This window comes from Paenibacillus solani (assembly GCF_050475945.1).
GTDB lineage: Bacteria > Bacillota > Bacilli > Paenibacillales > Paenibacillaceae > Paenibacillus_AQ > Paenibacillus_AQ solani_A.
On record NZ_JBCMXJ010000004.1, the window covers coordinates 1 to 57,671 of the forward strand.

Annotated in this window: 58 protein-coding genes and 1 riboswitch (1 of these 59 running past the window's edge); of the genes, 55 read left to right on the forward strand and 3 right to left on the reverse strand. The window is 49.4% G+C overall.

Annotation, left to right across the window (positions count from 1 at the left end; genetic code table 11):
- Positions 1-361: 361 nt before the first annotated feature.
- Positions 362-799 (forward strand): hypothetical protein, encoded by a 438-nt coding sequence (locus ABEQ74_RS01325; protein WP_430118666.1) that lies wholly within the window; start codon positions 362-364, stop codon positions 797-799.
- 93 nt (positions 800-892) lie between these two features.
- Here ABEQ74_RS01325 and ABEQ74_RS01330 read toward each other — a convergent pair whose 3' ends face one another.
- Entirely contained in the window at positions 893-1,414 is a 522-nt protein-coding gene (locus ABEQ74_RS01330; protein WP_430118668.1) for a hypothetical protein, read from the reverse strand.
- A gap of 234 nt (positions 1,415-1,648) precedes the next feature.
- Between ABEQ74_RS01330 and ABEQ74_RS01335 the strand changes: the two genes are divergently transcribed.
- From ABEQ74_RS01335 to rsmI, 10 genes are all read left to right on the forward strand, one after another.
- The gene (locus ABEQ74_RS01335) at positions 1,649-1,834 is read left to right on the forward strand and encodes a sigma factor G inhibitor Gin (protein ID WP_053490729.1); all 186 of its coding nucleotides are present in this window, start codon (positions 1,649-1,651) and stop codon (positions 1,832-1,834) included.
- 135 nt (positions 1,835-1,969) lie between these two features.
- The gene (locus tag ABEQ74_RS01340; protein ID WP_430118670.1) at positions 1,970-3,637 is read left to right on the forward strand and encodes an aminotransferase class I/II-fold pyridoxal phosphate-dependent enzyme; all 1,668 of its coding nucleotides are present in this window, start codon (positions 1,970-1,972) and stop codon (positions 3,635-3,637) included.
- Positions 3,638-3,732: 95 nt separating this feature from the next.
- Positions 3,733-4,377 carry a dTMP kinase gene (gene tmk, locus ABEQ74_RS01345; RefSeq protein ID WP_430118672.1) on the forward strand — a complete coding sequence of 215 codons (645 nt, stop codon included), beginning with the start codon at positions 3,733-3,735 and terminating at the stop codon, positions 4,375-4,377.
- A gap of 65 nt (positions 4,378-4,442) precedes the next feature.
- On the forward strand, positions 4,443-4,772 hold the full coding sequence (locus tag ABEQ74_RS01350) for a cyclic-di-AMP receptor (protein ID WP_006207400.1): 330 nt from the start codon (positions 4,443-4,445) through the stop codon (positions 4,770-4,772).
- Between the two features lie 341 nt (positions 4,773-5,113).
- Positions 5,114-5,557, forward strand: a complete 444-nt coding sequence (locus ABEQ74_RS01355; protein ID WP_430118675.1) for a YaaR family protein — start codon at positions 5,114-5,116, stop codon at positions 5,555-5,557.
- A 60-nt stretch (positions 5,558-5,617) separates the two neighbouring features.
- Positions 5,618-6,604 (forward strand): DNA polymerase III subunit delta', encoded by a 987-nt coding sequence (gene holB, locus ABEQ74_RS01360; protein ID WP_430118677.1) that lies wholly within the window; start codon positions 5,618-5,620, stop codon positions 6,602-6,604.
- A gap of 57 nt (positions 6,605-6,661) precedes the next feature.
- Positions 6,662-7,462 (forward strand): PSP1 domain-containing protein, encoded by an 801-nt coding sequence (locus ABEQ74_RS01365; protein WP_430118679.1) that lies wholly within the window; start codon positions 6,662-6,664, stop codon positions 7,460-7,462.
- Positions 7,463-7,494: 32 nt separating this feature from the next.
- The gene (gene yabA / locus ABEQ74_RS01370) at positions 7,495-7,863 is read left to right on the forward strand and encodes a DNA replication initiation control protein YabA (protein ID WP_430118681.1); all 369 of its coding nucleotides are present in this window, start codon (positions 7,495-7,497) and stop codon (positions 7,861-7,863) included.
- Positions 7,864-8,037: 174 nt separating this feature from the next.
- Positions 8,038-8,805, forward strand: a complete 768-nt coding sequence (locus ABEQ74_RS01375) for a tRNA1(Val) (adenine(37)-N6)-methyltransferase (RefSeq protein ID WP_430118683.1) — start codon at positions 8,038-8,040, stop codon at positions 8,803-8,805.
- The gene (gene rsmI, locus ABEQ74_RS01380) at positions 8,802-9,695 is read left to right on the forward strand and encodes a 16S rRNA (cytidine(1402)-2'-O)-methyltransferase (RefSeq protein ID WP_430118685.1); all 894 of its coding nucleotides are present in this window, start codon (positions 8,802-8,804) and stop codon (positions 9,693-9,695) included. The genes ABEQ74_RS01375 and rsmI overlap by 4 nt, the downstream gene beginning before the upstream one ends.
- A 133-nt stretch (positions 9,696-9,828) precedes the next feature.
- On the opposite strand, the gene ABEQ74_RS01385 is transcribed toward rsmI, so the two are convergent.
- The gene (locus ABEQ74_RS01385; protein ID WP_006207408.1) at positions 9,829-10,083 is read right to left on the reverse strand and encodes an AbrB/MazE/SpoVT family DNA-binding domain-containing protein; all 255 of its coding nucleotides are present in this window, start codon (positions 10,081-10,083) and stop codon (positions 9,829-9,831) included.
- 321 nt (positions 10,084-10,404) lie between these two features.
- On the opposite strand from ABEQ74_RS01385, the gene ABEQ74_RS01390 reads away from it, so the two are divergent.
- The 13 genes from ABEQ74_RS01390 (at position 10,405) to ABEQ74_RS01450 (ending at position 23,042) form a co-directional block, all read left to right on the forward strand.
- A complete protein-coding gene (locus ABEQ74_RS01390; protein WP_430118763.1) occupies positions 10,405-11,694 on the forward strand; it encodes an HD domain-containing protein in 1,290 nt (429 codons plus the stop codon).
- A 98-nt stretch (positions 11,695-11,792) separates the two neighbouring features.
- On the forward strand, positions 11,793-12,560 hold the full coding sequence (locus ABEQ74_RS01395) for a TatD family hydrolase (protein ID WP_430118765.1): 768 nt from the start codon (positions 11,793-11,795) through the stop codon (positions 12,558-12,560).
- A 205-nt stretch (positions 12,561-12,765) separates the two neighbouring features.
- Positions 12,766-12,979: riboswitch (cyclic di-AMP (ydaO/yuaA leader) on the forward strand.
- A 271-nt stretch (positions 12,980-13,250) separates the two neighbouring features.
- Positions 13,251-14,438: a G5 domain-containing protein gene (locus ABEQ74_RS01400; protein WP_430118688.1), complete on the forward strand. Its 1,188-nt coding sequence runs from the start codon at positions 13,251-13,253 to the stop codon at positions 14,436-14,438.
- 182 nt (positions 14,439-14,620) lie between these two features.
- Entirely contained in the window at positions 14,621-15,172 is a 552-nt protein-coding gene (rnmV, locus tag ABEQ74_RS01405; RefSeq protein WP_053490717.1) for a ribonuclease M5, read from the forward strand.
- Positions 15,169-16,053, forward strand: a complete 885-nt coding sequence (gene rsmA / locus ABEQ74_RS01410) for a 16S rRNA (adenine(1518)-N(6)/adenine(1519)-N(6))-dimethyltransferase RsmA (RefSeq protein WP_430118690.1) — start codon at positions 15,169-15,171, stop codon at positions 16,051-16,053. Before rnmV ends, rsmA begins: the two co-directional genes overlap by 4 nt.
- A 126-nt stretch (positions 16,054-16,179) precedes the next feature.
- Positions 16,180-17,082, forward strand: coding sequence for a sporulation peptidase YabG (yabG, locus tag ABEQ74_RS01415; RefSeq protein WP_430118692.1), 903 nt, complete (start codon positions 16,180-16,182; stop codon positions 17,080-17,082).
- Between the two features lie 315 nt (positions 17,083-17,397).
- Positions 17,398-17,673: a biofilm formation stimulator Veg gene (veg, locus tag ABEQ74_RS01420; protein ID WP_006207415.1), complete on the forward strand. Its 276-nt coding sequence runs from the start codon at positions 17,398-17,400 to the stop codon at positions 17,671-17,673.
- A 213-nt stretch (positions 17,674-17,886) separates the two neighbouring features.
- Positions 17,887-18,069, forward strand: a complete 183-nt coding sequence (locus ABEQ74_RS01425; RefSeq protein WP_009591920.1) for a small, acid-soluble spore protein, alpha/beta type — start codon at positions 17,887-17,889, stop codon at positions 18,067-18,069.
- Positions 18,070-18,262: 193 nt separating this feature from the next.
- Complete coding sequence (gene ispE / locus ABEQ74_RS01430; RefSeq protein ID WP_430118695.1) at positions 18,263-19,117, forward strand: 4-(cytidine 5'-diphospho)-2-C-methyl-D-erythritol kinase; 855 nt, start codon at positions 18,263-18,265, stop codon at positions 19,115-19,117.
- Positions 19,118-19,208: 91 nt separating this feature from the next.
- Complete coding sequence (purR, locus tag ABEQ74_RS01435) at positions 19,209-20,036, forward strand: pur operon repressor (protein WP_430118697.1); 828 nt, start codon at positions 19,209-19,211, stop codon at positions 20,034-20,036.
- Positions 20,037-20,218: 182 nt separating this feature from the next.
- Positions 20,219-20,503, forward strand: coding sequence for a septation regulator SpoVG (spoVG, locus tag ABEQ74_RS01440; protein ID WP_006207419.1), 285 nt, complete (start codon positions 20,219-20,221; stop codon positions 20,501-20,503).
- A 110-nt stretch (positions 20,504-20,613) separates the two neighbouring features.
- Positions 20,614-22,008 carry a bifunctional UDP-N-acetylglucosamine diphosphorylase/glucosamine-1-phosphate N-acetyltransferase GlmU gene (glmU, locus tag ABEQ74_RS01445; protein ID WP_430118700.1) on the forward strand — a complete coding sequence of 465 codons (1,395 nt, stop codon included), beginning with the start codon at positions 20,614-20,616 and terminating at the stop codon, positions 22,006-22,008.
- A gap of 80 nt (positions 22,009-22,088) precedes the next feature.
- Positions 22,089-23,042 carry a ribose-phosphate diphosphokinase gene (locus ABEQ74_RS01450; protein WP_053490711.1) on the forward strand — a complete coding sequence of 318 codons (954 nt, stop codon included), beginning with the start codon at positions 22,089-22,091 and terminating at the stop codon, positions 23,040-23,042.
- A 152-nt stretch (positions 23,043-23,194) separates the two neighbouring features.
- Here the strand turns inward: ABEQ74_RS01450 and ABEQ74_RS01455 are convergent, their stop codons facing one another.
- On the reverse strand, positions 23,195-23,395 hold the full coding sequence (locus ABEQ74_RS01455; protein WP_430118703.1) for a hypothetical protein: 201 nt from the start codon (positions 23,393-23,395) through the stop codon (positions 23,195-23,197).
- A gap of 106 nt (positions 23,396-23,501) precedes the next feature.
- Between ABEQ74_RS01455 and pth the strand changes: the two genes are divergently transcribed.
- From pth to folB, 31 genes are all read left to right on the forward strand, one after another.
- Entirely contained in the window at positions 23,502-24,062 is a 561-nt protein-coding gene (gene pth / locus ABEQ74_RS01460; RefSeq protein ID WP_430118705.1) for an aminoacyl-tRNA hydrolase, read from the forward strand.
- A 124-nt stretch (positions 24,063-24,186) separates the two neighbouring features.
- Positions 24,187-24,417: an anti-sigma-F factor Fin gene (locus ABEQ74_RS01465; protein ID WP_430118707.1), complete on the forward strand. Its 231-nt coding sequence runs from the start codon at positions 24,187-24,189 to the stop codon at positions 24,415-24,417.
- A gap of 186 nt (positions 24,418-24,603) precedes the next feature.
- On the forward strand, positions 24,604-28,131 hold the full coding sequence (mfd, locus tag ABEQ74_RS01470) for a transcription-repair coupling factor (RefSeq protein ID WP_430118709.1): 3,528 nt from the start codon (positions 24,604-24,606) through the stop codon (positions 28,129-28,131).
- A complete protein-coding gene (locus tag ABEQ74_RS01475; protein ID WP_430118711.1) occupies positions 28,115-29,200 on the forward strand; it encodes a peptidylprolyl isomerase in 1,086 nt (361 codons plus the stop codon). The genes mfd and ABEQ74_RS01475 overlap by 17 nt, the downstream gene beginning before the upstream one ends.
- 353 nt (positions 29,201-29,553) lie before the next feature.
- Positions 29,554-30,096: a stage V sporulation protein T gene (gene spoVT, locus ABEQ74_RS01480; protein ID WP_430118713.1), complete on the forward strand. Its 543-nt coding sequence runs from the start codon at positions 29,554-29,556 to the stop codon at positions 30,094-30,096.
- Positions 30,097-30,293: 197 nt separating this feature from the next.
- Positions 30,294-31,973 carry a putative polysaccharide biosynthesis protein gene (locus tag ABEQ74_RS01485; RefSeq protein ID WP_430118715.1) on the forward strand — a complete coding sequence of 560 codons (1,680 nt, stop codon included), beginning with the start codon at positions 30,294-30,296 and terminating at the stop codon, positions 31,971-31,973.
- Positions 31,974-32,067: 94 nt separating this feature from the next.
- Positions 32,068-33,582, forward strand: a complete 1,515-nt coding sequence (mazG, locus tag ABEQ74_RS01490; RefSeq protein ID WP_430118717.1) for a nucleoside triphosphate pyrophosphohydrolase — start codon at positions 32,068-32,070, stop codon at positions 33,580-33,582.
- Between the two features lie 162 nt (positions 33,583-33,744).
- The gene (locus ABEQ74_RS01495; RefSeq protein WP_053490702.1) at positions 33,745-34,017 is read left to right on the forward strand and encodes an HU family DNA-binding protein; all 273 of its coding nucleotides are present in this window, start codon (positions 33,745-33,747) and stop codon (positions 34,015-34,017) included.
- Positions 34,017-34,295 (forward strand): RNA-binding S4 domain-containing protein, encoded by a 279-nt coding sequence (locus tag ABEQ74_RS01500; protein ID WP_053490701.1) that lies wholly within the window; start codon positions 34,017-34,019, stop codon positions 34,293-34,295. The genes ABEQ74_RS01495 and ABEQ74_RS01500 overlap by 1 nt, the downstream gene beginning before the upstream one ends.
- A 220-nt stretch (positions 34,296-34,515) precedes the next feature.
- Positions 34,516-34,797, forward strand: a complete 282-nt coding sequence (yabP, locus tag ABEQ74_RS01505) for a sporulation protein YabP (protein ID WP_430118719.1) — start codon at positions 34,516-34,518, stop codon at positions 34,795-34,797.
- The gene (gene yabQ, locus ABEQ74_RS01510; RefSeq protein ID WP_430118721.1) at positions 34,794-35,363 is read left to right on the forward strand and encodes a spore cortex biosynthesis protein YabQ; all 570 of its coding nucleotides are present in this window, start codon (positions 34,794-34,796) and stop codon (positions 35,361-35,363) included. The genes yabP and yabQ overlap by 4 nt, the downstream gene beginning before the upstream one ends.
- An 11-nt stretch (positions 35,364-35,374) precedes the next feature.
- Entirely contained in the window at positions 35,375-35,725 is a 351-nt protein-coding gene (locus ABEQ74_RS01515; RefSeq protein WP_430118723.1) for an FtsB family cell division protein, read from the forward strand.
- A 113-nt stretch (positions 35,726-35,838) separates the two neighbouring features.
- On the forward strand, positions 35,839-36,327 hold the full coding sequence (locus ABEQ74_RS01520) for a S1 domain-containing RNA-binding protein (protein ID WP_009591896.1): 489 nt from the start codon (positions 35,839-35,841) through the stop codon (positions 36,325-36,327).
- Positions 36,328-36,672: 345 nt separating this feature from the next.
- On the forward strand, positions 36,673-39,183 hold the full coding sequence (gene spoIIE / locus ABEQ74_RS01525; RefSeq protein ID WP_430118726.1) for a stage II sporulation protein E: 2,511 nt from the start codon (positions 36,673-36,675) through the stop codon (positions 39,181-39,183).
- Between the two features lie 166 nt (positions 39,184-39,349).
- The gene (locus tag ABEQ74_RS01530; RefSeq protein WP_430118728.1) at positions 39,350-40,090 is read left to right on the forward strand and encodes a hypothetical protein; all 741 of its coding nucleotides are present in this window, start codon (positions 39,350-39,352) and stop codon (positions 40,088-40,090) included.
- Positions 40,074-40,994, forward strand: coding sequence for a serine/threonine protein kinase (locus ABEQ74_RS01535; RefSeq protein WP_430118730.1), 921 nt, complete (start codon positions 40,074-40,076; stop codon positions 40,992-40,994). Before ABEQ74_RS01530 ends, ABEQ74_RS01535 begins: the two co-directional genes overlap by 17 nt.
- Before the next feature lie 416 nt (positions 40,995-41,410).
- Positions 41,411-42,841 (forward strand): tRNA lysidine(34) synthetase TilS, encoded by a 1,431-nt coding sequence (tilS, locus tag ABEQ74_RS01540; protein WP_430118732.1) that lies wholly within the window; start codon positions 41,411-41,413, stop codon positions 42,839-42,841.
- A gap of 68 nt (positions 42,842-42,909) precedes the next feature.
- Positions 42,910-43,449 (forward strand): hypoxanthine phosphoribosyltransferase, encoded by a 540-nt coding sequence (gene hpt / locus ABEQ74_RS01545; protein WP_430118734.1) that lies wholly within the window; start codon positions 42,910-42,912, stop codon positions 43,447-43,449.
- Positions 43,450-43,548: 99 nt separating this feature from the next.
- Positions 43,549-45,627 carry an ATP-dependent zinc metalloprotease FtsH gene (gene ftsH, locus ABEQ74_RS01550; protein ID WP_430118736.1) on the forward strand — a complete coding sequence of 693 codons (2,079 nt, stop codon included), beginning with the start codon at positions 43,549-43,551 and terminating at the stop codon, positions 45,625-45,627.
- Between the two features lie 345 nt (positions 45,628-45,972).
- Positions 45,973-46,911, forward strand: a complete 939-nt coding sequence (gene nadA, locus ABEQ74_RS01555; protein WP_430118738.1) for a quinolinate synthase NadA — start codon at positions 45,973-45,975, stop codon at positions 46,909-46,911.
- 38 nt (positions 46,912-46,949) lie between these two features.
- Positions 46,950-48,566 (forward strand): L-aspartate oxidase, encoded by a 1,617-nt coding sequence (nadB, locus tag ABEQ74_RS01560; RefSeq protein WP_430118740.1) that lies wholly within the window; start codon positions 46,950-46,952, stop codon positions 48,564-48,566.
- Entirely contained in the window at positions 48,556-49,431 is an 876-nt protein-coding gene (nadC, locus tag ABEQ74_RS01565; protein ID WP_430118742.1) for a carboxylating nicotinate-nucleotide diphosphorylase, read from the forward strand. The genes nadB and nadC overlap by 11 nt, the downstream gene beginning before the upstream one ends.
- Positions 49,428-50,192: a type III pantothenate kinase gene (locus ABEQ74_RS01570; protein ID WP_430118744.1), complete on the forward strand. Its 765-nt coding sequence runs from the start codon at positions 49,428-49,430 to the stop codon at positions 50,190-50,192. Before nadC ends, ABEQ74_RS01570 begins: the two co-directional genes overlap by 4 nt.
- 55 nt (positions 50,193-50,247) lie before the next feature.
- Entirely contained in the window at positions 50,248-51,132 is an 885-nt protein-coding gene (gene hslO / locus ABEQ74_RS01575) for an Hsp33 family molecular chaperone HslO (protein ID WP_430118746.1), read from the forward strand.
- 20 nt (positions 51,133-51,152) lie between these two features.
- Positions 51,153-52,178, forward strand: coding sequence for a peptidylprolyl isomerase (locus ABEQ74_RS01580; protein ID WP_430118767.1), 1,026 nt, complete (start codon positions 51,153-51,155; stop codon positions 52,176-52,178).
- Between the two features lie 250 nt (positions 52,179-52,428).
- Positions 52,429-53,364, forward strand: coding sequence for a cysteine synthase A (cysK, locus tag ABEQ74_RS01585; protein ID WP_430118748.1), 936 nt, complete (start codon positions 52,429-52,431; stop codon positions 53,362-53,364).
- Positions 53,365-53,627: 263 nt separating this feature from the next.
- A complete protein-coding gene (locus ABEQ74_RS01590) occupies positions 53,628-55,283 on the forward strand; it encodes an anthranilate synthase component I family protein (protein ID WP_430118749.1) in 1,656 nt (551 codons plus the stop codon).
- Position 55,284: 1 nt separating this feature from the next.
- On the forward strand, positions 55,285-55,866 hold the full coding sequence (pabA, locus tag ABEQ74_RS01595; protein WP_054404982.1) for an aminodeoxychorismate/anthranilate synthase component II: 582 nt from the start codon (positions 55,285-55,287) through the stop codon (positions 55,864-55,866).
- Complete coding sequence (locus ABEQ74_RS01600; RefSeq protein ID WP_430118752.1) at positions 55,863-56,765, forward strand: aminotransferase class IV; 903 nt, start codon at positions 55,863-55,865, stop codon at positions 56,763-56,765. The genes pabA and ABEQ74_RS01600 overlap by 4 nt, the downstream gene beginning before the upstream one ends.
- The gene (gene folP / locus ABEQ74_RS01605; RefSeq protein ID WP_430118754.1) at positions 56,746-57,621 is read left to right on the forward strand and encodes a dihydropteroate synthase; all 876 of its coding nucleotides are present in this window, start codon (positions 56,746-56,748) and stop codon (positions 57,619-57,621) included. The genes ABEQ74_RS01600 and folP overlap by 20 nt, the downstream gene beginning before the upstream one ends.
- Positions 57,622-57,644: 23 nt before the next feature.
- Positions 57,645-57,671, forward strand: the start of a protein-coding gene (gene folB, locus ABEQ74_RS01610; protein ID WP_054404975.1) for a dihydroneopterin aldolase. 336 nt of this gene lie beyond the right edge of the window; 27 of the gene's 363 nt are visible here — the first part of the coding sequence; its start codon is at positions 57,645-57,647; its stop codon lies beyond the right edge, outside the window.

Here is a 57,671-nt window from a genome sequence, read left to right on the forward strand (position 1 = left end):
GAGTAGGACGTCGCCAAGCGAAAAACCACTGTCGATGTAATCGATGGTGGTTTTTATTTTTTTATATATCCAAAATGGATGATCGATTTGGCATTATTTATTCAAGAATCAAGCTCGCAGGCAAGGAATTAGTTGCTTGCTGTTATATAACATATTCGATAAAGTGACGTAAACAGATGAAGATTTTGTTACCGAAAGCGCATCTAAAATCAGTATAATACAATTAGGCATTATTGGGTAAGTGATTACCGATTTACGCAGGCTATAGGAATGAAGGCCTGATTGGAAGGTTCTCCATTAACCAATCAACTATGAATACTCATCTGGAGACCGGTTATTGTGGGGGAAGGAGGACAATAATATGTTGCGTAAACGTGGACTGCAAGTGGCAGGATTAATATGTGCGGGTACGATACTGTTGACCGGAACCGGATGTGGAGCATCCACAGAACCCACCTGGAAATCCTTTGATGGTGCAGCGAATGTAAAGTCATTTCCTGTTCCGAAGGAAGCAAACAAAACGGAGCAGACCACAGGCAATAGTGAATTGGACTATGTACGCTATGCGCTTCCAGGTTTGAAGGAAGGGGACAGCATTCCAGAGGCTTATCTGGAAGAGATTGAGTCCTGGGGATGGGAGCAGAAGGAAACAGATGAAGACAGTTCATCGTTAGTATTTGAAAAAGGTAAAAGCATCGTCCACCTCACGGTGCATGACGATTTTCTTATAATCACGGTTCCCTCGCAGCTTAGAAAGCAAGTCATTCAAGGATTGGAAAGCAATAAAACGAATAAATAAAGACCTCTTCCCGGCTTCGGATGGAGGTCTTTATTTCATATAAAAGGGTAAATCAAAATTATGTAATGATTTGTGCAAGACCTCTCCCCGACGCTATTGCTTGTAGTAGGAGATGTCCTGGTCATTCATTTTCAACATTCCATCTTTACGCTGTCCACTCAGACGCAGCAAGGCGTAACCCCGAGGGAGCAGAAGCCACAGATGCCAGATGAGAAGAGCAACCGTAAAAGAGAGCGGAGACCAGAAAGCCATGATCACGCATAGGACAATCCCTATCCAGCAGGTATAGAACTGGACCAGTATGAACACACGCCGACTGACATGTTGTTCCGGGTTATAGCCAAGCCAGGGTGGCTTGAGACGGAAGCGCCAACGTTTCCGATAGCTTGATCCCTGCAAGAGGAGCACGGTATGTCCTACGACATATTGGATCCACAACACAATCGGGAAGGCAATCAGCATATCCAGCAGGATATATGGTGATACCCAGAATGCTCCTGCAGCGCCAGCCAGCCAAGGCAGACTTAAGTAGAGGAACAACAAGCTTTTAGGAATCTGGATTTTTTTAACGAGTCGATAATGATAAAAGGTGGCTTGACCGTGTGGATCTGCCATTGGGCTATGCCGTCCCCCTTTAAGAAGATGATGATGTTCGATAGATAAGAAGATGAAGTCTTTTATGTATTTTATCGGTTAAAATCATATTTTTATTAAGTTAAAAATAGGTACAGACACAAGGCCACCAAGGGGGGCATATAAATAAGGCGTAGAAAGATATATCCTATGAAAAGGTTTAAAATAATAGAAACTGTGTCATACTAATAGTAAAAGGACCAAGGTGGGATGGTTATGGAAGAGTTGACCGAACACGTGTGTATCATATGCGATCAGTCGAAAACAGAGGGTATCCTCATTGTATCGCAATTCGTATGCGAGGATTGTGAATCGGAAATCGTTCATACCAATGCAGAGGATGCCAAATATCATTTTTTTATCCATCAATTAAAACAAATTGCGATGCCGAAAAATGCATAGACGTGATACCCGTACAATGGGCCTGATCGAAGGCCTTTTTTGTTTGGGTGGGGATTATAGAGGAATCGGGGCATAGGCGTACGTTTCAAATTGCGTTAAAATAGGTTAGAGAATGTAATCCGAAGGGATATGTCGATGACTACACATAGAGAGTGTGCGCCGCTTGCAGAAGCCATGGCATTATATCGGGAACGCGGAGCATCATCATTTCACGTACCTGGACATAAGAATGGCAAAGCATATGAGACCGACCATTACTTGGCTGGTATGCTACAAGAGGCCATGCGTATAGATGTGACGGAAATAACCGGAACGGATGATTTATTTCATCCTGAAGGCGTTATCCAGGAAGCACAGGTGCTCGCTGCAGATTGCTTTGGCGCCGAAGAAAGCTTCTTTCTGGTAGGGGGGAGCACCACCGGCAATCTGGCATTGATTCTAACGGTATGCCGTGAACCTGGCGATCTTATACTGGTGCAGCGGAATGTACATAAGTCTGTATTGAACGGATTGATGCTGGCAGGAGCAAGGGCGGTATTTCTTCAGCCTGAGCTGGACAGGCCTAGCGGTCTTGCCATCGCTCCATCCGCAGCTACAGTGGCAGCTGCATTGGCGGCTTACCCGGAGGCCAAGGGTGTTTTGGTTACGATGCCGAATTATTACGGAATGGGGAGCGACTTGAGGCCGCTGGCGGAAGCTTGTCATGAACGCGGAGTTCCGCTTCTGGTTGATGAAGCTCATGGAGCCCATTATGGGCAGCATCCTCAGCTGCCGAAGAACGCTTTGTCATGCGGTGCCGATGGTGTGGTTCAATCCACACATAAAATGTTAGCCGCTATGACGATGGGAGCCATGCTGCATGTACAGGGCGGGCTGCTCGACCGGAGCCTGCTGCGTCAGCGGCTGGCGATGGTGCAGAGCTCCAGCCCTTCTTACCCGCTCATGGCTTCGCTGGATCTGGCGCGGCGCCTGCTGCACACGCAAGGCGCAGGCGCCTTCACGGCAGGCCTGGCCTCCGTGGAGACCTTCCGGCGCGGCCTCGCGAAGCTGCCGCGCTTCGGGCTGCTGCAGCCGCTGCAGCCCGGGGGCCACGCCGCGGACACGGCCGCCGCGGCGTATACCCGCCAGGATCCGTTCAAGGCGGTCATATATGACCGCACCGGGTCCCTGAGCGGGTATGCACTTCAGCGCGCACTAGAGGCGTGCGGCTGTGTGCCGGAGATGAGCGACGAGCAGCGCGTCGTCTTAGTATTTTCGCTGGGGTCGACGCAGGCAGATGCGAATCACCTCCTATGGGCTCTTGTGCATATTGTAGAGCAGGAGGAGGAAACACATGAGTCGGAGACCGACTCGGACCTTGCAGCGGAGCGGGTGAAATTACGGATCCGGGAACTGCGTGATCTGGGAGATTTCATGAGCTATGAGCCGCCGTTTATCCAAGCGAATGACAGCATTGTTTCTGGAAATAGCGATCACACCTTGTTAGATGAATCCGATATGAGTTCAAATGTTTCCACGTGGAACAATTTAACCGAGGAGGCTCCATACTCCGCGCCTATACCGTTTTCATTGAAGCCGATTAACAGAGGGATGATTGAGTCCATTCCGTTAGAGGGCAGTGCGGGGCGCAAGGCAGCAGAGACAGTTACCCCTTATCCGCCAGGGATTCCGATTCTATATCCCGGTGAAATCATAACGAAGGTTATGGAACAGAGGCTGCTGGCTTTAAGAGATGAAGGAGCTAAATGCCAGGGTATCACCGACCCCAAGCTGCAAACCATTGTCGTTTACAAGCAAACGTAAGAGATAAGTATTCGCTACTACGTGGGACGTATAGGGGATGGAAAATTTTGAACCCAAGATCGATCAATGAATGAAGATAGAAAGCAGGATATACTATGACGAAACGCAGACCACTATTCATTACTCTTGAAGGAGGGGACGGATCCGGGAAAACAACGATGATGGGCAGAGTCGCTGCCTTTATGCAGAATCATTCGATCCCGTACCTCATCACCCGCGAGCCAGGCGGGATCGAGATCGCCGAGAAGATCCGTTCCATCATTCTTGATCCGGCGCATACTGCAATGGATCCCCGGACAGAAGCACTATTATATGCAGCTGCTCGTCGTCAGCATCTTGCAGAGAAGGTGGAGCCGGCCTTGAAGCAGGGTTTAACCGTACTATGCGACCGTTTTGTGGATAGCAGCCTGGTTTATCAGGGGTATGCACGGGGACTGGGCATGGATGAGGTATGGAGTATCAATCAGTTCGCGATCGATACACGGATGCCCGATTTAACACTATTGTTTGATATCGAGCCTGAGATCGGCTTGTCCCGGATCGCGGCGAATGCAGAGCGGGAGCTGAATCGCCTGGATATGGAGGCTTTGGCATTTCACGAAAAGGTTAGGGAAGGTTATCTGTTGGTAGCGGAGCGTAATCCGGAACGTATCCGCAAGCTGGATGCCTCCAAAACGCCTGCACAAGTGGAAAGAGAATTGATTCGCTACTTAGAAGAGGCAATTTTAAAGGATTTTTGATGATGTTTGTCAAATAAGTAGAGTTAAGGGCAGACAATGCCCCAAAAAAACAAGGAGGGTTTACCATGAAACTGATTGTTGCGATTGTACAGGATAAAGATAGCAACCGTCTCTCCGCCGCATTGGTCAAAGCGAACTTCCGGGCAACAAAACTTGCAAGTACTGGCGGATTTCTGAAGGCGGGGAATACCACCTTTATGATTGGGGTAGACGATTCACAGGTTGAAAGTGTACTTAGTGTCATTCGCACAAGCTGTAAGGTTCGTGAGCAGCTGGTCACTCCGGTAACCCCGATGAGCGGTACGACGGATTCTTATCTGCCTCTTCCTGTTGAAGTACAGGTCGGCGGCGCTACGGTATTTGTGCTCCCAGTAGAGCGGTTTGAACATTTCTAAGTCCATATTGAGATCTGCGACAGATATGTAACGGATGTTTTTATTGGGATATGTGACGGCTGTGCTCTCCTCTCATTCCAAGTCTTCCGAATCCATACTGTATCATAATAAAAATAGTTTACCGTAGACCGTAGGCACTTGGTAATTGGACTTGAATTGACGGATAATGTAGATGGAACTAAATAACTGTAGAATTGTTCGTTGATTTGTCAATGAATTGCTTGACAAGAAAACAATTTCAGGGTACGTTCACGAGAGGCACAGGTTTGTTCAATATGAACGTACCCGGGTGCCTCCGTTTTATTAGATGGAAAGAATAACGCAAGAGGCGGGGGATTTAGGTGAAGATTAATCCGGGCTTTCGACCCGTAAAAAGTGAGCTTACGGTGTCGGAAAGCGGCGCCAGACCGATTCAGCAGCGCTCGTTCTCCGATATGATGCAGCAGCAAGGCGAACGTGCGACCCATGAGGAGCTGAGTCGTCAAATGCGTGAAATTGCGATGCAAGGGGATCGCTTGGCCAAAGCGATGACCGTTCGTGAGCTCAAAGCGTATAAATTGATGGTTCGCCGTTTTTTGGAGGAAACCGTTCGCCGTGGCGTCAAGATGAAAGAAACACGCGGCTGGGACCGTCGGGGACGCGGTAAGCGATTTAACGTCATCGATGAGGTTGATTCTGCGCTGCTGGCGATGGCCGATGATCTCTTGGATACGGAGCAGGGAAGAATTGACCTGCTGAACAAGGTTGGGGAAATTCGCGGCATGCTGATCAATCTTGTATTCTAATTCGATTCTTCGAATTCTTCTGATAGAGGCAAATGAAGGATGGGTAGAAAGTGAGGACTTATGTCTTTTAATGATATCGTAGGTCAAGAGACTGCGAAGCAACTGCTGCAAAATGCCTTGCGTCGTAATGCGGTCAGTCATGCCTATCTGTTTAGCGGCCCCCATGGTGCCGGACAGATGCAGACGGCGCTTACGTTTGCCAAGGCATTGTTTTGTACAGAGCTTGAAGATGATGCTTGCGGGCATTGTTTGGAATGCCGCAAAGTAGATCACGGCAATCATCCCGATCTAACCCTGATCGAGCCGGATGGAGCCAGCATTAAGATTGATCAGATTCGGGATCTTCAGCGGGTATTCTCCTATCGTTCGGAGAACCGGAACCCTAAAGTCTACATTATGGACCAGGCCGAGAAGATGACCACACAGGCAGCCAACAGTCTATTGAAATTTCTAGAGGAGCCACAGGTACCAGCTGTTGCTATCTTGATTGCCGAGAACGGACAGGCCCTTCTGCCGACCATTCTGTCCAGATCTCAACAAGTCCCGTTCCGAGCATTGAACCCCCAGATGATGGAGAAGGTTCTGATCGATGAGGGTTATGCTACCGCTCTTGTACGCTGTGCGGTTCATCTGGCTTCCGGACTTGATGAGTGTAGGAAAATATTGAATGAGAATTGGTTTGCAGAAATTAGAAACGTAGTGTTACAATTAGGGAAGGAGTCTTTGAACCGCAGCGGCTCAGCAATCATCACCGCGAGTCAAAAAGTGTTCAAAACTGAACTCTCTGAGCATCTGGACATCCTGTTCAGTGTGTTTCATTTATGGTTTAAGGACATGATCCATGTCCAGTATGGAAGGAAAGAGTCTCTCGTTTTCATAGATCAGGCAGAGTATATCTCTGGCCATGCATCAGCCCGCAGCACAGCACAGTGGGTGTCATACATGGATTTGGCCGCAGAGTGTCAGAAGAAGTTACGCTATAATGTCAATGGACAGCTCAGTTTAGAGCAGTTATTGATGGGTTTGGGCGGTAACACTCCGGCGTGAGCACACCCCCCAGGCCCTTAGAATGGCCATTATGTACAGGCACAAGGGGGTTTATTTTTGTACAGTGTAGTAGGTGTCCGTTTTAAGAAAGCGGGCAAAATATATTACTTTGATCCGCTCGATCTGCCCGTGGAGAAGGAGCAATCCGTCATTGTGGAAACGGCGAGAGGCATCGAGTATGGTCAAGTTGTGATAGGAAAGAAGGAGGTAGGTGAATCCGACGTTGTCCTTCCGCTTAAGAAGGTCATCCGTATTGCTGGTGATTCTGACGCCCGCGTGGTGGAAGAGAACAAGCAAGCGGCTAGGGAAGCATTCACTACCTGTTTAAATAAAATTCGGGATCACGAATTGAAAATGAAGCTGGTTGACGTGGAGTTTACGTTTGACCGCAATAAGATCATTTTCTACTTCACGGCCGAAGGCCGCGTCGATTTCCGTGAACTGGTCAAGGATCTGGCCAGTATATTCCGAACAAGAATCGAGCTTCGTCAGATTGGAGTTCGTGATGAAGCCAAAATGCTCGGCGGTCTTGGACCCTGTGGACGCGTACTGTGCTGCTCCTCATGGCTTGGTGATTTTGAGCCGGTATCGATCAAGATGGCAAAGGATCAAAGCCTATCGCTCAATCCGACCAAAATTTCCGGACTATGCGGAAGATTGATGTGCTGCCTGAAGTTTGAGCATGATAATTATGAAAGCGTGAAAGAAGAGCTTCCATCCGCTGGAAAAATGGTCGTCACTTCGCTGGGAGAAGGCAAAGTAGTTGGACTGAATGCGGATAAGCGGACAGTTCATGTTCAGCTGTTCGAAATTGGTAAGGTTAAGGAACTTCCAATGGACGACGTTGTCATTAAATAGTCCAATAGAATGTTTATTTTCGGGGTGTAGACTTGGAGAAGAAAAACATTTTTGTGCTCATTCAAGAGTTGGAAACACAGATGGGACATATACACAGTGAACTGGGTGGACTCAAGCTGGTCATCAAGGAACTGCTGGAAGAGAACCATCACCTCAGTCTTGAAAATGAACAGCTCCGGAAAATATTAAAGAAGGAAGTCCATCCGGCAGACGTGGAAAACCCAGTGGCTTTACAACCTCAGCTTCATGCGAAGGATGAGAAACATGAAGATGTGGTCGGCGAGGGTTATGATAACCTGGCTCGTCTGTATCATGAAGGCTTCCATATTTGCAATGTCTATTACGGGCATTTGAGAACGGAAGGGGATTGCCTGTTCTGTTTATCTTTTTTGAATAAATAAGAAGCCGTAGGAGAAACTGCCTACGGTTTTTTTCTAGAATGGAAAGGTCATACTGTAAGAATCGGAGAAATGCCAATTCATCCGGCTGCTTGTCATGTAATATGAAGAGCAGTCTTATATGTATTTAGATCATAGAGAGCAGATTTGAAATTATAGAGGTGAAGGATTGAAACGATGAAAGGGAAAGACGTGTTATTGCAGCCATCGGAGCGGATTGATGATCTGCTCACCCATGAGCTTGGGATTATCCAGAGCGAGGAGGTATTCAGCTTTTCCATGGACGCAGTCCTGCTTGCCAGATTTGCGAGTATCCCGCGCAGGGGCCGCATTTTGGATATGTGTACAGGCAACGGGGTGGTGCCCATCCTGTTGTCGACACGAACAAGCGCGCCCATTGACGGCATTGAGATTCAGCCGAGACTTGCGGATATGGCCAGGCGGAGCGTAGCGATGAATGATCTTCAGGAGCAGATTACGATCCATGAAGGCGATCTGCGGGAGTTATATAAGGAAAAGGGACATGGGGCATATGACCTGATAACGGTTAATCCTCCTTATATGCCGATGAATGGTAGCGACTTGAAGCTGAATGAACATCAAGCGATAGCTAGACATGAAATCCACTGTACACTTGAGGAAGTGATCGAGTCCTGTGCAAGGCTGCTTCGTCAAGGCGGCAAGATGAGCATGGTTCACAAGCCGCTGCGCCTGGCGGAAATTATCACCTTGATGAGCAAATACCGGATTGAGCCGAAGGTCATTCGATTTGTCCATCCGCGCGTAAATATGGAAGCCAACATGGTCCTGATCGAAGGCATACGGGACGGAAAGCCAGAAGTAAGGCTGAGACCACCGCTGATTGTGTATGATGAGCAAGGAAATTACGGACCGGATTTTATGGAAATCTACTACGGAACACATGAGGATGAGATGAAAGAATGAAGAATCTTGTGCAACAGAGTTATGCCGAGCGAGGGGAAGGATATCCGGGTTCCCTGTATTTAGTAGGGACGCCGATCGGTAATTTAGAAGATATGACGTACCGCGCCGTCCGTATCCTCCAGGAATGCGATATTATCGCAGCAGAGGATACGAGACAGACCCGTAAGCTGCTGACCCATTTTGAGATTCCGGCCAAGCCGTTGTTTAGTTACCATGAGCATAATAAGGCAGCGAGCGGTCCGGAGATCATACGTTATATAATAGAAGGAAAAAATGTGGCACTCGTCAGTGATGCCGGTTTGCCGGCGATTTCGGACCCTGGCAGTGATCTTGTTTCCCTGGCGATTGAAGCGGGTATATCTGTGATCCCAATCCCCGGAGCCAATGCCGCACTTTCGGCCTTAATCGTTTCGGGTCTGCCGACCGAACGTTTTACGTTCATCGGTTTTTTGCCGCGGGAGCGTAAGGAAATGGTGGAACAGCTGCAGGCGCTGCAATCGGCGCAGGGAACGTTATTATTGTATGAGTCCCCGCATCGGGTGAAGAAGACACTGGAGATTATGCAAGAGGTTCTTGGAAATCGGAAGGTAACCTTGGCACGGGAGCTAACGAAGCGCTTTGAAGAATTTCTCCGTGGAAACATATCGGAATGCTTGGAATGGCTCGCGGAGCATGCACCGCTGGGAGAGTACTGTATCGTTGTTGAACCCGGGAGTGCAGAAGAGGAATTGAAAGAGAAAAATGCCTGGTGGCAGGAGCTTTCGCTCGAAGCCCATGTGGAGCATTATGAGCAGGAAGGGCTAAACCGCAAAGAGGCCATGAAAAAAACCGCAGGTGATCGCGGGGTGTCGAAGCGGGATATATATAATGCACTCTTGGCAGACTCATAATCCATCCAGCTGCAGGGAGAAGAACAAAAAAAGACCTTCCTGCGGCCGGGTTCATAGCCGAGGAAGGCATCAAGGAGATATGAAAAAGGTTAGAATTAACAAAATGTAATAATGCTATTATATACTAAAAATCTTAATTTGTCACAGGTGTAGGGATTTCCGAGATACATTCGTGGCAAACAATTTTGCCTTTGAAGTAAGTGACATTCTCAGCGTTACCACAGAAGATGCAGGCAGGCTCATATTTCTTAAGCATGATGCGTTCGCCGTCTACATAAATCTCCAATGCATCTTTCTCACCAATACCCAGTGTACGGCGCAATTCGATCGGAATGACGACCCGTCCAAGCTCATCGACTTTCCTTACAATTCCTGTTGATTTCATCATAACTTATAAATGCCCCTCTCGCCATAATTTAAAAAAGTCATAATTCGACATAGTTCTAGTTTTTATGTTACTTATAGTACCAACGATTCCCAAAACAGTCAACCTATTTTTTTGAAAAATCGGAACCTATTTACGAAAGTATAGTGAACAAAACCCTTGTATAGCAACAAAACTACCAAAATTAGCCCAAAAATTGCTGCAATTTTCTAATTGTCGATTTGGAAAGCGTGATTTTACCTTATTCGACACTGTTCGACATTATGCGTCAAAAGTAGTGTTTATCTGTTATTTCCGCAATTCATGATAAGGAGATGAGAAATGATGTATTCACCTATAACAGAAGAAAAAGTGTTTAAGGATCCTATTCATAATTACATTCATGTCCAAGACGATGTCATATGGCGGTTAATCAACACGCCCGAATTTCAACGCCTTCGCCGGATTAGGCAGCTTGGGACCTCCTTTCTGACTTTTCATGGTGCTGAACATAGCCGATTCTCTCATTCTTTAGGGGTCTATGAAATTACGAGAAGAATCATCTCTCAATTCGAACGGAAGGGATACTCGGATTGGCCCGCCGAAGAAAGACAAGTGGCACTCTGTGCAGCCCTGCTTCATGACTTGGGTCATGGACCCTTTTCCCACTCTATAGAGGAAGCATTCCATATGAATCACGAGGATTGGACATGCCGGATCCTGCTTGGCGATACTTGTGTCAATAAGGTGCTGCAAGAACTCGGAGCCGACTTTCCTGAGAAAGTAGCCTCCGTGATCAACAAAACCTACGATAAACCGATTGTCATGAACCTGGTCACGAGTCCACTCGATGCCGATCGGATGGATTATTTGTTAAGGGACGCGTATTATACGGGAGTCAATTACGGAACCATAGATATTGACCGGATTTTGCGGATGCTGCGGCCCCACCGGGATCGGATTGTCGTGAAGGAATCCGGCATGCACGCGGTAGAGGATTATCTGATGTCACGCTATCAGATGTACTGGCAGGTATATTTTCACCCTGTCACCCGTAGCTCTGAGATCATCCTGCGTCAAATCTTTCGCCGTGCGAAGGAATTGCATGACCAAGGGTATGCTTTTCAGTTTATGGTGGAGCCTATATCTGCTTTGTTTGCCAATTGTCTCAGCGTGCAACAATACCTGCGTCTGGATGAAGCCCTGATCCAAACAGCATTTCTGCAATGGACGGAGGAAGAAGACAAGCTTCTCAGCGAACTTTGCGGCCGTTTCATGCATCGGAGACTCTACAAATATGTAGAAATCGACAATATGGATCTGGATACCATCGACGGAATACGCCAAACGTTCCGTGAGGCGGGACTGCATCCGGAATATGATCTGGAGATTGATTTTCCAACCGATCTTCCTTATGATAAAGTTCATTCTGATCTGCCACTTTACGAGCAGCAGATACTGCTCCTGGACCGGCATGATAATTTGAGAGAAATCTCGGAGGTTTCCGAGATTGTACGCTCGATCAGCGGTATCCATAAAGGAAGATATCATCTGTATTATCCGGAAGAGAAAATAACCCCCGTACTGGGCGTTATGCCGAAAAAGATAGCAAGTCTCTTTTCGCAGCACGACTGAAAAACTAAACATCGTTAGAAAGCCTCGTATACGTATAATACAAGCAAGTGCGGAAAAACCGAATTCACAGGAAACGACAGGAAAGGAGAGTGTGAAACATTATGTTGTTCGACACACACACTCATATGGATGCTCCCCAATTCGACGAAGACCGGGAAATGGCGATCAAGCGGGCGCTTGAAGCCGGCGTGACCCGGATGATCAATATCGGATTTAACCGGGAAACGATTCCGAGCACGATGAAGCTGGCAGAGACTTATGATTTTATTTATGCGGCTGTGGGCTGGCATCCCGTAGATGCAATCACCATGCAGGATGAGGATCTGGACTGGATCGCATCCTTATGCAGCCATGAGAAGGTGGTGGCAATCGGGGAGATTGGTCTTGATTATCATTGGGATACATCTCCGAAGGATGTCCAGCACCTTGTTTTTCGGCGTCAAATCGGACTTGCCCGGGAGCTGAACATGCCGATCGTCATTCACAACCGGGATGCGCATGAAGATATCGTTAAGATTTTGCGGGAGGAAAAGGCATCCGACGTCGGAGGTGTCATGCATTCTTTCTCCGGCAGCTGGGAAACGGCGAAAATGTGCCTCGATATGGGATTTCATATTTCGTTTGGCGGGCCGATTACCTTCAAGAATGCGAAGCAGCCTAAAGAAGTTTTGGCGAAGGTTCCACTGGACCGTTTATTGATTGAGACGGACTCACCGTATTTGACACCTCACCCATTTCGCGGGAAGCGAAATGAGACCGCCTATGTGAAATTGGTGGCAGAGATGGCAGCCGAAATTAAAGGCTTGTCCTATGAGGAATTGGCCCGGATTACCACCCAAAATGCGCTGGAACGATTTGGCATTTAACGAAAAAGGGAGCAAAAGCGATGAAAAGAGGAGCTTTCGCGACTAATTAAAGTTTTTTAATCAGAAAAGACGTCAATATTACAATATTTTAACCATTTACATGAGAAAATGTGGTTGATTGTTGCTTTACAACCTGCATGTAAACAGGATATCATCTTTTCAGTGATAAGAAGCTGCGATGTGCAGATCACAGCCGATTATTTCATGAACCATCTCGCTTAATCTCCGAATGTGTGGAGAACGGGGGAACCGATACTGCCGTGTATGCTGTTCTTTGATGCACGGAGCTGTATTTGATTCTTTTTCGGGTCTTTGGGGTGAATGTGAAGGATTTCGCCATGAGCGGTATCCGGAGCTAGGGCGTCTCTCTTACGTCCGAACCCGACAGCTAACTCCGTAAGCGAAATAAGAGGGGAAATCTCGTGCATACCATTTCCATGATTCTAAACATCAGGAAGCCACGTCAGAGCCTCTAGTACTCTTTCAAGGCTTTCTTTTATTTTTGAATAATGGCAAGGGAATCATCATACGCTTGGTAAACAAGGGTGGTGATGGATGAACGGGAAGATGGGGACTGACGCAGGGCGTATAGATAGATAGCAGGGCGCCTTGTGAGAACAATTGCTATAGTCACGTCAAATGCATTCATGCGTTACTGAAGGCGGCGGGACTATGAAGGAGGATGGAATAGTGGGCATTTTTCAACCTGAAGAAACCCATGAATCGCAATCATCCAGCATGTCTTACGCATTGAGATGGAAGCATGACAATTTGCGTCAATTGATGTTGCTCGGGGCTATGGGAGCCATTACGGTATCACTTCTCATATCGCTGGTTGTCCATGATCAGTCAGGCAAGGAAGTTCAGCTTGTTGTTGATGGTCGTGTCACTACGGTAGAAACACGCGGATCCTTGTTGCAGGAATTGCTGGATGAACAAGCGATCACGCTGAGTCCTCAGGATCAGATTTCGATGCCTTTAAACGGCGCGATCCAGGACGGAGACCGAATTATTATTAAACGAGCAATTCCAATCAACGTAACAGTAGGCAGCACAACCCAAACCATATTTACATCCCAGGAAACAGTGGATCACGTACTGAAAGAGGCTGGTATTGCGGTCCAGGGTGAAGATATAGTACAACCGTCGCAGAGCACGGAGCTGACCAGCAATATGAATATCAATGTCGTTCGCGTCACGAAACAAAACGTTAAGGAGACAGAGAACCGGGAATTCCGTGTGATCAAGACTGCCGACCCTTCGCTTGAAAGAGGGGATAACCGCGTCATTCAGCGGGGCGAGCCTGGTTTGATGGTGAACCATTATGAGAAGGTCTACCACAACGGCAAGCTTGTTGCCAAGACGAAGGTCTCTCAACAAGTCGAGCGCAGAACGAAGGATAAGATCATTGCTGTAGGTACCAAGAAAGTGGAGAAGCCTGTAGTTGTGCAGGCAGCAGCCACTCCAGTGAAAGCAACTCCAGCTAAGCTGTCTGATACGAAAAAAGTAACGGCAGCCAAGGCTGTAGAGAACAATGTTGCTTCCCGTGCAGGCGTTGATTTTAAATACACTAAAGTATTGAAGAACGTATCAATGACGGCATACTCTGCTGAACAAAAAGGTATCGGCACACGCACCGCATCCGGAACGCGAGTAACGGAAGGGCGTACGATCGCCGTAGACCCGAACATCATCCCGATCGGATGGTGGGTATATATCGAAGGCATTGGCTTCCGTCGTGCTGAAGATACAGGTGGTGCCATTAAAGGACATAAAATTGATGTCTATTATGATTCATTGAAATCGGCCATGAATTTCGGCCGGAAGAGCGGCCGCACTGTATATGTGATCGGTCCGGTTAAACCTGAATTAAATTAATCGCATGAAAACCAATTTACAATGACATTCTAATGCTATACTATTTAGCTTATAATATATGATGATGAAGAAGAGGGAATATTTCCTCTTCTTTTGTTTTGTAAAGAACGAAGCATATCAGGCGAAGCAGAGCCCTTAATTAGCTGTACAAGCCTGGATCCTTGAGAAGGAAGAGAATACGGATGATTAAAGAAGTAATCGTTGTGGAAGGCAGAGACGACACAGTGGCCATTAAACGGGCCGTTGACGCGGATACGATCGAAACCGGCGGCTCTGCGATTAACAAGTCTATTCTTAAACGTATTGCGCTGGCACAGGAGCGCAGAGGCGTTATTATATTGACCGATCCGGATCATGCCGGGGAGCGGATCCGCAAAATTGTGGACCAGCGTGTACCCGGCTGCAAGCACGCCTTCATTCCGGAAGCGGATGCTACCCGTAAAGGCGATATCGGGGTGGAGAATGCCTCTCCGGAAGCGATAAGGCGTGCATTGGAGCGGGTACATACCTCTTTTGAGGGAAGAGAGAGCCTGATTAGCCTGGATGACTTACTGGAAGCTGGCTTATCGGCCCATCCGGATGCAGCCGCAAGACGTATGACGATGGGGAATATACTGGGCATCGGCTACTGCAACAGCAAGCAGTTTCATAAACGACTGGCCATGTTTCAAATATCGCGAGAAGAATTTCTGGCCGCGCTGACGCAGCTGGAAGAAGGGGGCACAGGCCAATGAGCCGAACTGAAGATATTTCAACGCCGAGAAGAACGAAGGAGATCATTGCACGTCATGGATTCTCCTTCAAGAAGAGTCTTGGACAGAACTTTCTGATCGATCAGAACATTCTGTCCAAGATCGTGGAAGCGGCAGGCTTGGATAAAGATAAGGGAGCGCTTGAAATCGGGCCGGGCATCGGGGCATTGACGGAGAAGCTGGCACAGACAGCGGGAGTCGTCAGAGCGGTCGAAATTGATCAACGTTTGATTCCGATTCTGGAGGAAGTGCTGGAACCTTATGAGAATGTGAAGGTCCATCACGGGGATGTTCTCAAGGTAGATCTTCATGAATTATTCCACCGGGAGTTTGCGGGTGTATCGAAGGTAAGCGTTGTGGCTAATCTGCCCTACTACGTGACAACACCAATTCTCATGAAATTGCTGGAGGAAAAGCTGCCCCTGGAGAATATCGTAGTGATGATCCAGAAGGAAGTAGCAGAGCGGATGGCGGCAGCCCCTGGGAGCAAGGATTATGGAAGTCTTAGCATTGCTGTTCAATATTACAGTGAGCCCAAGCTGGTCTGTATCGTGCCGCATACGGTGTTTATTCCACAGCCGAATGTAGCATCGGCCGTTATACGTCTAGCTGTTCGAGAAGAGCCGCCGGTTCGTGTGGAAGACGAGGGATTCTTCTTTGAGGTAGTACAGGCTTCTTTTGCCCAGCGGCGGAAGACGATTGCGAACAATTTGAAGGGCCGCTTCTTTCCAGGAGAGGGCCGGGAGCGGCTCGAGCAGCTGCTGCAAGAAGCGGGCATTGAGCCCTCACGGCGTGGAGAGACGCTTAGCATCGAAGAATACGCCAGGCTCAGCAATGTGCTGTACCACGCAAATATTCGCTAATATGGCTTGAATCCGGCTGTTAGAACGAAGCTTACGGCCGCGATGGGCTTTAACGCTTATAAATCATTAATTCGCAAGAACCAATAATGACAGTGGCCCATACCATAGGGTAGGGGTGATGTTGTAATGAACTTGGGAGACTTGGTCGTCCGTAAATCATACGGCGGCGATGTAACGTTCCGGGTAGAAGGCATGCGGCAAAATAATAATATCGTCATCAAAGGGACGGAATTCCGGTTGCTGGCCGACGCTCCCGTTGATGATCTGGTGACGGTTCCGCATCCCACCTTAAGCGAACGAACAAAGCAGGCGCAGATCAAAGCCAATGAGTCGCTGGACCGTCTGCAAAAGCATAGACAGGAGCAGAGCGAACGCCAATGGGCTAATCTTAGAGGGATTGACGGCGGTCAGCATGCGGATAAAGGATATTTCGATGTGCCAGGTAAGGTGCTGCATTTGGATGGGGATCCCCAATATCTGAAGAAGAGTTTGGCCTTGTACAGCCAGCTTCGGGTCCCCGCGGAAGGTCATTATATTAATGAGTCGACAATGGCCGATTCGTTATATCGTCTTCTTCCGCGGGTAAGACCTGATATCGTTGTGATCACAGGCCATGACGGCGTACTCAAGAGACGGCAGCCTTACGATTTATTAAGTCTGGACAGCTATAAGAATTCGCATAACTTCGTCACAGCGATTCAGGTAGCACGCCAGTATGAGCGCAATCTGGACTCCCTCGTGATTGTGGCAGGAGCATGCCAATCGCATTTTGAAGCGCTGCTGCAGGCAGGAGCTAATTTTGCCAGCTCACCCGGGCGAATTCTTATCCATGCGCTGGATCCCGTGTATGTGGCTGCGAAGGCGGCCTATACGTCGGTCCGCGACACGGTGAATATGCACGACGTTGTGCATCATACGATTAGCGGAAGCCAAGGCGTAGGCGGGATCGAGACGAGAGGCAGCTATCGCATTGGCCTGCCGAAGCTGCAGGATCTGTCTACCTTAAAGGTGACCCCTTCAGTCAGTTAGATTCTCTTTAACTCCTGCAAGGATATTCCAAAGTCCGCTGTAAGTGCTGTTAGCTATTAAAGGTGAATATAACAACAGGAAAACCCCACAGGCTGGGGTTTTTTGTTATGCTCATTGATTTTGTAAAAAAGTTGTCAAAAAAATATACATAAAATGTGTCAATTTAGCGCATATTAAAGCAAATGAAGGCGAGAATTACCGGGTCAAAAAAAAACGTTGACAACATATTTTTATTGCTGATATAATTAATGTTTTTGAATTGACAACGCACTGAATCTACGATATAATGGACAAGGAAAGAGGTGGTCGTCGACAATGGCTAAAAACGCGCTGTTGGAAATCAAACGCAGTCTCGATGCCCATTTAGGGCAAAAAATTACGCTTCGGGCTAACGGTGGCCGCCGGAAGACCGTCGAGCGTACTGGTGTTTTGGAAGAAACGTACCCTTCTGTTTTCATTGTGAAGTTGGATCAGGACCAACAAACGTTTAAACGTGTGTCTTACAGTTATGCCGATATTTTGACCGAAACAGTGGAAATTATGGTCACCGGTGACGACAATGAGATGCGTATCACCTATATCAAGTCATAACGTCATGAGAGAGCAGTCTCCACTTCCAGAGGAGGCTGTTTTTTGTTGCCATCCTTTCGCGGGGATGATAAGGGAGGGTCGGATGCATACTAAGGCTGCACCCGCCTTCCGGGTGAGGGGTTAAAGAGCATACGGGGATTGCTTTAAGCTCTTTACGACGCCGGGTGCTGTTCATTGCCATACTCAATACATTTTTCAAGGAGGCGGAAATGAATGAGCAGGAGAAGACGAAGCATTATGTCTGATCAATTAAAGACCGAGCTGGCTAAGGAATTGGGCTTCTATGACACCGTGGAGAAGGAAGGCTGGGGAGGCATCAAGGCCAAGGATGCAGGCAACATGGTAAAACGGGCAATCGAGCTTGCCGAGCGAGCAGCCCGCAAATCCGATCTGTAAGAGCATGATGGAGAAGCAGGGTCTTCCGATACACGGAAGGCCCTGTTTATATAGCTGGCAATCAAGGAGTTCTCTTCTCAAACAGTCTCATGACTTCAAAGCTTGATTTTGTTAATATAAAGGCATTAGATGTTTTTTCTCGAATATGTTAAGTTCAAGCATATGGGAAAAGCTAAGGATAGGTGAAACGATCTTGAAAATATACGAAAAAGCACCGGCCAAGATCAATTTGATGCTGGATGTGCTCCATAAACGTCCTGATGGCTTCCATGAGGTTGAAATGGTCATGACGATGATCGATCTTGCTGATCGGCTCGAAATGTCAGAACAGAAGCGGGACACCATCATCATTACCTCACAGGCAGGATACATACCGCTGGACGAGAAGAACCTGGCCTTTCAAGCCGCAAAATTAATAAAAGAGCGCTACGATGTGAAGAATGGGGTACATATACATCTGGACAAAAAGATTCCCGTTGCCGCGGGACTTGCAGGAGGAAGCAGTGACGCTGCGGCAACTCTGCGAGGCTTGAATCGTCTCTGGGGCCTGGGCATCCCTCAGGAGGAGCTGCTTGCGCTCGGCGCAGAGCTCGGCTCAGATGTGCCTTTCTGCGTGAGCGGCGGCACGGCGCTGGCTACAGGACGCGGCGAGGTGCTCACGCCCATCCCGAACCCTCCGCAATGCTGGGTGATTGTGGCGAAGCCGCCCATCAATGTGTCAACAGCGGAAGTATACGGCCGCTTGCGGAGTGAGCAGATTCAGCACCACCCATCATCTCAGCGCATGGTGGAGGCGCTTCAGCAAGGGAGCTTTCAGCAGATGTGCCAATCGCTCGGCAATGTGCTGGAGGAAGTAACCCTGAAGCTGCACCCGGAAGTCCAGCAGCTGAAGGACGGGATGCTGAAGTTAGGGGCTGACGGCGCTCTTATGTCGGGCAGTGGTCCTACGGTCTTTGGTCTGGTTTCCAAGGAATCCAAAGTAGCCCGGATATACAATGGCCTGCGGGGATTTTGCAAGGAAGTGTATGCCGTTCGCCTGTTGACCTAGATTTAGAGAACAAATCTCAATAATGTTTGTATAAATACGTACAAAGATGTTATATTTGATGTATAATATTCGGATTTAGCGAGGAACCCTAGTGAAAAAATTAAAACGAAGCGAACGATTGGTCGATATGACCCAATACTTATTATCCAAACCGCATACGCTGATACCTCTAACAACGTTCGCTGACCGATATGGAGCAGCCAAGTCATCCATCAGTGAGGATTTGGCGATCATCAAGGACGTGTTCGAGAGCGAGGGGCTCGGAGAGCTTCAGACGCTGGCCGGCGCAGCAGGTGGAGTAAGATATATCCCTAAACTGCGCACAGACCATGCCCTGCGTTTTGCGGAGGAGCTGTGTGAGCAATTACAGCAATCCGACCGGATTCTGCCTGGAGGCTATTTGTATATGTCTGACCTGCTTGGTCAGCCGTCGCTGATGAATGAAGCAGGGAAGATTATTGCAACAGCGTTCTCTGACCGCGAGATCGATGTGGTGATGACGGTGGAAACGAAGGGAATTCCGTTAGCCTACGCTACGGCAGCCCAATTGAACCTGCCTGTCGTATTAGTTCGTCGGGACCATCAAGTGACGGAAGGATCGGCCGTAAGCATCAATTATGTCTCAGGCTCGCATAAGAGCATCCATACCATGTCTTTATCTCGCAGAGCACTTAAGGAACGCTCCCGCGTGCTGATCGTGGATGATTTCATGAAGGCAGGAGGAACCATCCAGGGAATGGTCGATTTGCTGGGTGAATTTAATGCCGAAGTCGCAGGTGTGGGTGTGCTGGTAGAATCAGGAGCAGTGGAAACAGAAGAAAGACTTCTGGAGGACTATATTTCACTTGCGATCTTAAGTGATGTAGACTCCAAAACGAAGAGCATTACGGTAAATCCCGGAAACTACTTCGAAAAATAAGATTGCGATATTTGTCGATATTGTAGCGGTTTCCTTCGAATTAGCCCGAAGTCTGTCGAAAATATCACATTCTAAAAAAAATTCCTGATTTTAGGATATTTTATAGTATAAAAAGAAGGATTTTAGGTTTGCTATGTGGAATTATACACCAAGTCTCTGATGGAAAAAGGTGGTGAACACATATGCAAATTACGGATGTCAGACTCCGCCGTGTTAACTCTGAGGGGAGAATGAAGGCAATCGCATCCATTACCATCGATAATGAGTTTGTCGTTCACGACATTCGCGTCATCGACGGTAACAATGGAATGTTTGTTGCAATGCCGAGCAAACGCACTCCTGATGGAGAATTCCGCGACATTGCCCATCCCATTTCTTCCGGTACCCGCGAGAAGATTCAATCGGCTGTATTGGCTGAGTATGAGCGAGCGGCTACAGAAGAAGAAGTGATTGAAGAAGGCGCTTAAGTTTTACAATTGGGGTTCAAGGAAAAGAGAGCCATGTCTATGGCTCTCTTTTCTTTTTTTGTAGAATGATATATATTCAGTAGTGAGTTCAAGAGGAGGAGGCATGGCCCTTGAAAAGATATGCTATTGTGCTCGCCGCTGGGCAGGGCAAACGTATGAAATCCAAACTTTATAAAGTGCTGCATCCTGTTTGTGGCAAGCCGATGGTTGGACACGTACTGCAAACGGTGCAGCAGGTAAACTGTGAACGCAGCGTTGTGGTCGTAGGACACGGGGCAGAAAAGGTCCGTGCCTATCTACAAGACGCAGCTGAATATGTTCTGCAAGAGCAGCAGCTCGGAACAGGTCATGCTGTAAAGCAGGCCAAGGAACTTCTGGGTGCCGAGGAAGGATCCACCATTGTCATCTGCGGCGATACTCCGCTCGTGACGTCCGAAACACTGGAGAATCTTCTGAAACTTCATGAAAGCAGCCGTGCGGCCGCTACCGTACTGACCGCGCATATGGATAACCCGAAGGGTTACGGCCGGGTCATTCGCGGCGAAGATGGAAGCGTGCTGCGGATTGTTGAGCAGAAGGATTGCAGTCCGGAAGAGGACGCAGTTACTGAAATTAATACCGGTACCTATTGTTTTGACAATAAAAAGCTATTTGCGGCATTAGACAGCGTGACCAATCAGAACGCGCAGCAGGAATATTATCTGACCGATTGCATCGGGATTCTGAAACAAGCCGGCGAGACCGTGCTTGCTTATCAGACAGATGACTATGCGGAATCGATTGGCGTGAATGATCGTCATGCCCTATCGGAAGCAGAAGGCTTTATGAGAGATCGCATCAACCGCATGCACATGTTGAACGGTGTTACCATCATCGATCCAGCTTCAACGTACATCGGTGCTGATGTTACCATTGGCTCAGATACCATACTGTATCCGGGGACCGTTTTGAAAGGTAATACGGTGATCGGTGAAGATTGCGTGATCGGACCGGGCTCCGATATCGAAGATTCCGTTATCGCGGATGGTGCTAGCGTCAAACATTCGGTGCTAAGCAGCGCTGAAGTCGGTTCTCGTACCACGGTAGGGCCTTTTGCTTATCTTCGTCCAGGCGCCAAACTGGGTGAGGACGTGAAGGTAGGCGATTTCGTCGAAGTGAAGAATGCCACCATTGATAATGGATCCAAGGTATCTCATCTCAGCTATGTGGGGGATGCCAAGGTCGGCAAGAATGTTAATATCGGCTGTGGTGCGATAACAGTCAACTATGATGGATATAATAAGTATGTTACCGAAATTGAAGATGATGCCTTTATCGGCAGTAATGTAAATTTGATTGCCCCAGTGAAGGTAGGCAAGGGCGCATTCGTCGTTGCCGGCTCTACCATAACGCATTCGATTTCGGATAATGATCTGGCCATTGCCAGACAGCGTCAAGAGAACAAGCCAGGGTACGCAGAAAAAATGCGGGCACGCGCCATTGCTAAGAAGAACAATAAATCATAATCATTCCTGCTTCTGTTATAAGAGTGAAGCGGTGATCGGATAGCCTAATTCAACGAACCAGCACGGAGGGTTTTTATTCTATGACTTATCTTGATTCGAAATTAAAAATATTCACGTGTAATTCCAATCCTAAACTTGCCCATCAAATCGCTGATTATATCGGTATTCCGATGGGGGAATCACATACAACCAGCTTTAGCGACGGCGAGATTCAAGTAAAGCTCTCCGAGAGCGTACGGGGCTGTCATGTTTATATTGTGCAGTCTACTTGTTTGCCGGTAAATGATAATCTCATGGAGCTGCTGGTTATGGTGGATGCGCTTAAGCGGGCATCGGCGAAGAGCATCAACGTGGTTATTCCTTACTACGGATATGCCCGTCAGGATCGCAAAGCGCGTTCGCGGGATCCGATCACCGCTAAACTGGTTGCAAACCTGATCGAAAAAGCAGGCGCCCATCGTGTTATTACGATGGACTTGCATGCGATGCAGATTCAGGGCTTCTTCGACATTCCGGTGGACCATCTGCTCGGCGTGCCGATCCTTGCCCAGTATTTCCGTTCGAAACAAATCGAGAATCCTGTCGTTGTTTCTCCGGATCACGGCGGGGTGGTACGCGCCAGAAAGCTTGCTGATTTCCTGAATGCGCCGCTTGCCATTATTGATAAGCGCCGCCCTGAGCCGAATGTCAGCGAAGTGATGAACATTATCGGGAATATCGAAGGCAAGACGGCTATTCTGATTGATGACATCATTGATACGGCAGGCACGATTGTGCTGGGTGCCAATGCCTTGATGGAAGGTGGAGTCAAGGAAGTCTATGCATGCTGTACCCACCCGGTTCTTTCCGGTCCGGCACATGAACGTCTGGAGAACTCTCCGCTCAAGGAAGTTGTCGTAACAGACACTATTCCGATTACCCATCCGAACCCAAGCAGCAAGCTGACCGTGCTGTCGGTTGCTCCGTTAATGGGCGAAGCCATTATCCGGGTTCACGAGGAATTGTCGATCAGCAAACTGTTTGAGATAGAATAATAAACCGTGTAAAGGCAGGGTTACATCTCCTTCATAAGAGATGTAACCCTTGTCGGCTATGGAGAGGATGCAGGTCATCCATCCAGCTGTGTAGCATAGTCGGGAAGAAAACGTTTTCATGATTAGGGCCTGCTTGGAATCGGCCTATCCTGTCAGTACCCGGGTCTCGATATGAAAGTAAATGTGCCTCGGTTGTAAAGCGTACCCTCAAGCTCGACAAAATAGGCATCAACTGCTGTAATGAGTCCAATGTCTATATGAGAGCCGAGTTCATAGACTTGAACAGGGATGCCATGCTTCATGTGGTACTGAAAATGGCTGTGATGCGTTAACTTTCGTTCATTCGTATTCAATGCCGATTTCACCTTCTTAGAGGGCATACGCCAATGGGTTTTGTTCATATTGTACTCAGAAATGGACAAAGAAGAAAGTATAAATCGTGAAAGGAATCAACCTGTGATGAAATGGATCGTCGGACTGGGCAACCCCGGACCAAATTATGAGAAGACTAGGCACAATGTCGGTTTCATGGCGCTGGATGCTTTGGCAGAACGTCACGGCATGAAGTTTAATCAGAATAAATGCAAGTCGGTCATCGCCGAGGGCATGATCTCGGGTCATAAAACGGTTTTGATTAAACCGATGACGTATATGAACCTATCAGGCGAAGCAGTTCGCGCCTACATGGATTATTACAAAGTGAGTTTAGAAGATATGATTGTGGTTTATGATGATTTGGACACCGCCGTTGGCAAAATTCGTTTGCGATATCAGGGCAGCGCCGGAGGGCACAATGGTATCAAATCGATCATTCAGCATACAGGCACGCAGAGCTTTAACCGTGTCCGTATGGGCATATCGAGGCCAGAGCCGGGTTATGCCATTGTGGACTATGTGCTGGGAACCTTCCCGAAGAAAGAGCGGGAACTACTGCAGAATATGGTGGAAGAAACGTGTGATGCTTTGGAATTCAGTCTGGATCATACCTTTGAGCAGACAATGGCCAAGTTTAACAAGTAGAGTAGGGTGTCAGATTCAAGGGATTTCGAAGATGGCCCAGCCCTCGGTTACGAAGGGGACCTGCGTCTTAAACAAGGAAAACTCGGGCATACTGAAGGTATATACGACCTTCAGGAGGCATATGATGGCGATAACTTATGTTTGCAGACACTGTCGAGCGTTTCAGGGCCGCATTGATTCCCATGACATATCCGATGCTCGTCTCGGTTTCGATTCCTTGACCGCTGAGGAACGCAGGGATATAATAGCGTATGATTTTAACGGAGAGGTCATGGTTCGGGTAACCTGCGACCATTGCCGAGAAGCGCTGGAAGCTCATCCGGAACTCAGTCTTTTGGCAAATCCCTTACAATAAGCGTATAATGGAATACAAGATGTTTTTTGGTAGAAGACATACAGCGGCAGTCCCTGTCGCTGCTCTAGCCTTGGCAGTTTTGCTCAAGGCTTCTTTTCGATTATGATTTTTTGGCAATTGTCCAAAATCCCATGAGAAATAGAGTTTAAGAAATTCATTTCTTTTGCATAAGAGAGGTGCCCCCTTTTGTTACAAGCACTTATTGATGTATTTTCGAAAGATTCGGATTTCAAATCCATAACGGCTGGCGTTCAAGCCGGCATGAGGGAGCAATTGATCTCCGGTCTTTCCGGATCGTCCAGACAAATCTTAATGGCTGCACTCCACCAAGACCAACAGCGCCCACTGCTTGTAGTCACCCATAATATGTTCTCAGCCCAGAAGATTGCGGATGATTTGCAGGAAGCGCTCTCACCCGAACAAGTGTTATTATACCCGGCGAACGAACTGGTGGCGGCCGAGTCCGCAGTTTCAAGCCCCGAGACGCTCGCGCAGCGGATAGATGTACTCGTCCAATGTGCAAGAGGCTTTCGGGGTGTTGTCGTTGCGCCTTTTTCGGGTGTGCGTCGTCTTCTTCCTGCTCCGGAAGTGATGGCTGATGCCCGCATTGTGCTCCATGACGGCGGGACTCTCCAGCTTGATTCTTTCCTGAACCAAATGATTGGGATGGGTTATGAACGGGTGGAGCGCGTGGAGAGTCGCGGGGAGATGAGTGTCCGCGGTGGTATTATTGACTTTTATCCCATGACAACAACTATGGCGTACCGCGTCGAGCTGTTTGATGAAGATATTGACTCGATCCGTACCTTCGACCCGGTAGATCAGCGTTCCGTTGATAAGGTGCGCGAAGTTACGATTACACCTTGCAAGGAAATTATTGCGGATTCAGAGCGGCTTAACCGTACAGCAGATACGGTCGCCAGACAGCTGGAAGCGCAGCTCGAGCGCATGAGTGACCGCCAGGCCAAGCTTCGCCTCCGGGAAGAAATACACCGGGAAGTGGAAATGCTGCGTGAGCGGATCTATTTCCCTGAGATCTATAAATATATTTCTCTGTTATATCCGGAGAAGACATGTCTGTATGATTACATGCCGAAGGACACCATTCTTATTATGGATGAGCCTGCCCGTCTGCTGGAAACAGCCAAGCAGCTTGAACGGGATGAAGCCGAATGGAATTTGCATCTTATGCAGAATGGCAAGTCGCTGCCCGATCTTCCATTATCGCTGGAAACCGAGGAGCTGATCTATCAGCATCCTTATCAGAGCCTCTTGATTTCTATTTTCTTGCGTCAGGTGCCGAGAATGCAGCCGCAGAATATCGTCAACCTGGTGACACGCGGTATGCAGGATTTCCATGGCCAGATGAATGTGCTTAAGGCCGAAATGGAGCGCTGGAAGAAATCGGGTGTTCAGGTCATGATGCTGGCGGGCGATGCCGAGCGGATGGAACGTATGCGGCGGGTATTGCTGGATTATGGAATCGAAGAACCGCTTATGTATGAGGGACATCTTCAGAATGGCTTTGAGATGCCTTCGGTCCACACGGTCATTATCACCGAGAACGAGATGTTCTCCTCGAAGCAGCGCAAAACGCGGAAAACGACCCGAAATATGGATAATGCAGAGCGCATAAAGAGCTACACCGAGCTCAAAGTGGGCGATTATGTGGTGCATCAAAACCACGGGATCGGGAAATATATGGGTATCGGAACGCTTGAAATCAATGGAATCCACAAGGATTACATGCATATTTTGTACGCCGGCAGCGATAAGCTGTCCGTTCCGATTGAGCAGATCGATCTGATCCAGAAATATGTCGGTTCTGAAGACAAGGAGCCCAAGGTTTATAAGCTGGGCGGGAACGAATGGACCCGGGTCAAGAACAAGGTTCGTTCTTCCGTTCAGGATATCGCTGACGATCTGATTAAATTGTATGCTGAGCGTCAGTCCGCACCGGGGTACGGGTTTGAGAAGGATACGTCGGAGCAGCAGGAATTTGAGGACATGTTCCCTTATGACGAGACACCCGATCAGCTTCGTGCAATTACCGAAATCAAGAAAGATATGGAACAGAACCGTCCGATGGACCGGTTGTTGTGCGGTGATGTAGGTTACGGTAAAACGGAAGTGGCGGTTCGTGCTGCATTCAAGGCTGCGATTGAAGGAAAGCAGGTTGCAGTTCTGGTGCCGACAACGATCTTGGCCCAGCAACACTATGAGACATTCCGCGAGCGATTCGCCAATTACCCGATTAATATTCAGGTGCTGAGCCGTTTCCGCGGTCGTAAGGAGCAGAATGAGACGATCAAGAAGGTTAAACAGGGCACGGTCGATATATTAATCGGGACCCATCGCCTGCTGTCCCAGGATATTGTGTTCAAGGATCTGGGACTCCTGATCGTGGATGAAGAGCAGCGGTTCGGCGTTACGCACAAGGAGAAACTGAAGAAGCTGAAAACCAATGTGGACGTACTCACGCTGACGGCAACGCCGATTCCGCGTACCCTGCATATGTCGATGCTCGGTGTCCGGGACTTGTCCGTCATTGAGACGCCGCCGGAGAACCGCTTTCCGGTGCAGACGTATGTCGTGGAGCACAGCCAGACTTTGGTGCGGGAAGCGATCGAGCGGGAACTGGCTAGGGGCGGACAGGTTTACTATCTCTACAACCGGGTCCAGGGCATTCAGGAAATGGCGGCACAAATATCCATGCTGGTGCCCGATGCCCGGGTGGGTGTTGGCCACGGCCAAATGTCCGAGACCGAGCTCGAGAAGACCATTCTCGACTTCCTGGACGGCGAGTACGACGTATTGGTAAGTACGAGCATTATTGAAACGGGTGTCGATATCCCGAATGTAAACACGCTGATTGTGCATGATGCTGACAAAATGGGTCTCTCCCAGCTGTACCAGCTGCGCGGGCGCGTGGGGCGTTCCAACCGGATCGCTTATGCTTATTTCACGTACCAGCGTGACAAGGTACTGACTGAAGTGGCCGAGAAGCGGCTGCAGTCTATTAAAGAATTTACGGAGCTTGGCTCCGGTTTCAAGATTGCGATGCGAGACCTGTCGATTCGCGGAGCCGGTAACTTGCTTGGAGCCGAGCAGCATGGCTTTATTGCTTCCGTCGGTTTCGACCTCTATTCGCAGATGTTGGCAGAGGAAATCCAGAAACGCAAAGTCAGCATGCTGGGAGAGCCGTCCCTGCCTTCGAAGGATTGGAACACATCCATTGACCTTGGCATCGACGCCTATTTGCCATCGGATTATATCTATGACAGCATTCAAAAAATCGAAATTTATAAAAAAGTGGCTGTCGTTTCGTCGATTGATGAATCGGCTGAGCTTGAAGATGAGCTGCTTGACCGCTTTGGTGAGCTGCCATTTGCGGTAAGTAACCTGCTCGCCGTATCCCGCTTGAAGGTTTACGGCCGTATGTATGGGATCGATTCGATCACCCAGCGAGGGGATGACGTCCTGCTGCAGTTCTATGAAGGGCAGGATAAGGCGGTTAACACGGCAGGACTTGCGCAGATTGGAAATCTCTTTGAAAGACGTGTACAATTTGAAAAAGGGCCCAATATGGTCATACGGATCAAGGGTAAAGGGCTCAGCGATCAACAATTATTAGAATTGTTGGAGCAATTCCTGGAGGCTGCACGAGAGCCATTCAACCTGAAGGGAGAACTACAAAATGCCGTCAAGAAATAACAAGGCATGGAAGACATTTATTGTATCGATTACAGCGGTACTATCCATGTCGATGATCGCCGCGTGCGGAAACGACAAGGCTAAAGAAAAAGTAGAAGATAACAGTAAAGTCATCGTCAAATATAAGGGTGGCGAAATGACCGAGAAGGAATTTGACCTGGAGCAGCGTGTGGTCAAGGTCATGTCCCCGGAATATGCCCAATTTTTGGAAATGGATGAGTTTAAGGAGTATTTGGCGAAGCAAGGGGTAGCCTACGAATACCTCTACGGCAAAGCGGATGATAAATCCAAGCAAGCGGCCGAGAAGCAAGCCGATGATCTGTTGAAGCAATATAAAAACGGAATGGGCGAAGAGCAGTTCAAGTCCGTGCTCGCATCACAGAAATTGGAAGAGCAGGATTTGAGAAACTATATGCTGCGCGTATTTACCGTCATGGAGCAAGAGAAGAGCCAGGTCTCCGAAGAGGATATCAAGAAGGAATTTGAGGCGAACAAGAAGGATTACACCAATATTAGTGTTCGTCATGTCCTGATTGGCTTCAAAGATCCGGAAGGTAAGGAAAGAGCAGAAGGCGAGGCACTCAAAATTGCCAAGGAAGTTCAAGCCAAGCTCAATAAGGGGGAAGACTTCGCCAAGGTAGCGAAGGAATATTCCGAGGATCCGGGCTCCAAGGACAAGGGCGGCCTGTATGAGAACAAGCCAGCCGGTACCTGGGTGCCCCAATTCAAGGAAAAAGCGCTGACCCTGGAGCTGAACAAAATCAGCGATCCGGTTGAGACCGATTACGGCTATCATGTGATGAAGGTCGAGAAGCGTGAGGAAGTGACATACGACAAGCTTCCGGCCGATCAGAAAGAGGGCATTCGGAACGAGCTGGCTTCGGCGAAGATCGATAACTTTATGCAGAATGAGCTCAATGGCCTGATTGAGAGCATGAACCTGCCGAAGAATGAGAAGACGGACAAGCCAGCTGAAGGTACAGGCACCGACAAGAAAGACGGGGCAACCGATAAACCAGCAGAAGGCCAGAAGACACCGGATACTGGCAAGGAAGATACAGGTAAATAGGTAGAAGGTCAAATATCTCAGCCTGATTAGTGCTTTTTTGGTGTCATGAATCATGCAGAGTCACTTGTTGATGTCTTGACCTAAGGATGGGATTTTATAGAATCCATAACGTGTGAATGAGCGCGTTATGGATTTTTTCTCCCCGAAAGAGGGCATGGAGGGCTTATCAAGCCTTACCTGAGGCGATATTTATTTTTGGATTTCGCAACCAACCGAGGGTAGATGATGTATAAGGAATTGGGAATGGATGAATACTATGGTCAGACATTAACTCTTAAATACCTGGGGACATCCTCTTCTCGAATGGAACAGTAGTTGAAAAATCTTCTTATGAAAGTGGGGCAACAAGTGACATGAAAGCTACTGGTATCGTCCGCCGTATTGATGACCTCGGGCGCGTGGTCATTCCAAAGGAAATTAGACGCACATTGCGGATTCGCGAAGGCGACCCGCTCGAAATTTTCGTTGACCGGGATGGAGAAGTCATTCTGAAGAAATATTCGCCAATTGGTGAATTGGGCGATTTTGCGAAGGAATATGCAGAATCCCTTTATGAGAGCACAGGTCACATCACGATTATATCGGACCGTGATACATTTATCGCCGTAGCAGGCGGCTCCAAGAAAGAGTACTTGGACAAGCCGATCGGCAATCTTCTGGAGAACTGCATGGAGAATCGCAAAACGGTGCTTGAAAGCAACAGCGGCACTTATGAGATCGGCAAAGACAACCCGGAAGCCTTGTCTGCTTTCGTGGCTGCACCTATCGTTGCAGGAGGAGACCCGATCGGCTGTGTTGTACTGCTGAACAAGGACGAATCCGTAAACATGGGTGAGATGGAAGTGAAAATGTCTGAAACCGCCGCGGGCTTCCTCGGCAAGCAAATGGAACAGTAAGACGAGGATACGCTCCTTGGATGAAAGACTCCCGCTGAACGTTGATCCAAAAGGGTCAATCGACAGCAGGGAGTTTTTATTGTCCAGCTTTTTTGTGCCGCGCTTCCACCCTTGGTTATAATGGAGGTACACATGACAGCATTGCAAGAAAATGTTGGTCTGTAATCCGGTAGTGTGACTAGGGGACAGGAAGCGAAATGAAACCAGATCAAACAGGAGCAAGGATGCTGCAGGGAGCATTTATTCTCGGTGCGGCTGCAGTGCTGTCCAAGCTGATTGGCACATTGCAAAAGATACCGCTGCAAAATATGGGCGGAGATGCGGTATTCGGCATTTATAACACGGTTTATCCGTTCTACATGATGATCATTACGGTTGCAGCCATCGGCTTTCCTGCAGCCGTCTCCAAATATGTGGCCGAGTATGAGACGGAAGGGCGTACCGAGGACGCGCATCGGCTGCTGCGTTTATCTTCCGTCGTGTTGGTGTTGTTCGGGGTGATTCTGGGTTTACTGATGTATGCTTGTGCTCCATGGATAGGGCAGTGGATCGGAAGCAGCCAGGTGGTTCCCGCTCTCCGTGCAGGTGCGCTGGCACTGGCCTTCGTTCCTTGGATGTCCGTGCTGCGTGGTTATTTTCAGGGGCTTCATGAGATGATGCCGACTGCCATGTCTCAGGTTACCGAACAGACCGTTCGCGTCGGGGTCATGATTGCCCTGCTGCTCTATATGGTTCATACCGGTGCGGATGCCGATATGATTGCAGCGGGGGCTCTGCTCGGATCTGCCGCCGGCGGTGCAGCCGGGCTGATGGTGATGATGCTGTATTGGCGTGGTCATGTCCGCTCATATCGGGGAGAAGCACGGCGAGAGACACAGCAAGGAAGCACGTCGCCTGCGTTAGAGGATTCGGAAATGCAGGCAGGTGTGGGCAAGGAGAGGGCGGGCGTTCTCATCCGCCGTCTGTTTGCCTATGGTATCCCGGTCTGTCTTAGCTTGCTCGCCGTTCCACTTATCGGGCTGGTGGATACTTTCACCGTGCCCCGTTTGCTGGCCTCCAGCGGGCTCGGGGAAGACTTGGCAATGGCTCAGTTTGGAATCTATAACCGCGGGCTGCCGCTGGTTCAGCTGGTTACCATGCTGGCGGCTTCCCTGTCGGTTCTGTTCATCCCGGCCCTGGCTGAAGCCAAGTTCCGGGGAGAGCTAAACCGGGCCCAAGGCCAGACCCGGATGGCGCTTCGCTGGTTCTGGCTGATCGGGATGACAGCATCAGTCGGCTTGGCCGTGCTGGCCGAGCCGATCAATATTATGCTGTACGAAGATACCGCAGGGACGGTGACGATGCGAGTGATCGCATTCACGGCTGCCGGGGGCACATTGAGTACGATTACGGCTGCGCTGCTGCAAGGCATGGGCATCGTGAGAGCCCCGGCATTTCATCTGCTCGCTGCGGCGGGACTGAAGCTGCTGCTCAATCTGCTGCTGGTGCCGCTGCTAGGTATTACCGGGGCCGCGATCGCCGGCGTGGCTGCCCATTTGGCGGCCGCAGCGCTCAACCTCTTGCTGCTCTCGCGCCGTGCGGGAGCAAGGCTTGATGGCGGCGGCATGCTCGCACGGACGTTGCTGGTTCTCGCCGCGGTGGGGCTCGCCGCCTGGGGTGCCAGTAAGGCAATCAGCGGCATGCTGGTGGTCATTGGCTTCGCCCCCGGGCGCCTTGCCTACGCCGCCATGAGCCTTGGCGGCGTTGCGGCCGGTGGACTGGCCTTTCTCATCGGCGCAGCGCTCACGAGGCTCCTCACGGAAGAGGAGCTTGCGCAGCTGCCGAAGCTGGGCAGACCGATATCTGCCTTCTTGCGGTTTATGCGTGTGCTGCGCTAGGCAGGGCAGACGTGTGATGTTTGATCTTCTGTGATATAGTAGTGTACGATAATGACGTCGACAAGGCGGATGAAGAGCGAAAGGAAGTAGTGTTATGAGTGCATCCATTACGGTGGTCGGCCTGGGTTCGGGCAATCCGGATCGATTGACGATAGGTATCCTAAAAACCATGCAGCGTGCATCGAAGGTATATGTCCGCACATTATCCCATCCGGTTATCGCTGCGCTCAACGAACTTGAGGTACATCCGGACTCGTTTGACCATTTGTATGAAGCGCATGACACCTTTCCTGAGGTGTACGAATCCATTGCTTCCGCATTAATCAATCTGGCCAAAGCCGGTGATGAAGGTCAAGAGCTGGTCTATGCGGTACCGGGACATCCGATGGTAGCAGAAGCCACAGTCCGTTTGTTGCGGGAACGCTGCCCTGAGCAGAATGTGACGCTTACGGTGCTCGGCGGCGAGAGCTTTTTGGACGAGGCATTCGTCCGTCTTGGTTTCGATCCCATTGAGGGCTTTCAGCTTCTTGATGCTGCTGAGCTCAGAGCAAGTCTTGTTCAGCCGCAGCTGCATACCTTGATTGGCCAGGTGTATGATATGTTTACCGCTTCTGAAGTGAAGCTGGCGCTGATGGAGCTGTATCCGGATGATTATCCGGTCATTGTCGGCCATGCTCTGGGCGTTGAAGGCGAGGAAGTCATCGAGCACGTGCCATTGTATGAGCTGGATCGTATCGAAGGATATGGAAACCTATCCCTTGTCTACGTGCCCCGGAGTGATGACAGCAAGCTTCGGCAGCGAACCTTTGCCAGGCTGCATGAGATTGTCGGCATTCTTCGCAGTCCTGAGGGATGCCCATGGGATCGTGAGCAGACCCATGAGTCTATCCGCAAAAATCTGATCGAAGAAACCTATGAGGTGCTCGAGACGATTGATGAGGATGACCCTGAGCATATGCAGGAAGAACTCGGAGATCTGCTGCTGCAGATCATGCTTCATTCCCAGATGGAAGAGGAACTGGGCACGTTTACAGTGTATGATGTGATTCAGGCTCTGAATGACAAGCTGATCTACCGCCACCCGCATGTGTTTGGCGAGAGCCATGCCGAGGATGCAGAGTCCGCCCTGCAGAATTGGGAACAGATGAAGGCTGAGGAGAAACGCCGCAAGGGGCTCTCCCCGGAGAAAGCCTCGGCACTGGAAGGCATACCGCGGGATCTTCCCGCATTGATGAAGGCGTACAAACTCCAGAAGAAAGCATCCAAGGTCGGGTTCGATTGGGATCATATCGAGGGTGTATTCCAGAAGATTGAAGAAGAACTCGGCGAACTGCGGCAGGCAGTAGCGGAGGGGCAATCGGAGCGGGATACGGCATTGGAGCTGGGAGACCTGTTGTTCGCCGTCTCGAATGCGGCAAGATTTATCGGAGCGGACCCGGAAGAAGCACTTTCGAGAACCAATCGGAAGTTTGTTGCTCGCTTCAGCTACATAGAGCAGCAGCTTGCTGCTCAGGGTAAAACTTTGCAAGAGAGCACGCTGGATGAAATGGAAGCTCTTTGGCAGGCGGCCAAGTCAGGAATGGCAACCAGTGGCAGCAGCGACGCGTAAAAGCAGCATAAGGCGTGAAAATTAAAAAAAATAGCGAATCACGGCAGGAATTCTGCAAGGCATCCAGAATAATCATGTATGGTGAAACCTTGCCAGAGGCAAGGCGGTATAACCGAATAACCGAAATTTAATATTTTTCTGATAATTGGGAGGATTTAATTCATGAACAAAACAGATCTGATCAACAACATTTCCAGCAAAAGCGGATTGACAAAAAAAGATGTAGAGAACGTATTGAACGGCTTCCTTGGTGAAATCACCGACGCGTTGGCTAATGGCGATAAAGTTCAATTGATCGGTTTCGGCACATTTGAAACTCGCAAGCGCGCTGGACGCACAGGCCGCAACCCGCAAACTGGCAACACAATCGAAATTCCAGAATCCAACGTACCTGCATTCAAGGCAGGGAACAAACTTAAAGAAGCTGTAAAATAATGCGTGTCGATAAATTCCTGAAAGTATCGAGGTTAATCAAGCGGCGCACCGTAGCGAAAGATGTATCGGATCAAGGCCGGGTACTGATCAATGGCCGTGAGGCGAAACCGAGCAGCACGGTTAAATTGGGCGATGAGATCACCGTTCAGTTTGGCCAGAAGCTGGTGACCGTCCGGGTCGAGCGTCTTACCGAGACAACCCGTAAAGAGGAGGCAACCAGCCTCTATACCTTGGTCAAGGAAGAACCGATCGTAAAGGATCGCGGATTGGACTGGTAGTCAGTCTGATCCCCTCCGTGGAACGTCCCTCACACCATATGGTGCGGGGGGCGTTTCTATTTTCCTTAAGATGTGTATATAGAATAGGGTGTTTCAAGCCCGTCCCTTTCGGTAAGTCCTTTCCGGCAGCGCAGCGATCTTTCATGAAGCGTGACTCTTCTTCCAGTTCTAAAGACAGGCACCTTCCCATAAGCTATTGTTAAAAGGAGGGGTACATGCCATGATCGACCAAGGGAAGGGCAAGTTTCATGACCTGAAGATGCAGAACCGAAAGCTGCTGGACATTACGGGCGTCCAGAATGTAGAGAGCTTTGACAGTGAGGAGTTTCTGCTCCAAACGGAACTGGGTCATCTCACAATTCGAGGCCAGAATTTACATATTAAGAATCTCAGCCTGGAAGAGGGGCTTTTATCGATTGAAGGTCAGGTGCATTCGCTGATATATCTGAACCCCGGTTCGCAGGCCAAGAACAAGAGTCTGCTGGGCAAGCTGTTTAAATGAACCCCAGCGTACAGTGGATCACGCTGCTCTGGATGCTCTTCTCCGGAGCGGCGATGGGCGTCGCCTTTGACAGCTACCGGGTGCTGGCAGGGCAGCTCCGATTCCCGTCATGGTCCAAGCATGCCCTTGATTTCTTTTATTGGATTGCGGCAGCCTTCTTCATTTTTCGCATGCTGTATGAGACCAACAATGGACAGCTTCGTTTTTATGTGTTTGTTGGGCTATTTATAGGGGTTTGGATCTATTTTTTATTATGGAGTGTCATAACCCAGCGTTTTGTGGTAATGTTAATTCAGGTGACAAAAGGCTTGCTGTCCTTTTTGTACAAGCTGTTCCGTATGTTGCTGTGGAATCCGATTATAGGAATCCTGATGTTGTGTTTAGGATTACTAAGGTTTCTATGGAGGTTTCTCCTGTCGCTGTTGCGTTTAATACTTAAATGCCTCATGCCTTTTTGGCGGCTATTGAAATGGATGCTGAGACCCATCACATCCAGAATCAGGCTGCCTGCATGGTACAAGCAATTTGCGGACAAGGTTATTAAGGCGTGGAAACGCTGGTTTTAGGAGGTATGGTCATGGGAAGATTTGCTGATCCGTCGAAGCAGGCTCCCCAACAAACCAAGACAAAGAACAAAGGCGCCCGCCGGCGTAAAAGAATGTTTGTGGCGATGATGGCGCTGTTTTTGATCTGGGCAGGTTCGACGCTTTGGTCCCAGAATGACCGCATCCGTAATCAGAATGAAGCGCTGACTCAGAAGAAAGAGGATTATAAGTCCGTAGAACAATCGCTGACGCAGATTACCCATGAAGTGGAGCGATTGAAGGACCCTGAATATATTGGGCAGATTGCCCGCAAGAAGTTTGGACTGTATCTGCCAAACGAGACGCCGATCATTCAGCCTCAGAATTCGGGCGAAGCGCCCTAATCGGGCATGACAGACGTCTGTTGACCTTGTTTAGGTCATTATCGTATAATCAAATCACCGCAGCGCGATATTAAATCGGACTGTATATTTTTAAGGGAGGATCATTTTATTCTATGGCAATTGAAGTGGGCACCAAGTTAGAGGGCAAGGTGACAGGCATAACGCATTTTGGAGCATTTGTGGATCTGTCAGGAGGTGTCACGGGTCTCGTTCACATCTCGGAAATCGCCGACAACTACGTTAAGGATGTCAATGATCATTTGAAGATCAACGATGTCGTTACCGTGAAGGTCATTAATGTCGATAAGGATGGCAAGATCGGTCTTTCCATTAAGCAGGCTGTCGACAAGCCGGCTTCTGAAAGTCGTCCACCCCGCGCACCGAGACCGGAACGCAGTGGAGGCGGCGGAGAACGATTCGGAGGTGGCGGTGGAGGAGGATTCAACCGTGAACGCGGTGGACGCCCGTTTAAGCCTGCGGCCAACAAGCCTTCATTTGAGGATAAAATGTCACGCTTCCTGAAAGATAGTGAAGAACGAATCTCTTCGCTTAAGAAGAATACGGAAGGCAAACGCGGTGGACGCGGAGCCAAACGTATGTAATTCGATAAAATATAAACTGACCGCAGAGGGAAATTACCTTCTGCGGTTTTTTTGTCGTTGTATCCAAGGGTCCGACAGGTTCCTACGCAATTTACGCCCCCCTCATGTGGAATGGGAGCGGGGTGTCCGCCTCAATTCGGGAAATGACATGCCGGAAACTCTAAAGCTTGATGGGTGTGAACACCGCTGGGCGCAGGGAGCGAGCGTCCTTTTCCCGAACCTTCGCAAGGCACGTTGATTTTGTCGGAAATTTCTTTGGGGCTTGTCCGGTGTTCTGACAAACTTTCCTGAATGGGGGTTTTATAATGGGACCAACAAATTCGTGAAGAGTGGGGTGCCAGCGCAATGGATAAAAGAAATTTGGTGATGTTTCCGGGTACTGAGGCAGTTAAAGGAGGAGCGGGCTCGATACGTGCCCGGGTAACAGAGCGTTTAGGCAAGCTGCCATTCCTCCAGCGTCCCATTGACTTTCTGGCGGCTAAGAAGTGGATGATCTTACTGACCTTCATGGGGTTTCTGCTGGGACGAGCTATGATTCTGGGAGAGCTCTCTCCGTTTGCAGCAGCTTATTTCGCAGTCATTGCCTTTATGCGCCGCGATGTTCTGCTGCCGGTAGGTGTCGCGATCATGGCAGGAAGTTTATTTGCGTCTTCGCCAGTGGCATGGATGGTACCATGCGAGATTCTGATCATTTATTTTATGCTGCGAGGATTAGAGACTTATGACCGAGCTGAATTGTCCTATGCACCTTTGATGGTATTTGTCTCCAGCTTTTTTGTGAATTTGTTCAGCGTTCTCATCGGTCCGAGTATTACCTGGTATTCCATGATGATGCTTACCTTAAACGCCGTGCTTAGTTTTGTCCTGACGCTGGTCTTTATCCAGGCCATTCCCGTGCTGACGCTTCGCAAAAAAAAGTATACGCTCCGCAATGAAGAGATTCTATGTATTATCATCCTGCTGGCATCCGTGATGACAGGCGCGGTTGGCTGGACCGTCCAATCCCTGTCGATCGAGCATATTCTATCCCGGTATTTAATTCTGGTGTTTGCCTTGGTCGGGGGTGCTCCGCTGGGGGCCTCAGTTGGCGTAGTGACGGGATTGATTCTCAGTCTGGCTAATATTTCGGCTTTCTCCCAGATGAGTCTGCTCGCGTTTTCAGGGATGCTCGCCGGTATGCTGAAGGAAGGGAAGAAGGGCGGGGTTTCACTAGGGATGCTGCTGGGTGCTACCATTCTCTCCATCTATTTCAGTAATCCCGGTGAAGTGATGATCTCCACATGGGAAACTTGTGCGGCCATCGTGCTGTTCCTCATCACACCGAAGCAAGTGATGCAGGCAGTAGGCAAATATGTGCCGGGCACGCAGGACCATACCCGTTCACAGCATGAATATGCTAAGCGGGTGCGGGATCTTACAGCGGATCGGGTGACTCAGTTCTCACGAGTCTTCCGTCAGCTCTCCCAAAGCTTTGGACAAACATCAGGGGTCATGCAACCTCCGGGCAAGCAGACAGAAGAGATGAATCATTTTATGAATGCCGTAGCGGAAGGAAGCTGTGCAGCATGTTATAAACGCAATCAGTGCTGGGATATGAAGTTCTACCAGACTTATAAATATATGACCGACATGATGACCTCCATCGAAGAGAATCCCGAGATGGATACGGAGGAGCTGCCGCCGGAATGGAGCCGGATTTGCGTTAAGAAGGAAGAGGTGCTTGGTATTTTGAAGCAGCAGTATCATCTCTACCAACATGATATGCAGTGGAAACGGCAAATATACGATAGTCGTCACCTGGTCGCGGAACAATTGTCAGGAGTCTCGCAGGTTATGGAGGACTTGGCCCGAGAGATTAAACGGGAAAGCCAAACAATGCATATACAGGAGGAACAGATCCGGGAGGCACTGCAACAGCTGGGATTATCGATCCAAGGCATCGATATCATCAGTTTGGATTCCGGGCAGGTTGAGATTGAGATTGTTCATGCCTACACAAGAGGCTATGACGAATGCAGAAAGATTATTGGTCCGCTGCTGTCTGACATTCTCGGGGAGCACATTGCTGTAATGGAAGAGACCATCACCCACCCAAGGGACGGACTGGCCACTGTGCGCTTCGGTTCAGCCAAAACATTTGAAATTATGACGGGGGTCGCTGGCGCGGCTAAAGGCGGGGATATATTGTCTGGGGACAGCTTTAGTACGGTTGAATTGGGTAACGGGACATTTGCGGTAGCACTTAGTGATGGCATGGGGAATGGAGAAAGGGCAAGGCTTGAGAGCAGCTCGGCTTTGAATATATTAGAGCAGCTGCTTCAATCAGGCATGGATGAGAAGCTAGCCATTAAATCGGTTAACTCGATTCTGATGCTGCGTTCGCCGGATGAAGTCTATGCTACCGTCGACATGGCGTTAATTGATCAATATACGGCGCAGACAACCTTTATGAAGATTGGCTCGACTCCCAGCTTTATAAAGCGGGGGCAAGAGGTGATTCCGGTCTCGGCCAGCAATCTGCCGATCGGCATCATTCAGGATATTGAAGTGGACCTGGTGTCCATACAGCTGCAAGCCGGCGATGTTCTCATTATGATGACAGATGGCATTTATGATGCTCCTGGATATGCGGTGAATAAGGAGCTGTGGATGAAGCGAATGATTCAAGAAGTGAACAGCGAGGATCCGCAGGAAATTGCCGATTGCTTGCTTGAGAAGGTCATTCGCTATCAACAGAATCAAATCCATGATGATATGACGGTGGTGGTAGGTCGCGTCGATCATTTCCATCCGCAGTGGTCCAATGTCCATGTTCCCGGCTTTGCCCGTATGGAGCGGCCGCGGACGGTTAGCTGATCTTGTAGATTGACTATAAGCGATTGCCCGGGAAATGGAGGAACCCGGTGTTCATAAATCTTTTCCGTGCATTCTTCCTATTTATCGTTTGAACTCTCTTGAAGGTGGAAATGATAGAGATAGAAGTCAAATCGATAGGATAGATGAGACGGGAGGTATGAGTAGGATGAAGCAGATTTTGCTCATTACGGATGGATGTTCAAATGTTGGGACCAGCCCGGTGCTGGCTGCTGCGCACGCACTCCAGGAAGGCATTGTAGTTAACGTGGTAGGGGTTCTTGATTATGGGACGATCGGTGAGCTTGGGGGACTGGAGATTAAGGAAATAGCCAAAGCGGGAGGAGGCATCCACCGGATCGTAGGCACACCGCAGCTGGCGCAGACGATACAGATGATGACTCGAAAAACGGTGGTTCAGACGATCCAGCAAGCGGTAAATAAAGAGATACATCAGATTTTAGGAGGAGGGTCGCTGGAGGAGCTTCCGCCGGACAAGCGTTCACAAGTCGTTGAAGTGGTAGATGAGCTGGCTGAAACGTCGGCGCTTCAAGTTGCACTGCTTATTGATGCAAGTGCAAGCATGAAGCCCAAGCTGGCTGCCGTTGAGGAAGCGATTCGCGACCTGATGCTGAGTTTGAAAGCGCGCGTAGGCTCAAGCCAACTGTCTGTATTCCATTTTCCTGGAAAACATAGCGGCGAAACTGTTGTGAACGATGTAAACTGGACCTCTGATCTGGACGGAGTCCGGAGCATGTTCAGCAGATTGCAGATGAAGGGCGCAACACCGACCGGGCCTGCTTTGTTAAAGGTGATTGAATTTTACCGATATGGTACACTAGAGGGTAATCAATCATGGCGGGATCATTCCGGCCCAGAGGAAGGGATGCTCGGTGACTACGTTGTCTAACCCGGGTTATCCGCCAGGAACCGTAATTACGGGCAAATGGCGGAACAGCCGATACATCGTGGAACGCATGCTCGGTAAGGGAGCTAACGGCAAGGTGTATCTGGTCCACCGGGCAGGAGTACGTGAGCGTTATGCTTTAAAGGTAGGCCATGACGCTCTGGATCTTCAATCCGAAATTAATGTGCTGAACGCGTTGAAGGAACAGATGCCTGATCCTTACCTTGTGGAGGCGGACGATCATCATGATGGCAGCGGCGAGGTTTCCTTCTATGTCATGCGTTACATTGAGGGAAGTCCGATGCATCGCTTTATTCGAAAGCGCGGTATCGAATGGATCGGTCTGGTAGGTCTGAAGCTGTTGGAGAAACTGGCAGTTCTGCATGCTTCCGGTTATGCATTCGGAGACCTGAAGCCGGATAACGTAATGGTTTCAGCTTATGGAAGAGTCGAGCTAATCGATTATGGAGGCGTCAGCGCCTTCGGTCGTAGTGTGAAGCAGTTTACGGAGTGGTATGATCGGGGATACTGGAATGCCGGGAGCCGAACCGGCGATGCATCCTATGATTTGTTCTCGTTTGCCGTGATGTGTATCGGCCTGCTGGATGAGAAATCGCTAAGGGAGGCATCAAGTCAGCTACCACAGACCCGCAGTGTTGCAGATCTGCAGCTGATACTGCGAAGAAACCCCGTGTTTAAACCCTATGCGATATGGTTAAACACAGCATTATCCGGGGAGTTCGCGGATTCACGGGAAGCGTTGAACGAGTGGAGAAGGCGAATATATGAGGGCTCAAGCCGGAGCTTGCACCGTATGCCCGGACATACTCCGCGTTGGCTGAAAAATGCATTTGCTTTGTCACTAGTCATTATGGCTTGCGCCATTTATTTCTTCTTCCGCTCATGATATTGTTACTTTGTCTTGGGGAGTTCATAAAGGTGCGAGTTCAAAAAGGTCGGTTTTCAGCACCGAAGCTTATGCTCCCGATGTGCGTTTTTTCAAAACGCTTCAGTTGGATGAAACTAGGGACGTCAGGAATGGAGCGTACGCTTGGGTACGTGAGCACCTGAAATGTTTCCGCAGGAAACATACTTCGAAAGCATCTGCTTAGGCCCGGCTGAATTCAAGATTCGATGCCGAGTGGCTTCCTGATTCACTTCGTGTTAGATATAGAATTTATGAGTTATCAGTGGAACTGATAAAATTCTATATCGCAAGAAAACCTACCTATGCAGCGCGGTCGCTCATCCTTGAAGTAGCCTCGATAGGGGTTTTCTTATCAAAAGCGGGCTGTTTGAACAACCTCTAAAGGGGACCTGGAAGTGAAACAGAATTATTTACGGACATTCGTTAATCAGGTGGAACGTACAGCTGCAGAATTCGAACTGTGGTCAGAGGGCGATGGCATCGTGGTTGCCGTTTCAGGCGGACCCGATTCCGTCGCACTTCTGCATGTGCTGCATGAAATATCTCTGCACCGTACGTCGCTCCGATTAATCTGTGCCCATGTGCATCATGGTTTTCGGTCCGAATCGGATGAAGAAGCAGTGATGGTGCGGGAGCTTGCCGAGTCGCTTTCGCTTCCGATCGAAACGGCGTTCGTTGATATTCCTGCATATATGGAGGAAAGCGGAAAAGGGGGCCAGGAGGCTGCAAGAGAGAAGCGGTATGAATTTTTGCTGCAGACCGCGCAGAAATACGGGGCCCGCTCCGTAGCTCTAGCCCATCATGCGGATGATCAAGCCGAGACCGTGTTGATGCGTTTGCTGCGCGGAAGCGGTTTGTCAGGACTCTCCGGCATGAAAATGAAACGCACAGAAAAAAATGTGGAACTTATCCGCCCGTTCCTTCGTATGTACAAGGCGGATATCGTGGAACTGTGCCGCGTATGCGAATTCCCGTATGTCGTGGATCACAGTAATCTGCAGACGAAGTATCACCGTAATGCGATTCGCCTTGAAGTATTGCCATTTCTCGAGCGGTACAATGGGCAGTTCTCCTCCTCCCTCAATCACCTGGCCGAAATCGTCCAGCAGGAGGATGATTTTGTGGAGCTTGAAGCTGCGAAGCAATTTCGGAGTATGGTGCAGGAGAACGATGGGAGGCTCGCTTTTGACGCGCCTTCCTTTTTGAGCTTACATGTCGCTTTACAACGGCGTTTGATTAAACTAATATTAAATTACCTGCCCTCAGATCAGGAAAATGCCGATTTTGTCAAGATTGAATCGGTGCGCCAAGGCATTCTTAGCGACCAGCGAAGTAACTGGCGGCGGGATCTGGGAGACGGCATTACCTGTGTTCGCGAGTATGGAGTGATCCAGTTTTGGCCTAAGCCTCCAGAAGAACAGGGACAGTACATATACACGCTTGACTCTCCTGATGTTTCGGAGCAGTATATTAAGGAAATCGGAAAAATGCTCAAACTATCGTTAAGGATAGACAGCCAAAGCCGGAGCGGTTTCGGACCATCGGCCTTTGCAGCGGAATTTGATGCAGATGAGCTGCGGTTTCCTTTAACTGTGCGTAACAGACAGCCGGGAGACAAGATGAAGATCATGGGATTAAACGGAAGCAAAAAGGTGAAAGATATTCTCATTGATGAGAAAATCCCTCCATCTGTCCGCGCCCGGATTCCTATTGTTTGTGACGGTTCCGGCATCATTGTATGGATTCCAGGTGTACGACGTTCCGTTCATGCCGCTTGCGGGCGGCACACATCGCGAATTCTCCGAATGGAGTTATCGGATGCTTAAGGCAAGTGTAAAACGAAGAATGGCCCGTTTCACGCTTTCATAGTATAAACGTAGGAGGTCCACTTAAGTTGCAGAATGACATTCAGGAAATACTCATCAGTGAAGAAGAGATTCACGCAAAAATTAAGGAACTCGGTTCCAAACTTAGCGCCGAATATGCGGGACGCAATCCCCTCGTAATTTGCGTTCTTAAAGGTGCGTTTATTTTTATGGCCGACTTGGTTAAATCCATAACAGTACCTCTTGAGTTGGATTTTATGGCAGTATCCAGCTATGGAGCGTCCACCAAATCCTCCGGCGTAGTCAAGATCATTAAAGATCTGGACGCCTCCGTTGAGGGAAGGGATGTTCTCATCGTGGAGGATATTATCGACAGCGGTCTTACGCTGAGCCATTTGATTGAGCTTCTAAAGAGCCGAAAGGCAAAATCGGTGTGCGTTGTTACCCTGTTTGACAAACCGGCACGCCGCACGGTGGATTTGCAGGCTGATTATACCGGATTCGTACTTCCTGACGCTTTTGTTGTCGGATACGGACTTGATTATGCCGAGCATTACCGGAACCTCCCTTACATCGGGATTTTGAAGCCGGAAATCTACAGCAGTTAAACGCAAAAGCGGGCTGCTGCCACAGCTTGGGGGCCCTTTGTTGAGATGGCCAGACAGGCTGTGGTAAAATATCTTATGTGTCTTGAGAGGAGGTAGGGGATGAGTCGGTTCATCCGGAATTCTGGTTTTTATTTGATTCTATTTTTAGTCGTGGTGGGTATAGTCCAATTCGTCACCAATGGTGGCGAGCAAGCCGAAGCCCCTAGTTATAATGAACTGCGGCAGGAAGTCAAAGCTAACAACATAGAGGAAATGACGGTACAATTTGACGGTTACGCTTATCTGGTGACCGGTAAGTATAGGGAGATTCCCGCAGAGAAGAAATCGGAGAATTTCTCGACCTATATTCCTGCTACTGATGCAGCCATGCAAGAGCTGACTGCTGCCAGTGATAGCAACAATGTCAAGCTGACCATGAAGCCAATGGAAGGCCAAAGCATATGGCTGACATTGCTTTCATCCTTTATTCCGCTCATCATTATGTTTGTTCTGTTCTTCTTCCTGTTCAATCAGGCTCAGGGCGGCGGCGGCAAAGTAATGAACTTTGGCAAGAGCAAAGCCCGCTTATATAATGAAGAGAAGAAGCGGATTACATTTGAAGATGTGGCCGGAGCAGACGAAGAGAAGCAGGAGCTTGTTGAGGTTGTTGACTTCTTGAAAGATCCGCGCAAGTTCAACACGGTTGGCGCGCGCATTCCGAAGGGCGTATTGCTTGTGGGTCCTCCGGGAACCGGTAAAACGCTCCTGGCACGTGCTGTTGCAGGCGAAGCGGGAGTTCCGTTCTTCAGTATTTCCGGTTCCGACTTTGTTGAGATGTTTGTCGGTGTCGGTGCTTCTCGCGTACGTGACTTGTTTGAGAACGCGAAGAAGAATGCTCCATGTATCATCTTTATTGATGAGATTGATGCTGTCGGTCGTCAGCGTGGCGCCGGTCTCGGCGGCGGACATGACGAGCGTGAGCAAACGCTTAACCAATTGCTGGTTGAGATGGACGGTTTCGGAGCAAACGAAGGTATTATCATCGTTGCTGCAACGAACCGACCTGATATCTTGGACCCGGCGCTTCTTCGTCCGGGACGTTTTGACCGTCAGATTACCGTGGATCGCCCGGATGTGAAGGGCCGTGAAGCTGTACTGAAGGTTCATGCTCGCAACAAACCATTGACGAAGGATGTTAAACTCGACATCATCGCCAAACGTACAACCGGTTTTACGGGTGCCGATCTGGAGAACCTCTTGAACGAGGCAGCTCTACTGGCGGCCCGTCGTAACCGTAAAGATATTTCCATGAAAGAAGTCGATGAGGCGATTGACCGCGTCATCGTGGGTACAGAGAAGCGCAGCCGCGTAATCAGTGACCGCGAGAAACGAATCGTCGCTTATCATGAAGCAGGACACACCATTGTAGGTTACTTCCTTGAGCATGCGGATACGGTGCATAAGGTAACGATTATCCCTCGTGGCCGTGCTGGTGGATATGTTATTATGATGCCGAAGGAAGATCGGATGCTCGTGACGAAGCAGGAACTGCTTGATCGCGTAACCGGTTTGCTTGGCGGGCGTGTTGCTGAGGAGCTGTTCATTGGTGAAATCGGAACCGGAGCCTACAGTGACTTCCAGCAAGCAACAGGCATTATCCGCAGCATGGTTGTTGAATACGGTATGAGTGAGAAGCTTGGACCGATGCAGTTCGGTACATCTCAAGGACAAGTGTTCCTTGGACGCGATATTGGACACGAGCAGAACTACAGTGATCAAATCGCTTATGAGATCGACCAGGAAATGCAGCGTTTCATTAACGCTTGCTATGAGAAATGTAAAGATATCCTGACCAAGCACTCCAAAGAGGTTCATCTGATTGCCAATACGCTCCTGGAGATGGAAACACTGGAGCTTGAGCAAATCAAGAATCTCATTGAGACCGGATCAGCAGAAGGCAACGGCAGCAGTGGTGAAGGTGAAGGCGAAGGTTCTTCCGAGAACGGTGAGCCAATCATCGACAACATTGGTGATGTAAAAGTTCGTATCCAGGGGAAAGACGAAGGCGGACAGCCGGCTCCGACGGATGAAATTCCGAACAACCCGATGGGTCCGAATGATCCCGAGCCGGAGAGCAAGGATTCCGAACGCAAGGATCCTCCAGGCGGATCGGACGGCGGTAACAGCAGTTTAACCTGATAATCGCCGATAAAACATCGAATACCGAATGAAATCAAAGAACCGGAGAACGATAATTCGTTTTCCGGTTCTTTTTGTGCTTTCCGTCACATTGACAGGGAGCAGAATGAACGTGTACATTAGTTGTTAAATAAGGATGCGCTTCCTTTCACAAAGATGGAAGCCGTTCTAAAAGTCATATCATCTTCAAGCGGCTAACTGCCAGATTACAACATCATATGGTCGTCTATTGGCATATAGGCAGGCTGCATCATCGTATAAACATCCATTGGCCTACAGCCAGGCTGTATTATCATATGGTCATTTTATTGGCTAGCCGGACTACATAAAGGGAGAGGGTCTGTCATGGAAGCTTTGGCACTGGAGCGTAAGGCAGAGCAGAATCGCGAACTGCGAGAGCGGTTAATGGAACTGAAGAAGGAACGCAATGCTATTATTTTGGCTCATTATTATCAACGGGACGAAATACAAGAGGTCGCGGATTTTCGGGGTGATTCCTTCTTGCTCGCACAGAAGGCAGCACAAACCGACGCGGAAGTCATCGTATTTTGCGGCGTTCATTTTATGGGAGAGAGCGCGAAAATCCTGGCACCGAACAAGACGGTTCTGATTCCGGATGAGCGGGCTGGCTGCCCTATGGCTGATATGGTGAACGTCGACGGACTGCGGAAGTTGAAAGCTCAGCATCCCAATGCGAAAGTGGTCACGTATATTAATTCATCTGCCGAGATCAAAGCCGAAACAGATATCTGCTGTACTTCTTCCAATGCGGTGAAAGTGATTCAATCGGTGGATTCAGACGAAATTATATGGGTTCCTGACAAAAACCTGGGACACTATGTTCAGCAGCATACCGACAAGAAGTTGATTATCTGGGAAGGGTACTGCAATACGCATGACATGCTGACGGTTAAGGATGTTGTGGAGATGAGAGCCAAATATCCGCACGCGGAATTTGTAGTGCATCCCGAATGTCGACCGGAAGTCGTTGAGATGGGCGATTTCGTAGGCAGCACAACCGCTATTCTGGAATATTGCAAAAATTCAAGGGCCAAAGAATTTATCGTAGGCACGGAGGACGGCACTGGCTATCAGCTTCGTTTGGACAGTCCGGATAAGTCATTCCATTTCGCTACAAAATTCCTGGTATGTCCGAATATGAAAGTAAATAATCTCAAAAAGCTGGTGAAGGCGCTGGAAACGATGAAGCCGCAAATTTATGTGCCGCCTGTCGTTGCCGAAAAGGCCAGAATTTCATTAGAGCGCATGTTACAGGTGAAGTAGCATGCGCTACTCTTTCGTGAAAAGACAGGTGAGGCATCTTGATACCGCAGTATCTCATTGATTTCGATTTAAACGATCTGCCGATAGTCCAGACCGATGTTATCGTAATCGGTTCGGGCATAGCAGGTTTGTATACGGCAATCATGGCAAGTGCGACTCAGAATGTGCTGCTGATTACGAAGAAATCGCTCCTTGAGAGCAATACGCGTTATGCTCAAGGTGGAATTGCAGCTGTTACAGCTGAGGATGACTCCCCGGCTTACCACCGCCAGGATACCCTGCTGGCGGGGGCAGGCTTATGCTCATCCGCTGCGGTCGATGTGCTTGTTAACGAGGGCCCGCTCGGGGTACAGGAGCTGATACGTTTAGGGACCATGTTCGATGTGGAGAATGGCGAGCTCGCATTGACTAAAGAAGGCGCGCACAGCCACCGGCGCATTCTCCATGCCAATGGGGATGCGACCGGGTATGAAATTGTGCGCGCCCTTTCCAATCAGGTTGAAATGCTTCACAATATAGAGGTATGGGATGATCATTTTGTTATTGATCTGATTACCGAGCAAGGCGAATGCCATGGGGCCATTGTCCAAATGCCGGATGGTCAGCGAGTGTTTGTACGCGGCCTGGCGACGATCATGTGTGCTGGAGGAGCAGGACAATTGTACCGGTATACAACGAATCCGGAGGTTGCGACTGCGGACGGGGTTGCGATGGCTTATCGGGCAGGCGCAGAGATTCGAGACATGGAATTTATTCAATTTCATCCGACGGCGCTAAGTTATCCCGGCGCGCCCCGTTTTCTGATATCAGAGGCTGTTCGCGGCGAAGGCGCTGTTCTGCGCAATATTAAGGGAGAACGGTTTATGCCGAAATATCATGAATTGCTGGAATTAGCACCGCGTGATATCGTAGCCCGGGCCATTGTCAGTGAGATGGAAGTAACGGGATCAACCTTTGTTTATCTCGATGTCACCCATGAGCCGCCGGAGCTGGTCAAGCATCGATTCCCAACGATTTATGAAACATGCATGCAGTATGGACTTGATTTGACTTCAGATTGGATTCCCGTATCTCCAGCTGCACATTATATGATGGGCGGTATTAAAACCAATTTGTACGGCGAAAGCAGCGTAAAGCGATTATTTGCTTGTGGAGAGGTTTCGTCCACGGGCGTGCATGGGGCCAACCGACTGGCAAGTAATTCGCTGTCAGAGGCCATCGTTTACGGCAGTCGTATCGTCGATCGGATTAATAAACTGCCGAAGCTATCCGAGAACTCTATTCAAGTGTCATTTCATGCTGGACGAAAAGAAACTCCATCGCAAGCGATGGTGGAGAAACGTTTAAAGCTTCAAAAAGTAATGGTACGGTATGCAGGCCTAAGGCGGAATCGGGACACTCTATTAAGAGCAGAGGAAGAGCTTGCGCGTCAGCTGCCTTTGTTCCAAACGGTGCTCACCAAGCGTGAGGAATACGAGTTTGCCAACATGCTTACGGCTTCCCTGCTCGTGGTTCAGGGAGCGCTGGGTCGTGAAGAAAGCAGGGGCGCCCACTATCGTGAGGATTTTCCGGAACGAGATGACCGTATATGGCAGAAGCATATTGTACATACTCGGGATCAAAGAATGATGGAGGAAAGATGCGATGATGTTTAATGGATACAATGATGGCCTTCTGCAAAGCATACGCGCCTGGTTACAAGAGGATGTGGGATCCGGCGATGTGACAACGCTAACCACCATTAAGCCAGGTCATGAATCCAAGGCGATCATCCATGCCAAGGAGGAAGGAATCATAGCGGGTATGCCGGTGGCAGAGCTGGTATTCCAAACCGTAGATCCATCGCTGAAGTTTACGGCCTTCGTTCAGGATGGGGAAGCCGTGAAGAAGGGAACGATTCTGGCTGAGGTTGAGGGAAGCACCCACCATATTTTAACGGGCGAGCGGCTTGCTCTGAATCTGCTACAGCGCCTGTCGGGCATCGCGACGAGAACGCGCTCTTTTGTAAATATGCTGGAGGGATTACCGACGAGGCTGGTAGATACCCGCAAGACGACACCAGGACACCGGATGCTTGAGAAATATGCCGTTCGGGTTGGCGGCGGTGCGAATCACCGCTTCGGTCTGTATGATGCCGTCATGATCAAGGATAATCACATTAAAGGTGCAGGGGGCATCATGCAAGCGGTTAGCAGTGCAAGAGCCCAAATTCCGCATACCATGACAATCGAAGTGGAAACGGAGAGCTTGAATCAGGTGGAGGAAGCTTTGGCTGCTGGCGCTGATATCATTATGCTGGACAATATGAGTCATGACCTGATGGCGGAGTCTGTGCGAAGAATCAAGGCGAAGGCTCCTCATGTTCGAGTCGAAGCTTCGGGAAATGTGACTTTGGAGACCGTGCGTGGAATAGCAGAGACCGGGGTGGATGTCATATCGGTTGGACGCCTGACTTATTCATTCCATAGTCTTGATATCAGTTTGGATCTGAATGCGAAGAAAGGAGGGGCAGAGAATTGATTCTCGTAGTGGATGTAGGGAATACCAATATTGTGCTGGGCGTGTATCAGGGCAAGAAGCTGCTGCATGATTTTCGGATTAGTACTTCACGTCAGTCTACCGTGGACGAATACGGTGTATTGATTCACAATTTGTTTCAGATGTCCAATATATTGGTAAGCCAAATAGAAGGAGTCATAGTCTCTTCTGTAGTTCCTCCGCTTGTGCGAGTTGTAGAGGAGATGTGCAATAAATATATAGGCAAGGCGCCTCTGATTGTGGGACCGGGAATCAAGACCGGCCTGAATCTGCGTTATGAGAATCCGCGCGAGGTGGGGGCTGACCGGATCGTGAATGCAGTAGCAGCCGTCGAGCAGTACGGGGGGCCGCTGATTGTAGTGGATTTCGGTACGGCGACGACGTTTGATTGCATTGATGCAGCAGGCAACTATCTAGGCGGCGTGATTGTGCCGGGCATTGGCATTGCTACGGAGGCTCTTGTACAGCGTGCTTCCAAGCTTCCACGAGTAGAGCTCGAAAAGCCGAAGAAAGTGATTGGGCGTAATACCGTTCATGCTATGCAGGCCGGGATCGTGTTCGGGTATGCGGGACAGGTTGATGGCCTAGTCAAGCGTATAAAAGCCGAGATGGGAACGGACAATGTTAAGGTTATCGCAACAGGGGGAATGGCTGAGCTGATTGCCAGTGAAACCGAGTCCATTGAGGAGATTTCTCCCCTTCTGACATTGGAAGGCTTGCGTATAATTTATGAGCGTAACTAAAACCGATAACAAACCGTTATAAATATTACAACTAGAAAGACAAGGAGGCCTTTAGATGGGTAATCAAAAAGACCGTATGCTGCGGGGAACCGCGTTAAACGGAAAGGTGCGGGCATTTGCCGTTCGGACAACCGATCTGGTCGAAGAGCTTCGCCGAAGACATGATACGTTCCCTGTAGTCACAGCGGCCCTAGGCCGAACCGTGTCTGCCGCAGCGATGATGGGAGCGATGCTGAAGGGAGACGAGCGTCTTAGCATCCAGGTGCGCGGCGATGGACCGATCGGTCTGATTGCAGCAGAGAGCAATGCCAAAGGCGAGGTCCGGGGTTATGTCAAAAATCCGCATGTGGAAATGACGAACATTCGCCCAGGGAAAATGGATGTGGCCGCGGCTGTAGGAACTACCGGCCAGATTGATGTCATCAAGGATCTTGGGTTGAAAGAGCCTTACCGTGGCAGTGTACCGATCATTTCGGGTGAGCTGGCCGAGGATTTCACGTATTATTTTGCTGTCTCCGAACAGACAAACTCAGCAGTAAGCCTGGGAGTGCTCGTATCGCCTGATTATTCGGTAGCGAATGCGGGAGGCTTTATTATTCAGCTGCTTCCTGGCGTTACGGATGAGGAAATTACGGATATTGAGCTCGCGCTTAGCAAAATCCCCCCGATAACGGAGATGCTGGAAGAAGGATTGGAGCTTGAAGACATTCTGAAGCGAGTGCTTCCGGATGTGACTATCATGGAAGAATCGGAAGTGTATTTCAGCTGTGACTGCTCCCATGAGCGCGTGGAACGTGCTTTGATCAGCTTAGGACAGGATGAGCTTCAGCAGATGATTGAAGAGGATGGACAGGCAGAGGTTTCATGCCATTTTTGCAATGAGAAGTATCATTTCGATGAAGAACAGCTAAAATCCGTGCTAGAGCGCGCCAAATCTTAACGTTGGGATGAGCGACCGTGATGACGAGACAAGAGAAGGGATTGCGGGCGACCGTCATTGTCTTGGCAGCATGCGTATTATGTATGGGCGGCTGGATTATATTTTCTGAAGGGGGATCTCAAGAGCCTTCCCCTCCCTTGCAAGATGGCACCCAGACAGTCGCATCCATCCAGGACAGGGCGATCACCGAAGATGAGTGGGTTGATGAGCTTAAGAAGCGCTATGGCAACGAAATGCTGATGACGATGTTGAATCGGCAGGCAGTTGCGCTGGAGGCCAGAGCGAAAGATATCGATATTACGATGAGTGAAGTCGATGAGGAGCTCGAAGTCATGAGCCGCAGCTATGGTTCCAAGGAACGCTTCTTATCAGAGATGGAAGACCAGCTTGGCATTACGGAGAGTGAATTAAAGACTGAGACAATATATCGGCTGTTGCTGGAGAAAATTGCAACCTCCGACGTACACATTGAAGAACAGCAGATTGATGCTTATCTAGAACAATATCCTGATCAATTCCGCCCCAAAAAACAGCTGAATCTGTCCATGATCGAAGTTCCGTCCGAATCCGAGGCGGATCAAGTCATGGATCGGCTGGAGAATGGGGAGAATTTCGCCGATCTCGCGACCGAATTATCCATGGATGAATATACTCGTGAAGATGGCGGGAAGATCGGCCTAATAGAAGAGGATGACCCTTTTGTGCCGCCCGCGGTGCTTGATGCAGCCTTAACGCTTGAACCGGGAGATATTGCAGGGCCTATCTCGCTCACAGACGCCTATGCCATTGTCTATGTGCAGGATATTATCCAGCCCCAAGCTCTTAGTGAGGAAGGCATCCGTGAAGCGGTTCGCAGGCAATTGGCTTTAGAACAGTCCGTGTCCTTGTCGGAGCTGGAGCGCCAGCTCCGTGAAAAATATGCGGCACGTATCATAGACCATAAGGAAGGCTTACTGCGGCAGAGTAACATCTCGCTGCAGGAGCCTTTTTTGTTGGAAGGGTATCTTGCGTATTCCGGTACCAAAGTCACAGGAAAATTCAACTAGAAATGTAGATTTTCGAGTTATGGGATATTGACAATGGTCCAGAACGTTTGTTAAGATGAAGTTACAAAAACCTACCTATTTACTCGGATATTAAGGGAGCCAAGATCATCAAGCGTTTTAGACTGAATCTGGCTTTATATTATCAATCATCCAGATATACGTACATTCGATCAATCGATAACAAAATGAATAACAACATGGTGTATGAGCTAACATATCTAACTTTTATATTTATGAGGAGGGCTTCTTTATGGCAAAGGTCGTAAATAATGTGACAGAACTTATCGGTGGTACTCCACTCGTCCGCTTGAACCGGATCGTTCCTGAGGATAGCGCAGAAATCTATCTGAAATTGGAATACCAGAACCCGGGTGCAAGCGTTAAAGACCGGATCGCGATCAGCATTGTGGAAGAAGCAGAGAAGGATGGACGTTTGAAGCCCGGCGGCACCATAGTTGAAGCAACAAGTGGAAATACGGGTATTGGACTGGCTATGGTAGCAGCTGCCAAAGGCTATAAAGCGGTTATCGTTATGCCTGAAACGATGAGCTTGGAGCGCCGCAACCTGCTGCGTGCCTATGGCGCGGAACTGGTACTGACACCGGGATCGGAAGGAATGAACGGTGCGGTTAAGAAGGCGGAAGAGATTGTTAAGGAAAACTCCGGATTCTTCATGGCCGAGCAGTTCAAGAACCAGGCCAACGTGAAGATTCACCGTGAAACGACAGGTCCGGAAATTGTTGAAGCTATCGAATCGATTGGCGGTTCCCTGGATGCGTTCGTGGCCGGAATCGGAACGGGCGGTACGATTACAGGTGCCGGAGAAGTGCTGAAAGAGAAGTACCCGGATATTAAGATTATCGCCGTTGAGCCGGCTGCATCGCCAATTCTGGCCGGTGGTAAACCGGGACCACACAAAATTCAGGGTATTGGTGCAAACTTTATCCCCGAAATTTTGAATCAAGAAGTCTATAATGAAATCGTTCATGTAGAGAATGATGATGCCTTTGAAACATCCCGCCGCGTGGCGAAGGAAGAAGGCGTTCTTGGCGGCATCTCCTCTGGTGCAGCTGTATATGCTGCATTGAAGGTTGCCAAAGAGCTGGGCAAAGGCAAGCGTGTAGTAGCTATTATTCCAAGTAACGGGGAACGTTACCTGAGTACTCCGCTCTATAACTTCGAATAAGTTATTTTGGTCATATGCTGTGCGTGTTCGTTCTTCCATTGGATGAGCAATTGAGATTCAAGGAAGATGCCCTCAATGCGTTCTTATCGCATTGAGGGCTTTTTTTGCGTATAATTTCTGAAGAAAACGCTTAAATAAGAGCCCCAAGTCAGATGCTGAAAATTATTGTTGAACGAGCTCCTATTTAGGGTTTTCAAGAGAGACGGATTACAGTATACTGACAGGCAACAGTAAGGCTTTTGAAGACTAAGGGGAGGAACGGCATGGAGAGAAGAGTGGAGCTGGCCCAGTGGCAGGCTTGGGCTAAGGAGGGCTGGTCCGTCGTTCCCTATCTGGTTCAATATAAAGGAGTAACACGAGGATTACCCCTGTCATGGAGGCATGCATGGAAAGCGGCATCGCCTTATGCCTTTGTGCTGGAGAGCGGCAAAGGCGGACGCTATACGTATCTGGGATTACAACCTGTTTCCATATTGCAGGGAAAGGGAGAACATGGCGAGATTATCCAGGTGTCTGACGGTCTGCGAACAGAGGTCACGGGAGAGCCGCTGCTTCTGTTAGAGCAATGGATGAAGCGCTGGAAGACTCCCCGTGTACCGGGCTGGCCGGACTTTCGCGGTGGATGCGCTGGTTTCCTGAGTTATGACGTGATCCGATCGATTGAACGGCTCCCCGTTATAGCCAAGGATGACCCGGGGTTTCTGGATTATCTGTGGATGCGCATGGAAGAGATTTGGATCTATGATCATACGGATGATAGTGTATACTGCTCTGTTCATGTCCCTCTGCCTTGGGCATCGACATCTTGTTCGGGGGGAGATAAAGCGCTCGATACTTCAGCAGACGCTTCTAACACATCGGTGCTTACAGAAGAACAAGAGAGGTTGTTAATAAGCTTATACGAGGACGCTTGTAAGAGGGCTGAATCGATGATGACTCAGTGGAACCACCTGTTCGGAACACCCGGCGTGCAAGACTCGGCAGCCAGAGAAGAGCATGTATGGCAGGAACGCTGGAAGAAAGCGCAGGAGCTGTCAGGTCCTAATGTAGAAGGATGGGATCTCCTCGAAGCTGATTTTTCACAAGAAGCGTTCGAGCAGGCGGTGCTGTCGATTCAAGAATATATTCGGCAAGGTGACGTATTTCAGGTCAATCTGTCGTTAAGACGACATCTGCGGCTGCATGCGGACCCAGCCGATATCTATGAGTGGATGCGTATTCTGAATCCGTCCCCGTATATGGGATATTTGTCTTCGCCGGGCTTCAGCTTAGCCAGCGGATCGCCGGAACTCTTGGTCAAGCTGGATGGCGATGTCGTGTCTGCCCGGCCGATTGCTGGAACCCGCCGCCGGGGCAGCAACACGATAGAGGATGAGGCGATGGAAGCAGAACTGCTAGGCAGTGAGAAAGAGCGGGCCGAGCATATTATGCTGGTTGATCTGGAGCGTAATGACATTGGCCGCATTGCCGCATACGGAACCGTGCATGTTCCCGAACTGATGACGGTTGAGAGATACTCTCATGTGATGCATCTGGTGTCGCAAGTGGAAGGTCGGATTGCAGAGGGCAATAATGCATATGACGTCATTGCGGCAACCTTCCCTGGCGGCACCATTACAGGCGCACCCAAAATCCGGACCATGGAGATCATCGAGGAATTGGAGCCTGTAACGCGAGGCCCCTACACGGGATCCATGGGCTGGATCGATTATAATGGTGATATGGAGCTTAATATCATTATTCGTACCCTGGCAGTGAAGGATGGCATTGGCTATATCCAGACAGGTGCAGGGATTGTCATTGATTCCGATCCGTATCGGGAATACAGGGAGTGCCATAACAAGGCTAAGGCTTTAATCGCGGCACTCATGTGCAGTGAAGAGGAAGCAGCGGTTGCTGCTAATATAGGGGGGAAATAACATGATACTTGTTATCGATAATTATGATTCGTTTACGTATAACCTGGTTCAATATTTGGGAGAGCTCGGCGAGGAAGTCAAGGTGTACCGCAACGATGAAATTGATATCGCTGGTATCGAGGCGCTGGCCCCGGACCATATCCTGATATCGCCGGGTCCGTGCACGCCGGATGATGCAGGCATCACGCTGGATGTCATTTCGCATTTCAAAGGTATCATTCCCATCTTCGGTGTCTGCCTTGGCCATCAGGCCATCGGGCAAGCTTTTGGCGGCCAAGTGGTTCGTGCAGAGCGTCTTATGCACGGGAAAACATCGGCCATCCAGCACATGGGCAGCTCGGTGTTTGAAGACCTGCCGAATCCGTTCACTGCAACGCGCTATCACTCGCTAATCGTGGAGAAGGAAACCCTGCCGGACGAGCTGGAGATCACAGCTTGGACAGCTGAGGGAGAAATCATGGGTCTGCGGCACAAAGAGTATGCCGTAGAAGGAGTACAGTTCCATCCGGAATCCATCATTACAGACCATGGCCATCAGATGCTGCGCAACTTCCTGAAGCGCACGGCTGGCGCCAAGGCATGAGATATATTGGCATGAACGGCAGCGTTGTTGAAGCTGCCGACGCCTTCATACCTGTCATGGATCACGGTCTTCTGTACGGCATGGGGTTGTTCGAAACTTTCCGGACGTATCAGGGGAAACCGTATTTAGTAGAACGACATTTGTACCGCCTGATGGACAGCTGTAGAACACTCGGAATCCCCTACCACGCTGATCCCTTAAGGATATCCCGCTGGATATCGGAGCTAATGGAGGCCAATGGCCTCCGGGATGCCTATATCAGGTATACCGTCACGGCTGGAGAAGGGATCCTCGGTTTGCCTGCTGGCGATTATTCAAAACCTACGGAGATTCTATTCGCCAAAGAGCTGCCAGCTGTTAATCCAGCGCTTTACGAGAATGGCAGAGCTCTGCGGCGGTTGTCTCTTCCGAGGAACACTCCAGAATCGCCGGTCCGTATGAAATCTCTGCATTATATGAACAATATATTAGCAAAGCGTGAATTGTCCGGGTATGACAGCCGATCGAGCGAGCCGGAAGAAGGCCTGATGCTAACGGCTGCAGGGGAAGTGGCCGAGGGGATCGTAAGCAATGTCTTTTTTGTCAAAGCGGGCCGCTTATTTACACCCGAAGTGGGCATCGGCATTTTGCCGGGTATTACCCGGTCGGTGGTGCTGGAATTAGCTGCGGATCTTGGTATAGAAGCCGAGGAAGGTCGTTATAGCTGGGATGTATTAACTGAAGCGGATGAAATATTTACGACGGGTTCGGTGCAAGAAATTGTTCCGATTACGACGTTGATTGGAACAGAAGGTCAGACGTTAAGAATTGGACAAGGGATCGCTGGTCCATTAACGCGGTTATTGCTGAGTGCGTATAGAAGGAAAGCAGGGTTAGGTCATGAAAACAACGATTTATGAAGGTGAATATCATCTTAGCAAGGATGCAGCGCTGAAGCTGGGTCAATCCACGCTCATTATGGGCATATTGAATGTGACGCCGGACTCTTTTTCCGATGGAGGCCGTTATAACGATATCGATCGCGCTGTGGAGCATGCGCTGCATCTTATCGAAGAGGGCGCCGATATCATTGATATCGGTGGGGAATCCACACGGCCAGGGCATGAACCGGTTGGAGCTCAAGAGGAGCTTGCCCGCGTCATTCCGGTGATTGAAGCGATTCACCAGCGTGCGCCTCATATTCCGCTGTCCATTGACACGTATAAAGCGGAAGTAGCGCGTCAAGCAATTGGAGCAGGGGCCCACATCATTAATGATATCTGGAGGTTAACGGGTGATCCTGATATGCCTAAGACAGCTGCGGAGCTGGGATGTCCCGTTATTTTGATGCACAATCGCCATGATCGGAACTATACCAATCTTATGGAGGATATAAAGCGCGACTTGATGGAGAGCGTTGAGATTGCGCGGGCTGCAGGCGTCCAGAATCACCATATTTGGCTTGATCCGGGTATCGGGTTTGCCAAGGATTATGACGAGAATATGAAAGTGATGGCCTCCCTCGATCAGCTTGTAGGGCTTGGGTTCCCGGTACTGCTGGCTACTTCCCGCAAAAGGTTCATCCAGACCGCGCTTGGCGCTCCCGCCCAAGATGTGCTGGAAGGAACAGCGGCCACGGTGGCTTATGGTATTGCCCAAGGCTGCCAGATCGTTCGTGTCCATGACGTAAAGCATATGAAACGGACTGCACTGATGTGCGATGCGATGACTTACGCTTCAACAGAGCTTGAGCGCGTATCCATTTTTCGTAAATAAGGGATAGAAGGGCGGAGAACGTAATGGATAAAATGATACTGAGCCGCATG

Bases quoted from the DNA above. Each gene is read 5' to 3' on its own strand.
- ABEQ74_RS01515 (WP_430118723.1), top strand. From the start codon at position 35,375: ATGGGAAGATTTGCTGATCCGTCGAAGCAGGCTCCCCAACAAACCAAG.
- rnmV (WP_053490717.1), top strand. From the start codon at position 14,621: ATGATTAAAGAAGTAATCGTTGTGGAAGGCAGAGACGACACAGTGGCC.
- nadC (WP_430118742.1), top strand. From the start codon at position 48,556: ATGATGTTTAATGGATACAATGATGGCCTTCTGCAAAGCATACGCGCC.
- ABEQ74_RS01465 (WP_430118707.1), top strand. From the start codon at position 24,187: ATGGCGATAACTTATGTTTGCAGACACTGTCGAGCGTTTCAGGGCCGC.
- ABEQ74_RS01520 (WP_009591896.1), top strand. From the start codon at position 35,839: ATGGCAATTGAAGTGGGCACCAAGTTAGAGGGCAAGGTGACAGGCATA.
- cysK (WP_430118748.1), top strand. From the start codon at position 52,429: ATGGCAAAGGTCGTAAATAATGTGACAGAACTTATCGGTGGTACTCCA.
- ABEQ74_RS01325 (WP_430118666.1), top strand. From the start codon at position 362: ATGTTGCGTAAACGTGGACTGCAAGTGGCAGGATTAATATGTGCGGGT.
- ABEQ74_RS01375 (WP_430118683.1), top strand. From the start codon at position 8,038: ATGAAAGGGAAAGACGTGTTATTGCAGCCATCGGAGCGGATTGATGAT.
- ABEQ74_RS01335 (WP_053490729.1), top strand. From the start codon at position 1,649: ATGGAAGAGTTGACCGAACACGTGTGTATCATATGCGATCAGTCGAAA.
- spoVG (WP_006207419.1), top strand. From the start codon at position 20,219: ATGCAAATTACGGATGTCAGACTCCGCCGTGTTAACTCTGAGGGGAGA.
- mazG (WP_430118717.1), top strand. From the start codon at position 32,068: ATGAGTGCATCCATTACGGTGGTCGGCCTGGGTTCGGGCAATCCGGAT.
- ABEQ74_RS01580 (WP_430118767.1), top strand. From the start codon at position 51,153: ATGACGAGACAAGAGAAGGGATTGCGGGCGACCGTCATTGTCTTGGCA.
- veg (WP_006207415.1), top strand. From the start codon at position 17,398: ATGGCTAAAAACGCGCTGTTGGAAATCAAACGCAGTCTCGATGCCCAT.
- folP (WP_430118754.1), top strand. From the start codon at position 56,746: ATGAAAACAACGATTTATGAAGGTGAATATCATCTTAGCAAGGATGCA.
- ABEQ74_RS01390 (WP_430118763.1), top strand. From the start codon at position 10,405: ATGTATTCACCTATAACAGAAGAAAAAGTGTTTAAGGATCCTATTCAT.
- ABEQ74_RS01330 (WP_430118668.1), bottom strand. From the start codon at position 1,414: ATGGCAGATCCACACGGTCAAGCCACCTTTTATCATTATCGACTCGTT.
- rsmI (WP_430118685.1), top strand. From the start codon at position 8,802: ATGAAGAATCTTGTGCAACAGAGTTATGCCGAGCGAGGGGAAGGATAT.
- yabG (WP_430118692.1), top strand. From the start codon at position 16,180: ATGAACTTGGGAGACTTGGTCGTCCGTAAATCATACGGCGGCGATGTA.
- tmk (WP_430118672.1), top strand. From the start codon at position 3,733: ATGACGAAACGCAGACCACTATTCATTACTCTTGAAGGAGGGGACGGA.
- spoVT (WP_430118713.1), top strand. From the start codon at position 29,554: ATGAAAGCTACTGGTATCGTCCGCCGTATTGATGACCTCGGGCGCGTG.
- ftsH (WP_430118736.1), top strand. From the start codon at position 43,549: ATGAGTCGGTTCATCCGGAATTCTGGTTTTTATTTGATTCTATTTTTA.
- ABEQ74_RS01475 (WP_430118711.1), top strand. From the start codon at position 28,115: ATGCCGTCAAGAAATAACAAGGCATGGAAGACATTTATTGTATCGATT.
- ABEQ74_RS01590 (WP_430118749.1), top strand. From the start codon at position 53,628: ATGGAGAGAAGAGTGGAGCTGGCCCAGTGGCAGGCTTGGGCTAAGGAG.
- ABEQ74_RS01425 (WP_009591920.1), top strand. From the start codon at position 17,887: ATGAGCAGGAGAAGACGAAGCATTATGTCTGATCAATTAAAGACCGAG.
- ABEQ74_RS01340 (WP_430118670.1), top strand. From the start codon at position 1,970: ATGACTACACATAGAGAGTGTGCGCCGCTTGCAGAAGCCATGGCATTA.
- spoIIE (WP_430118726.1), top strand. From the start codon at position 36,673: ATGGATAAAAGAAATTTGGTGATGTTTCCGGGTACTGAGGCAGTTAAA.
- rsmA (WP_430118690.1), top strand. From the start codon at position 15,169: ATGAGCCGAACTGAAGATATTTCAACGCCGAGAAGAACGAAGGAGATC.
- ABEQ74_RS01385 (WP_006207408.1), bottom strand. From the start codon at position 10,083: ATGATGAAATCAACAGGAATTGTAAGGAAAGTCGATGAGCTTGGACGG.
- ABEQ74_RS01530 (WP_430118728.1), top strand. From the start codon at position 39,350: ATGAAGCAGATTTTGCTCATTACGGATGGATGTTCAAATGTTGGGACC.
- pth (WP_430118705.1), top strand. From the start codon at position 23,502: ATGAAATGGATCGTCGGACTGGGCAACCCCGGACCAAATTATGAGAAG.
- nadA (WP_430118738.1), top strand. From the start codon at position 45,973: ATGGAAGCTTTGGCACTGGAGCGTAAGGCAGAGCAGAATCGCGAACTG.
- pabA (WP_054404982.1), top strand. From the start codon at position 55,285: ATGATACTTGTTATCGATAATTATGATTCGTTTACGTATAACCTGGTT.
- ABEQ74_RS01500 (WP_053490701.1), top strand. From the start codon at position 34,017: ATGCGTGTCGATAAATTCCTGAAAGTATCGAGGTTAATCAAGCGGCGC.
- yabP (WP_430118719.1), top strand. From the start codon at position 34,516: ATGATCGACCAAGGGAAGGGCAAGTTTCATGACCTGAAGATGCAGAAC.
- hslO (WP_430118746.1), top strand. From the start codon at position 50,248: ATGGGTAATCAAAAAGACCGTATGCTGCGGGGAACCGCGTTAAACGGA.
- yabQ (WP_430118721.1), top strand. From the start codon at position 34,794: ATGAACCCCAGCGTACAGTGGATCACGCTGCTCTGGATGCTCTTCTCC.
- ABEQ74_RS01350 (WP_006207400.1), top strand. From the start codon at position 4,443: ATGAAACTGATTGTTGCGATTGTACAGGATAAAGATAGCAACCGTCTC.
- ABEQ74_RS01495 (WP_053490702.1), top strand. From the start codon at position 33,745: ATGAACAAAACAGATCTGATCAACAACATTTCCAGCAAAAGCGGATTG.
- holB (WP_430118677.1), top strand. From the start codon at position 5,618: ATGTCTTTTAATGATATCGTAGGTCAAGAGACTGCGAAGCAACTGCTG.
- ABEQ74_RS01600 (WP_430118752.1), top strand. From the start codon at position 55,863: ATGAGATATATTGGCATGAACGGCAGCGTTGTTGAAGCTGCCGACGCC.
- ABEQ74_RS01450 (WP_053490711.1), top strand. From the start codon at position 22,089: ATGACTTATCTTGATTCGAAATTAAAAATATTCACGTGTAATTCCAAT.
- ABEQ74_RS01485 (WP_430118715.1), top strand. From the start codon at position 30,294: ATGAAACCAGATCAAACAGGAGCAAGGATGCTGCAGGGAGCATTTATT.